At 61.9% G+C, this 57,001-nt stretch carries 52 protein-coding genes (2 of these 52 cut by a window edge); 28 read left to right on the top strand and 24 right to left on the bottom strand.

The window, feature by feature from the left end; genetic code table 11:
• The 4 genes from AX760_RS03415 to AX760_RS03400 form a co-directional block, all read left to right on the top strand.
• On the top strand, positions 1–709 hold the 3' portion of the coding sequence (locus AX760_RS03415; RefSeq protein ID WP_071831441.1) for an acetoacetate decarboxylase. It extends 32 nt beyond the left edge of the window; only the last 709 of its 741 coding nucleotides appear in the window; the start codon falls outside the window, past its left edge; the stop codon is at positions 707–709.
• Between the two features lie 12 nt (positions 710–721).
• Entirely contained in the window at positions 722–1,504 is a 783-nt protein-coding gene (locus AX760_RS03410; protein WP_071831439.1) for a 3-hydroxybutyrate dehydrogenase, read from the top strand.
• A gap of 201 nt (positions 1,505–1,705) precedes the next feature.
• Complete coding sequence (adhP, locus tag AX760_RS03405; protein ID WP_071831437.1) at positions 1,706–2,731, top strand: alcohol dehydrogenase AdhP; 1,026 nt, start codon at positions 1,706–1,708, stop codon at positions 2,729–2,731.
• Positions 2,732–2,891: 160 nt separating this feature from the next.
• Positions 2,892–3,767 carry a dienelactone hydrolase family protein gene (locus AX760_RS03400; RefSeq protein WP_071831435.1) on the top strand — a complete coding sequence of 292 codons (876 nt, stop codon included), beginning with the start codon at positions 2,892–2,894 and terminating at the stop codon, positions 3,765–3,767.
• Positions 3,768–3,805: 38 nt separating this feature from the next.
• Here the strand turns inward: AX760_RS03400 and AX760_RS03395 are convergent, their stop codons facing one another.
• Positions 3,806–4,708 carry a hydrogen peroxide-inducible genes activator gene (locus AX760_RS03395; protein ID WP_071831434.1) on the bottom strand — a complete coding sequence of 301 codons (903 nt, stop codon included), beginning with the start codon at positions 4,706–4,708 and terminating at the stop codon, positions 3,806–3,808.
• A gap of 107 nt (positions 4,709–4,815) precedes the next feature.
• Here AX760_RS03395 and katG point away from each other — a divergent pair, with 107 nt between their 5' ends.
• The gene (katG, locus tag AX760_RS03390) at positions 4,816–7,023 is read left to right on the top strand and encodes a catalase/peroxidase HPI (RefSeq protein WP_071831432.1); all 2,208 of its coding nucleotides are present in this window, start codon (positions 4,816–4,818) and stop codon (positions 7,021–7,023) included.
• Between the two features lie 335 nt (positions 7,024–7,358).
• Here the strand turns inward: katG and AX760_RS03385 are convergent, their stop codons facing one another.
• On the bottom strand, positions 7,359–8,309 hold the full coding sequence (locus AX760_RS03385) for a LysR substrate-binding domain-containing protein (protein WP_071831431.1): 951 nt from the start codon (positions 8,307–8,309) through the stop codon (positions 7,359–7,361).
• Between the two features lie 257 nt (positions 8,310–8,566).
• Between AX760_RS03385 and AX760_RS03380 the strand changes: the two genes are divergently transcribed.
• Positions 8,567–8,860 carry a DUF1127 domain-containing protein gene (locus AX760_RS03380; RefSeq protein ID WP_071831430.1) on the top strand — a complete coding sequence of 98 codons (294 nt, stop codon included), beginning with the start codon at positions 8,567–8,569 and terminating at the stop codon, positions 8,858–8,860.
• 338 nt (positions 8,861–9,198) lie between these two features.
• Here AX760_RS03380 and AX760_RS03375 read toward each other — a convergent pair whose 3' ends face one another.
• A complete protein-coding gene (locus AX760_RS03375) occupies positions 9,199–10,260 on the bottom strand; it encodes an SDR family oxidoreductase (protein WP_071831428.1) in 1,062 nt (353 codons plus the stop codon).
• Positions 10,261–10,367: 107 nt separating this feature from the next.
• On the opposite strand from AX760_RS03375, the gene AX760_RS03370 reads away from it, so the two are divergent.
• Positions 10,368–10,748 carry a winged helix-turn-helix transcriptional regulator gene (locus AX760_RS03370; protein WP_071831426.1) on the top strand — a complete coding sequence of 127 codons (381 nt, stop codon included), beginning with the start codon at positions 10,368–10,370 and terminating at the stop codon, positions 10,746–10,748.
• A gap of 227 nt (positions 10,749–10,975) precedes the next feature.
• Here AX760_RS03370 and AX760_RS03365 read toward each other — a convergent pair whose 3' ends face one another.
• From AX760_RS03365 to AX760_RS03340, 6 genes are all read right to left on the bottom strand, one after another.
• On the bottom strand, positions 10,976–11,839 hold the full coding sequence (locus AX760_RS03365) for a DUF937 domain-containing protein (protein WP_071831424.1): 864 nt from the start codon (positions 11,837–11,839) through the stop codon (positions 10,976–10,978).
• A gap of 94 nt (positions 11,840–11,933) precedes the next feature.
• A complete protein-coding gene (locus tag AX760_RS03360; protein WP_071831497.1) occupies positions 11,934–13,307 on the bottom strand; it encodes a glutamate--cysteine ligase in 1,374 nt (457 codons plus the stop codon).
• 144 nt (positions 13,308–13,451) lie between these two features.
• Positions 13,452–14,189, bottom strand: coding sequence for a 16S rRNA (uracil(1498)-N(3))-methyltransferase (locus tag AX760_RS03355; protein ID WP_071831421.1), 738 nt, complete (start codon positions 14,187–14,189; stop codon positions 13,452–13,454).
• Between the two features lie 24 nt (positions 14,190–14,213).
• Complete coding sequence (locus AX760_RS03350) at positions 14,214–15,719, bottom strand: inorganic phosphate transporter (protein WP_071831419.1); 1,506 nt, start codon at positions 15,717–15,719, stop codon at positions 14,214–14,216.
• Positions 15,720–15,906: 187 nt separating this feature from the next.
• Positions 15,907–16,416: an NUDIX hydrolase gene (locus AX760_RS03345; protein WP_087149148.1), complete on the bottom strand. Its 510-nt coding sequence runs from the start codon at positions 16,414–16,416 to the stop codon at positions 15,907–15,909.
• Positions 16,417–16,646: 230 nt separating this feature from the next.
• Positions 16,647–17,489 (bottom strand): FadR/GntR family transcriptional regulator, encoded by an 843-nt coding sequence (locus AX760_RS03340; protein ID WP_083531049.1) that lies wholly within the window; start codon positions 17,487–17,489, stop codon positions 16,647–16,649.
• Positions 17,490–17,668: 179 nt separating this feature from the next.
• Between AX760_RS03340 and AX760_RS03335 the strand changes: the two genes are divergently transcribed.
• Together AX760_RS03335 and AX760_RS03330 are read left to right on the top strand one after the other, a co-directional pair.
• On the top strand, positions 17,669–18,952 hold the full coding sequence (locus AX760_RS03335; protein ID WP_071831415.1) for a DUF3422 family protein: 1,284 nt from the start codon (positions 17,669–17,671) through the stop codon (positions 18,950–18,952).
• Between the two features lie 52 nt (positions 18,953–19,004).
• Positions 19,005–20,414 carry a DUF6880 family protein gene (locus AX760_RS03330; protein ID WP_071831412.1) on the top strand — a complete coding sequence of 470 codons (1,410 nt, stop codon included), beginning with the start codon at positions 19,005–19,007 and terminating at the stop codon, positions 20,412–20,414.
• 4 nt (positions 20,415–20,418) lie between these two features.
• Here the strand turns inward: AX760_RS03330 and AX760_RS03325 are convergent, their stop codons facing one another.
• Entirely contained in the window at positions 20,419–21,315 is an 897-nt protein-coding gene (locus tag AX760_RS03325; protein ID WP_071831493.1) for a LysR family transcriptional regulator, read from the bottom strand.
• A 135-nt stretch (positions 21,316–21,450) separates the two neighbouring features.
• On the opposite strand from AX760_RS03325, the gene AX760_RS03320 reads away from it, so the two are divergent.
• The 4 genes from AX760_RS03320 (at position 21,451) to AX760_RS03305 (ending at position 25,957) form a co-directional block, all read left to right on the top strand.
• A complete protein-coding gene (locus AX760_RS03320; protein WP_071831410.1) occupies positions 21,451–22,890 on the top strand; it encodes an FAD-linked oxidase C-terminal domain-containing protein in 1,440 nt (479 codons plus the stop codon).
• A complete protein-coding gene (locus AX760_RS03315; RefSeq protein WP_071831407.1) occupies positions 22,887–24,086 on the top strand; it encodes an FAD-binding protein in 1,200 nt (399 codons plus the stop codon). The genes AX760_RS03320 and AX760_RS03315 overlap by 4 nt, the downstream gene beginning before the upstream one ends.
• An 82-nt stretch (positions 24,087–24,168) precedes the next feature.
• Positions 24,169–25,476, top strand: a complete 1,308-nt coding sequence (gene glcF, locus AX760_RS03310) for a glycolate oxidase subunit GlcF (RefSeq protein WP_071831405.1) — start codon at positions 24,169–24,171, stop codon at positions 25,474–25,476.
• A 19-nt stretch (positions 25,477–25,495) separates the two neighbouring features.
• Positions 25,496–25,957 (top strand): hypothetical protein, encoded by a 462-nt coding sequence (locus AX760_RS03305; protein WP_071831403.1) that lies wholly within the window; start codon positions 25,496–25,498, stop codon positions 25,955–25,957.
• A 69-nt stretch (positions 25,958–26,026) separates the two neighbouring features.
• On the opposite strand, the gene AX760_RS03300 is transcribed toward AX760_RS03305, so the two are convergent.
• Both AX760_RS03300 and AX760_RS03295 read right to left on the bottom strand, forming a co-directional pair.
• Positions 26,027–26,722: a L,D-transpeptidase gene (locus tag AX760_RS03300; protein WP_071831402.1), complete on the bottom strand. Its 696-nt coding sequence runs from the start codon at positions 26,720–26,722 to the stop codon at positions 26,027–26,029.
• A 150-nt stretch (positions 26,723–26,872) separates the two neighbouring features.
• Positions 26,873–27,622 (bottom strand): L,D-transpeptidase, encoded by a 750-nt coding sequence (locus AX760_RS03295; RefSeq protein ID WP_071831401.1) that lies wholly within the window; start codon positions 27,620–27,622, stop codon positions 26,873–26,875.
• A 269-nt stretch (positions 27,623–27,891) separates the two neighbouring features.
• Here AX760_RS03295 and AX760_RS03290 point away from each other — a divergent pair, with 269 nt between their 5' ends.
• The gene (locus tag AX760_RS03290) at positions 27,892–28,521 is read left to right on the top strand and encodes a DNA-3-methyladenine glycosylase I (protein WP_071831400.1); all 630 of its coding nucleotides are present in this window, start codon (positions 27,892–27,894) and stop codon (positions 28,519–28,521) included.
• 77 nt (positions 28,522–28,598) lie between these two features.
• Here the strand turns inward: AX760_RS03290 and AX760_RS03285 are convergent, their stop codons facing one another.
• The 4 genes from AX760_RS03285 to AX760_RS03270 all read right to left on the bottom strand — a co-directional run bounded on the left by AX760_RS03285 (position 28,599) and on the right by AX760_RS03270 (position 30,274).
• Positions 28,599–28,793, bottom strand: a complete 195-nt coding sequence (locus AX760_RS03285) for a hypothetical protein (protein ID WP_071831399.1) — start codon at positions 28,791–28,793, stop codon at positions 28,599–28,601.
• Positions 28,794–28,915: 122 nt separating this feature from the next.
• Positions 28,916–29,338, bottom strand: a complete 423-nt coding sequence (gene copM / locus AX760_RS03280) for a CopM family metallochaperone (RefSeq protein ID WP_071831398.1) — start codon at positions 29,336–29,338, stop codon at positions 28,916–28,918.
• 51 nt (positions 29,339–29,389) lie between these two features.
• The gene (locus AX760_RS03275; RefSeq protein WP_071831397.1) at positions 29,390–29,770 is read right to left on the bottom strand and encodes a hypothetical protein; all 381 of its coding nucleotides are present in this window, start codon (positions 29,768–29,770) and stop codon (positions 29,390–29,392) included.
• Positions 29,771–29,830: 60 nt separating this feature from the next.
• Entirely contained in the window at positions 29,831–30,274 is a 444-nt protein-coding gene (locus AX760_RS03270) for a hypothetical protein (RefSeq protein ID WP_175552005.1), read from the bottom strand.
• 275 nt (positions 30,275–30,549) lie between these two features.
• Between AX760_RS03270 and AX760_RS03265 the strand changes: the two genes are divergently transcribed.
• From AX760_RS03265 to hisG, 4 genes are all read left to right on the top strand, one after another.
• A complete protein-coding gene (locus AX760_RS03265) occupies positions 30,550–31,182 on the top strand; it encodes a helix-turn-helix domain-containing protein (RefSeq protein ID WP_071831396.1) in 633 nt (210 codons plus the stop codon).
• A gap of 176 nt (positions 31,183–31,358) precedes the next feature.
• Positions 31,359–32,915, top strand: a complete 1,557-nt coding sequence (hisS, locus tag AX760_RS03260; protein ID WP_071831395.1) for a histidine--tRNA ligase — start codon at positions 31,359–31,361, stop codon at positions 32,913–32,915.
• A gap of 313 nt (positions 32,916–33,228) precedes the next feature.
• Positions 33,229–34,365 carry an ATP phosphoribosyltransferase regulatory subunit gene (locus AX760_RS03255; RefSeq protein WP_071831394.1) on the top strand — a complete coding sequence of 379 codons (1,137 nt, stop codon included), beginning with the start codon at positions 33,229–33,231 and terminating at the stop codon, positions 34,363–34,365.
• On the top strand, positions 34,362–35,060 hold the full coding sequence (gene hisG, locus AX760_RS03250) for an ATP phosphoribosyltransferase (RefSeq protein WP_071831393.1): 699 nt from the start codon (positions 34,362–34,364) through the stop codon (positions 35,058–35,060). Before AX760_RS03255 ends, hisG begins: the two co-directional genes overlap by 4 nt.
• Positions 35,061–35,382: 322 nt before the next feature.
• Here the strand turns inward: hisG and AX760_RS03245 are convergent, their stop codons facing one another.
• Together AX760_RS03245 and AX760_RS03240 are read right to left on the bottom strand one after the other, a co-directional pair.
• Positions 35,383–36,738, bottom strand: coding sequence for an esterase-like activity of phytase family protein (locus tag AX760_RS03245; RefSeq protein ID WP_071831392.1), 1,356 nt, complete (start codon positions 36,736–36,738; stop codon positions 35,383–35,385).
• Between the two features lie 159 nt (positions 36,739–36,897).
• Positions 36,898–37,422, bottom strand: coding sequence for a DUF2937 family protein (locus tag AX760_RS03240; RefSeq protein WP_071831391.1), 525 nt, complete (start codon positions 37,420–37,422; stop codon positions 36,898–36,900).
• A 201-nt stretch (positions 37,423–37,623) separates the two neighbouring features.
• On the opposite strand from AX760_RS03240, the gene AX760_RS03235 reads away from it, so the two are divergent.
• Positions 37,624–38,841, top strand: a complete 1,218-nt coding sequence (locus tag AX760_RS03235) for an NAD(P)/FAD-dependent oxidoreductase (protein WP_071831390.1) — start codon at positions 37,624–37,626, stop codon at positions 38,839–38,841.
• A 226-nt stretch (positions 38,842–39,067) separates the two neighbouring features.
• Entirely contained in the window at positions 39,068–41,863 is a 2,796-nt protein-coding gene (locus AX760_RS03230; RefSeq protein ID WP_071831389.1) for a bifunctional diguanylate cyclase/phosphodiesterase, read from the top strand.
• 63 nt (positions 41,864–41,926) lie between these two features.
• Here AX760_RS03230 and AX760_RS03225 read toward each other — a convergent pair whose 3' ends face one another.
• The 3 genes from AX760_RS03225 to groES all read right to left on the bottom strand — a co-directional run bounded on the left by AX760_RS03225 (position 41,927) and on the right by groES (position 45,270).
• On the bottom strand, positions 41,927–42,370 hold the full coding sequence (locus tag AX760_RS03225; protein WP_071831490.1) for a hypothetical protein: 444 nt from the start codon (positions 42,368–42,370) through the stop codon (positions 41,927–41,929).
• An 892-nt stretch (positions 42,371–43,262) separates the two neighbouring features.
• Positions 43,263–44,906, bottom strand: coding sequence for a chaperonin GroEL (gene groL / locus AX760_RS03220; protein WP_071831388.1), 1,644 nt, complete (start codon positions 44,904–44,906; stop codon positions 43,263–43,265).
• 67 nt (positions 44,907–44,973) lie between these two features.
• A complete protein-coding gene (gene groES, locus AX760_RS03215) occupies positions 44,974–45,270 on the bottom strand; it encodes a co-chaperone GroES (protein WP_071831387.1) in 297 nt (98 codons plus the stop codon).
• Positions 45,271–45,539: 269 nt separating this feature from the next.
• Between groES and AX760_RS03210 the strand changes: the two genes are divergently transcribed.
• From AX760_RS03210 to AX760_RS03195, 4 genes are all read left to right on the top strand, one after another.
• Positions 45,540–46,373 carry a chromate resistance protein ChrB domain-containing protein gene (locus AX760_RS03210; RefSeq protein ID WP_071831386.1) on the top strand — a complete coding sequence of 278 codons (834 nt, stop codon included), beginning with the start codon at positions 45,540–45,542 and terminating at the stop codon, positions 46,371–46,373.
• Complete coding sequence (gene chrA / locus AX760_RS03205; RefSeq protein WP_071831385.1) at positions 46,366–47,730, top strand: chromate efflux transporter; 1,365 nt, start codon at positions 46,366–46,368, stop codon at positions 47,728–47,730. The genes AX760_RS03210 and chrA overlap by 8 nt, the downstream gene beginning before the upstream one ends.
• A gap of 122 nt (positions 47,731–47,852) precedes the next feature.
• Entirely contained in the window at positions 47,853–48,701 is an 849-nt protein-coding gene (locus AX760_RS03200) for a TIGR01459 family HAD-type hydrolase (RefSeq protein ID WP_071831384.1), read from the top strand.
• Between the two features lie 75 nt (positions 48,702–48,776).
• Positions 48,777–49,757 (top strand): bifunctional riboflavin kinase/FAD synthetase, encoded by a 981-nt coding sequence (locus tag AX760_RS03195; RefSeq protein WP_071831488.1) that lies wholly within the window; start codon positions 48,777–48,779, stop codon positions 49,755–49,757.
• Here the strand turns inward: AX760_RS03195 and AX760_RS03190 are convergent, their stop codons facing one another.
• Positions 49,758–50,192 carry an RES family NAD+ phosphorylase gene (locus tag AX760_RS03190; RefSeq protein ID WP_071831382.1) on the bottom strand — a complete coding sequence of 145 codons (435 nt, stop codon included), beginning with the start codon at positions 50,190–50,192 and terminating at the stop codon, positions 49,758–49,760.
• A gap of 3 nt (positions 50,193–50,195) precedes the next feature.
• Complete coding sequence (parS, locus tag AX760_RS03185; RefSeq protein ID WP_071831381.1) at positions 50,196–50,609, bottom strand: type II RES/Xre toxin-antitoxin system antitoxin; 414 nt, start codon at positions 50,607–50,609, stop codon at positions 50,196–50,198.
• A gap of 311 nt (positions 50,610–50,920) precedes the next feature.
• Here parS and ileS point away from each other — a divergent pair, with 311 nt between their 5' ends.
• From ileS to AX760_RS03170, 3 genes are all read left to right on the top strand, one after another.
• The gene (ileS, locus tag AX760_RS03180; protein ID WP_071831379.1) at positions 50,921–53,923 is read left to right on the top strand and encodes an isoleucine--tRNA ligase; all 3,003 of its coding nucleotides are present in this window, start codon (positions 50,921–50,923) and stop codon (positions 53,921–53,923) included.
• Between the two features lie 137 nt (positions 53,924–54,060).
• Positions 54,061–54,678: a hypothetical protein gene (locus AX760_RS03175; protein WP_071831376.1), complete on the top strand. Its 618-nt coding sequence runs from the start codon at positions 54,061–54,063 to the stop codon at positions 54,676–54,678.
• 172 nt (positions 54,679–54,850) lie between these two features.
• Complete coding sequence (locus tag AX760_RS03170) at positions 54,851–55,327, top strand: GNAT family N-acetyltransferase (protein WP_071831375.1); 477 nt, start codon at positions 54,851–54,853, stop codon at positions 55,325–55,327.
• 11 nt (positions 55,328–55,338) lie between these two features.
• Here AX760_RS03170 and AX760_RS03165 read toward each other — a convergent pair whose 3' ends face one another.
• The gene (locus tag AX760_RS03165) at positions 55,339–55,788 is read right to left on the bottom strand and encodes a nucleoside deaminase (protein ID WP_071831373.1); all 450 of its coding nucleotides are present in this window, start codon (positions 55,786–55,788) and stop codon (positions 55,339–55,341) included.
• 77 nt (positions 55,789–55,865) lie between these two features.
• Here AX760_RS03165 and AX760_RS03160 point away from each other — a divergent pair, with 77 nt between their 5' ends.
• Positions 55,866–57,001, top strand: the 5' portion of a protein-coding gene (locus AX760_RS03160) for a pseudouridine synthase (protein ID WP_139276233.1). Its footprint extends 1,018 nt past the window's final position; only the first 1,136 of its 2,154 coding nucleotides appear in the window; the start codon lies at positions 55,866–55,868; the stop codon falls past the right edge of the window.

Here is a 57,001-nt window from a genome sequence, read left to right as displayed (position 1 = left end):
TGCCATGCCGCTGGCCAGTCCGTCCTATCCGCCTGGCCCCTATCGCTTCGTCAACCGCGAATACATGATCATCACCTATCGCACCGATCCGGAAGCGCTGCGTCGCGTGGTCCCGGAGCCTCTGCAGTTCGATGAGCCGCTGGTCAAATTCGAATTCATCCGTATGCCGGATTCCACCGGCTTCGGCGATTATACCGAGGCCGGCCAGGTCATCCCGGTCACCTATGAGGGCGTGCACGGTGGTTATGTGCATTCGATGTTTCTCAATGACGATGCGCCGATTGCCGGCGGCCGCGAGATCTGGGGGTTCCCGAAAAAGCTGGGCGATCCCTCGCTGACATCCGTCAAGGACGCACTGGTCGGCACGCTCGACTATGGCGGCCAGCGGGTGGCGACAGCGACCATGGGCTTCAAGCACCGGACGCTCGACAAGGACAAGGTTCTCGAAACGTTGAAGCAGCCGAATTTCATGCTGAAGATTATTCCGCATGTCGATTGCACCCCGCGCATCTGCGAACTTGTGCGCTATTATCTCGAGGATCTCACCGTCAAGGGTGCCTGGGAAGGGCCGGGCGCACTCGCTTTGTTTTCGCATGCGCTGGCCCCGGTCGCCGATCTACCGGTGCTCGAAGTCAAATCCGCCGTCCATATTCTCTCGGACCTGACGCTCGGCCTCGGCGAAGTGGTCCATGATTATCTTGCAAAATAGGAAGTAAAAGCCATGAAACTCAAGGACAAGGTCTGCATCGTCACCGGTTCGGCCAGCGGCATCGGTCTGGCGATCGCCAAGAAATACATTTCGGAAGGCGCCAAGGTCGTCATCGCCGATCTGAAGCTCGACGCGGCCGAAGCGACGGCCAGGGACCTGACCGCCACTGGACCGGGCGAAGCCATCGGGCTTGCCATGGACGTCACCAGCGAAGACGCGGTGAATGCGGGTGTCGCCGCTGTGATCGAAAAGTGGGGCAGGGTGGACGTGCTCGTCTCCAATGCCGGCATCCAGATCGTCAACAAGATCGAGGACTACGCCTTTTCCGACTGGAAGAAGATGCTGGCCATCCATCTCGACGGCGCCTTCCTGACGACCAAGGCCTGCATTCCGCACATGAAGGCGCAGAAGGGTGGCGCGATCATCTATATGGGCTCCGTCCACTCCCATGAAGCCTCGCCGCTGAAATCGGCTTATGTGACGGCCAAGCACGGCCTGCTCGGGCTTGCTCGCGTCGTTGCCAAGGAAGGCGGGCCGGACGGCGTGCGCGCCAATGTCATCTGCCCCGGCTTCGTCAAGACGCCGCTGGTCGAAAAGCAGATACCCGAACAGGCAAAGGCGCTGGGCATGTCCGAAGACGAGGTTGTCAGGAAGATGATGCTCGGCGGCACCGTCGACACGCAGTTCACCACCGTCGAGGACGTCGCGGAAGTGGCGCTTCTGTTTGCCGGCTTCGAGACCAATGCGCTGACCGGCCAGTCGCTGGTCGTCAGCCACGGTTGGTACATGCAGTAGAACCGGGTCCGGGAGGCGTCGCGCCCTGAACGCTTCCCGGCCTGTCTCGGTTCTGATGCAGTTTCAAGCTGCAATGCGGTCCACCCGTCGCAGCGATTGATCTGTATCAACGTTTCACTGTCCGTCACGATCCACTGTCGTCCGGCATCTGCAGGCAATGCAGATGCCTCAGCCCCTTGGGGCGAACAGGAGGATCCGTTCATGACGGCAATGATGAAAGCTGCAGTGGTCAGGGAGTTTGGCAAGCCACTCTCCATAGAACAGCTGCCGATTCCCGATCCCGGCCCGGACCAGATCCTGGTGCGATACCATGCGACCGGCGTCTGCCATACGGATCTGCACGCCGTAAAGGGCGACTGGCCCGTCAAGCCTGGCCTTCCCTTCATTCCAGGCCACGAGGGCACCGGCTTCGTCGCCAAGATCGGCTCGAACGTGAAGCGCATCAAGGAAGGCGACCGCGTCGGCGTGCCGTGGCTGCATACGGCCTGCGGCTGCTGCAATCCCTGCCGCACCGGTTGGGAAACATTGTGCGGCCAGCAGCAGAACACCGGCTATTCCGTCAACGGCACCTTTGCCGAATATGGCCTTGCCGATCCTGATTTCGTCGGGCGCCTGCCCGACAGTCTTGCGTTCGGCCCTGCCGCTCCGGTGCTGTGCGCCGGCGTCACGGTCTATAAGGGATTGAAGGAGACCGAAGTCCGACCCGGCGAGTGGGTCGCCATTTCAGGGGTTGGCGGTCTCGGGCACATGGCCGTGCAATATGCCAAGGCGATGGGCATGAAAGTCGTGGCCGTCGATATTTTCGAGGACAAGCTGGCGCTCGCCACACAGATGGGTGCCGATCTGGTGATCGATGCCCGGGACAAGGATGCGGTCGAGCGCGTCCAGCAGGTCACCGGTGGTGTGCACGGGGCGCTGGTGACAGCCGTCTCGCCCAAGGCGATGGAGCAGGCATTCGGCTTCCTGCGCTCCAAGGGCACCATGGCGCTGGTCGGACTGCCGCCGGGCTATATTTCCCTGCCGGTGTTCGAAACCGTGCTCAAGCGCATCACGGTGCGTGGCTCGATAGTCGGTACCCGCCAGGATCTCGAAGAGGCGCTGGAATTCGCGGGGGACGGAAAGGTCGCAGCCCATTTCAGCTGGGACAAGCTGGAGAATATCAACAACATCTTCGAGACAATGGAAAAAGGCGCGATCGACGGGCGCATCGTGCTGGATCTCAGCTAGCTTCCCCGATCGTCGGCCTGGCCTTCGGGCCGTGCATCCACGCGTGATTGGCCGTGAACGCTCACGGCCAATCACGTTCGCGTCAATTCAGGCGTCCTGTTCTTGATCCTCGATCCGCGGGCGGCATTCTCCCGTAATGTGAACATCACAGGAGGAAGCCATGGAAAAGCCGAACATCACGCAGGACATGATCAATGCCTATGACGAATACACGCATCTGAGCCTCGACCGGCGGGCCTTCATGCGCAAGCTGACGGCGCTGACGGGGTCGGCGGCCAGCGCTGCGGTGATCGCGCCGCTGCTCGCCGCCAACACTGCGCAGGCGGAAATCATCCCGGAAGCGGACGCCCGCGTCAAGGCTGACGATATCACCTATCCCGGCGCTGGCGGCGACATGAAGGGCTATCTGGCGGTGCCGGCCGATGCGTCCGGCAAGCTTCCCGCTGTCATCGTCATCCACGAGAACCGTGGCCTCAATCCGCATATCAAGGATGTTGCCCGTCGCATGGCGCTCGAGGGCATTGTTGCCCTTGCCCCGGATTTCCTGTCGCCCTCCGGTGGCACGCCCGCAGACGAGGACAAGGCACGCGAAATGATCGGTGCGCTCGACGGCAAGCAGACGGTCGACAATGCGGTGGCAACCGTGGCTTTCCTCGCAGGCCACGAAGCGACAACCGGCATGGCCGGCGCGATCGGCTTCTGCTGGGGCGGCGGCATGGTGAACAAGCTCGCCGTCGCGTCATCGGACCTCAAGGCTGGCGTCGCCTATTATGGCGCCCAGGCGCCGGCGGAGGATGTCCCGAAGATCAAGGCGGCGCTGCTTCTGCACTATGCCGGCCTCGACGACCGCATCAATGCCGGTATCGACGCCTACAGGAAAGCGTTGACCGATGCGGGCAAGGATTTCACCATCCAGATCTATGACGGCGTCAACCACGCCTTCAACAACGACACCTCCGCCGCCCGCTACGACAAGGCCGCCGCCGACCTCGCCTGGAGCCGGACGGTGGAGTTTCTGAAGGCCAAGGTGGTTTGATACCGGCGGAGCTGGGGGCCTTCCGCATATGCGGTCGGTCATCCCTCCAGCAACTCCGCCGCCGCCTCGGTGATAAGCGCGGCCAGGGCCTCCTGGTCGTTGTTGCGGCCGCTTCTCGGGCGCCAGACGAGGCCGATGCGGCGCGACGGTTGCGGATCCGCAAAAGGCACGATGCGCATGCGGTTTCGCGTGCGCTCATCCTTGACGGCGATTTCCGGGATCAGCGTGATGCCCATGCCGTGACTGACCATCTGCAGCAGCGTCGCCATCGAGGTCGCCCCGTAATTGGCGACGCGCCGGCCTGCGGTCGAGCCGCAGACGGCAAGCGCCTGGTCGCGCAGACAATGGCCTTCTTCCAGCAGCAGCAGGCGGTCCATGTCGACCTGCGCCTCTGTCATCGGTGACAGCAACACCGTGTTCTCGTCATCGGCACTGGCGATCAGGAAGCGGTCTTCGAACAGCGTGCAGGACCGCAGGCTGTCATCATTGTGCGGCAGCGCGATAATGGCGCAGTCGAGCTTGCCATGCTTGACGTCGTCGACACAACCGGTCGTCAGAAGTTCGCGCAGCTCCACATTGAGCTTCGGATAGCGCTGGCGCAGCATCGGGATCAGCGTCGGCACCAGATAGGGCGCGACGGTCGGGATGATGCCGAGGCGCAACCGGCCCTCGAGCACGCCGGTCGATTGCCGCGCCCGGTCATAAAGCCCGTCGACGGCCAGAAGGATAGCCCGGATTTCCGGAAGCAAGGTCTCGCCATGTGGCGTCAGGATCACGCCGCTGCGGCCGCGCTCCACCAGCCGGATGCCCAGGTCGGATTCCATTTCCATGATTTGCGCCGAAAGCGCCGGCTGGCTGACATTGGTCATTTTCGCCGCCCGGCCGAAGTGGAGGGTGGTTGCGAGGGCATCGAAATAGCGCATCTGTCGAAGTGTGAGCATGATAGGTTTATCCTATCGATAATCCCATTAAATACAATTGGAAACTATGGTGGTTTTGGAGGATGGTGCAGCCGAACCAAAGATATTGCCTTTCAAAGGAGACGAACATGGATGCCAAGGTCGAAACGACAGGCAAATGTCCCGTGATGCACGGGTCGCTGACCAGCAGCTCGGGCAAGGGTCCATCGAACCGCGAATGGTGGCCCAACCAGCTCAATCTGCGGATCCTGCACCAGAACTCGGCGCTGTCCGATCCTATGGGCACGGGCTTCAATTATGCTGAGGAATTCAAGAAGCTCGATCTCGCTGCCGTCAAGGCCGATCTCGTCGCACTGATGACCGATTCCCAGGATTGGTGGCCGGCCGATTTCGGGCATTACGGTCCCTTCATGATCCGCATGGCCTGGCACAGTGCCGGCACCTACCGCACCGGCGACGGCCGCGGGGGCGCCACCTCCGGAACGCAGCGTTTTGCGCCGCTCAACAGCTGGCCTGACAACGTCAACCTCGACAAGGCCCGCCGGCTTCTCTGGCCGATCAAGCAGAAATACGGCAACAAGCTCTCCTGGGCCGACCTGATGATCCTGACCGGCAACGTCGCTCTGGAATCCATGGGCTTCAAGACCTTTGGTTTCGCCGGTGGTCGTGCCGACGTCTGGGAACCGGAAGAGGACATCTACTGGGGCGGTGAACGCACCTGGCTCGACGACAAGCGCTACAGTGGCGACCGCGATCTGGAAAGCCCGCTGGCGGCCGTGCAGATGGGCCTTATCTATGTCAACCCGGAAGGCCCGAACGGCAACCCGGACCCGCTGGCCTCGGCCCGCGACATTCGCGATACCTTCGCGCGCATGGCGATGAACGACGAGGAAACCGTCGCTCTGATCGCCGGTGGCCACACCTTCGGCAAGACCCATGGTGCCGGCGATGCCGCCCATGTCGGCCGCGAGCCGGAAGGAGCCGGTATCGAAGCACAGGGCTTCGGTTGGGCCAGCACCCATGGCACAGGCAAGGCCGGCGACACGATTTCGAGCGGTCTCGAAGTCACCTGGACGCAGGCGCCGACGCAGTGGACCAATCTCTACTTCGAAAACCTGTTCGGCTTCGAATGGGAACTGACCAAGAGCCCGGCCGGTGCCCACCAGTGGCGCCCGAAGGACGGGGCGGCATCCGACGCCGTGCCGGATGCACATGATCCGCACAAGCGCCATGCGCCGCAAATGCTCACCAGCGACCTGGCTTTGCGCGTCGACCCGGCCTACGAGGCGATTTCCCGTCGCTTCCTCGAAAATCCCGATCAGTTCGCCGACGCCTTTGCCCGCGCCTGGTTCAAGCTGACCCACCGCGACATGGGACCGCGCGCCCTCTATCTCGGACCGGAAGTGCCGAGCGAGGAACTGATCTGGCAGGATCCGGTACCGGCTGTCGATCACCCGCTGATCGACGCCACCGATATCGCCGCCCTCAAGGACAAGATCCTGGCGTCCGGCCTGTCGGTGTCCCAGCTGGTGTCCACTGCCTGGGCCTCGGCCTCGACCTTCCGCGGCTCCGACAAGCGGGGCGGTGCCAATGGCGCCCGCATCCGCCTTGCCCCGCAGAAGGACTGGGACGCCAACCAGCCGGAGCAGCTGGCAAAGGTTCTGGAGACCCTCGAGGGAATCCAGACGGCTTTCAACGATGCACAGACCAGCATCAAGAAGGTGTCGCTGGCTGATCTGATCGTGCTGGGTGGTGTCGCTGCCGTCGAAAAGGCGGCGAAGGCTGCCGGACACACTATCGTCGTGCCTTTCGCCCCCGGCCGCACCGATGCGTCGCAGGCGCAGACCGACATCGAATCCTTCGACGTGCTCGAGCCGGTTTCGGACGGTTTCCGCAACTACCAGCAGGCGAGCTTCACGGTTTCGACCGAAGAGCTGCTGATCGACAAGGCGCAGCTCCTGACGCTGACAGCGCCGGAAATGACGGTGCTGGTTGGCGGCCTTCGTGCCCTGAATGCCAATTACGGCCAGTCCCAGCACGGCGTCTTCACCGGACGCTCGGAAGTGCTCAGCAACGACTTTTTCGTCAACCTGCTCGACATGGGCACGGTCTGGACGGCAGTGTCGGATGAAAAGGAAGTGTTCGAAGGTCGTGATCGCACGACCGGCGAACTGAAATGGACCGCCTCCCGCGTCGATCTCGTGTTCGGTTCGAACTCGCAGCTGCGCGCCCTTGCCGAAGTCTACGGCCAGAGCGACATGCAGGAAAAGTTCGTGGCGGACTTCGTTTTGGCCTGGAACAAGGTGATGAACGCGGATCGTTTCGATCTCGTCTGATCATTGTTTCGCATCCGTGTCGGCGCTCTGCACTGCCACGGACAGACCCTAAAGAAGAACCGGACGCCTTGCGGCGCCCGGTTTTTTTGCCTTTTTGAAGGGCGTCGGGCGGATCAGCCCAAAAATGTTACAGTGGTGCCTCTTTGGCCTCGACCGTTCTTGGACTAAAGATATTGCCGCACAGGCCTTTTCGGCCGTGCCAGAACGAACGAAACCTTAATGACGATCTTATATTGCCCACGATTTTTGGTCGTTGAGACCGCACATCTATATTGAATCAATAATACAGGCCGCGCATCCGAAAGGAGCGCGGCTTTTTTAATGTCGCCGATGGACTACCAGCCGGGCAACATGTGGCTCTGGCGCAGGCGCGGATAGCGCGGGAGGTTCTTCATGTCGCCGTCGAGATCATCGTTCACGGCGGTCGGCGTGATGTTGTCGAGGCAGGCGGTGATGTGATTGGTGATCGCGTTGCAGAGCGACGGCGAAAGCCCCGGCCGCTTCATGATGCCGATCTGCACCGGAGCCAGTGCCGGAAAACCGTCCGCCTGTGTCAGAACCTTCATGCCGGTCCGCAGTGCCGATTCCGGCAGCACCGAAACGGCCATGCCGGCCAGAACGGCAGCCGCGACCACGGTCGAGGACCAGCTCGTGAACAGGATGTTGTATTCCTTGCCGGTGGCGTCGAGCGCCGCGCAGGCCGCCTGCCGCCAGTGGCAATCGCGCTTGCCGACGGCGAGCGGCACCGGTGCGTTTTCGGGAAGCGGATGGTTGATGGAGCTGACCCAGCAGAGCGGCTCCGTGCGCACGACATCGGAAGCACGGGCGCGCGGATTGTGCGTCACCAGCGCGATGTCGAGATCGCCCCTCGCCATCTTCTCGGCCAGATCCACGGACGGCTCGCAAATGATGTAGAGCTCGACATTCGGATGCGTCTTGGCAAAACGCACGATGATTTCGGGCATGTAGCGATCGGCATAATCATCCGGCGTGCCGATGCGCAGCATGCCTTCGAGACGGTTGTCGTCGAAGGAGGCGATGGCCTCGTTGTTCAGCCGGATCATCCGCCGTGCGAAATTCAAAAGCCGGTCGCCTTCTGTCGTCAAGCGGTTGCCGCGACCGTCCTTGGCAAACAGCTGCTTGCCGATCCGCTCTTCCAGCCGTCGCATCTGCATCGAAACTGCCGACTGCGTTTTGAAGACGCGTCCGGCCGCCTTGGTAAAGCTGCCGGTATCGGCGATAGCCACGAAAGTCTGCAATTGGTCGATATCGAGCGGTGCGGACATGGTCCTGGTCCCCAAGGATGGTTTCGAAAGAACGGTGTGTGGAAGGCTGTGGTCACATAAATTTGTTTGATGAATATCATTAGAAACATTCGTTGGACTGATCAATGGAGATTTGCGACCTTGAGGCTGCAAAACGCATCAAACAAGCCAGAGCAAGCCGCCATCCCGGCGATTTGCTATCAAAGTTTCGACCAGCCTGCCGCGTGGATCTCCACGCCGCGGGGCCGGTCGCTTCGTGCCACAAAAGGAGCCAAGTCATGCGCACGACCGATCTCACCCTCGACCGCACTCTGACAGGGGTGCAGTCCACGCCATCCCGCAAGACGGGTCTCATGGGCGTGCTGAAATCGGTCTTGCTCCAGTTCCGAAACCGCCAGGCCATCGGCAGCCTCAATGATCTCGACGACCACCAGTTGCTTGATATGGGGCTCAGCCGGCACGAGGTTCGCGAGGCCCTGACCTCGGCCTTCTTCGATGATCCCGGCCGTCACCTGACGCAGGCTGCGCGCCACCGCACCAACACCTTCTACAGGAACGCGCGCCGCGATTGACGCCTTTCCTGCTGCAGGCCGCGAGCCGGATGGTTTCACGGACTGCAGCGGATACAGAGTTTTGTTGCGTGCCCCAACCGTCGAAAGACGACCACGCAACAGGGACGCGCAGCCGCCTCTGCGCGTTACCCTTCCCCGCAGGGTCAGAGCCAATTGCCCTGCTGCTTGCCCGGTGCACGATCCAAGGATCGGCACCGGGCTTTTTCTTGTCTTGAGGAGCCGTGATCTTTTGACGATTTGCTGCACCAGCTTGCGCCGGACGCTTGTTGGCTACAGGGTGCCTGGGTGAAGGCCCGGACACGCTGCAAGCGGTCTCTTCGCGTCGGATTGCTGACCGGTTACGGGATCAACCGGTCGGCGCGCAGTTCTGCAAAGAGCGCAAGGAAGGCGTCGTCGGTCGGCTGGTACTCAAGGAAGCCAAGGCGGCGGCTCTTCGACATGTCGGTAACGACCTCGATCGGTCGTCCGAGATCAGCGTCGGTGTGCCAGGGTGAAACGAGCCTGTTCAGATCCGGCTCCCTCAGATCGTAGCGCTCGGCTATCTCGCGCCAGATCGCGGCGTCCCCGGCCATCTGCTCCTCGAGCGGACGAACGGTTCCGTCGAAAGGCGCAGGTTCGAGGCCGAACCAGGCGGCGAGGCGTCCCCACATCCATTTCCAGCGGAAAACATCGCCATTGACGACGTTGAAGTCTTCGTTGGCTGCAGCCGGGGTCGTCGACGCCCAAAGCAGATGGCGTGCAAGCAATCTGGCATCGGTCATATCGGTCAGAGCCTCCCATTGCTTTTCGACGCCGGGAAAGCGGAAGGGCCGGCCTGTGTGTTTGCAGATCGACGCATACACCGCAAGCGTCGTGCCCATGTTCATGGCGTTGCCGACCGCTTTGCCGACGATCGTGTGAGGACGGTGTACGCTCCAGCTGAAACCGTCCCGGGCGGCGGCGGCAAAGACCTCGTCTTCCTGGGCGTAATAGAAATTGTCGACATCGATCCGGCCCTGCTCCTCGCGGAACGGGGTCTGTGGAAGCGCACCCTTCCCATAGTTCTCGAAGGGTCCAAGATAATGTTTGAGGCCGGTCACCAGCGCCACATGTTTGACCGACCCGGCCGGCGACAGCGCCGTGAGAAGATTGCGCACCATTGCGGAATTGACGCGGATATTCTCCGTTTCCGTCGCCTGCCGCAGCCAGCTCGATATGATCACATGGGACGGGTCGAGCCCGGCCAGCGCTGACGTCAGCGACGCCGGATCCAGAAGGTCGGCCGCCACTTGGGTCACGTTTGGCTGCTGCTGCGGCCGGCGTGCGAGACCCCAGACCTGCCAGCCGTCATCGCCGAAAACTTTCCCTGCTGCGCTGCCGACAATGCCGCTTGCGCCAACGATCAATACTTTTTTTGTCATACCATCTCCTGTCATTCTCCGGCTCATCTAGTGTTTCCAGACGAAGCGTGCCAGAAGGCACCCGAATGGGACATAGGTACCCTGACGTAACCAGTTGGAGATCGATCATGCAGCCCGGCTCACCTGATCATGAATGGCGCGAAGACTGCGCACCGCGGCGTGTGCTGGACCTCTTCTCTTCCAAATGGACGAGCATGATCCTGCATGTATTGCACACGCGGCTGGATGGTTGCGCCCGCAGCGGCGTGCTGCTGCGCAGCCTGCCGGGGATCTCCAAGAAGATGCTGACGCAGACCCTGCGCGGCATGGAAGCTTCGGGACTGGTCAGCCGCCGCGTTTACGGCACGGTGCCGCCGGCGGTCGATTATTCGCTGACGCCGCTCGGTACCCGCTTCGTCGAGCCAATCGATCTGCTCTACGGTTGGGCCCGAGACAATGCGGACGCGCTTGATGAGCTGAAAACAAGAGGCGGTGAAGTCGGGAGTTGAGCGCCGGAAGTGGCTCACCAGTCTTTCAGATGGGCGTACAGCGCTTCAGGTCTCTGATTTGACGCCCTGTCACCCAAAACAGTTTTTGTAACAGGCTGTGCGTTCGTTCAGGGTTATATCTGTGGCGGAAACGTCCGGGGCCAAGTGCTCTGAGCGAATGCTGGTGTGTCCTCGATGACGGGCAGCGTCACCCATTGAGGTCGCCCGGCATCCTCGGTAACCGCCAATCACACCGTCGTATTCTTCCGATACGTATCGAACAGCCCGTCAATGCTCTTCTGATATTCCTTCTGCGCCTCCAGTCCGCTGTCGAACATGCTGGAGAACATCTCCGCGAAGGGGGCCATCGGGTTGGCTGCGGCCTTCTTCGCCGGCTCGCTGCCGGCCATCATATCCTGGAAGGCTTTGAAGAAGGGGTTGGCACCAAACATGTCGGGTGCGCCGGCCGGCTTGTCCTGCGCCTTGTTGGTCGTGAAAAAACCCTGCATGGCCTGCGTGAAGGGATTGTCGAACGGGTTGGCTGCCGCTTCCGGCTTCTTTGCGAACCCCGATGCTTCCATCCAGGGCTTCATCATCTCTTCCATCGGCGTATTGGCAAACGGGTTCTGCATGCTGCCCATCTGGCCGCCCATGACGCCAGCCATGGGGTTTGCCATCGGATTACCCATCTGGCCGGTCGCCTGCTTGAACAGTCCGCCCATGATGGCGCTTGCCACCACCGGCAGTATCTGCTTGTAGATTTCCTGGCCGATGCCGGTCATCTGGGCCGCCTGCGCAGCGATCGCCCGTGACATCTCCTTGGAGCCGAAAAGCTGCCCGAGAACACCATTGCCGTCGTTCATGCCCTGCGGCGTGAAGGCCTTTGTCATGTCCTCGAAATATTGCGCGTGATTGCCGCTGGTCATTGCCTGGAGCAGGGCGCCGAAGTCGTACGGGTTGGCGCTGTTGCGCTTCAGGGCCGTCGAAAAGGCCGGCATCAGGGCGGCGGTCGCCTTGGCCACCTGCTCCTGCGCAAGGCCGAACTGCCGTGCCAGGACATCCATGGCATTGCCGTTCTGCGCCTGCATCATCATGTCGAACAGCGGTACCATGGCAAACCCTCTCCTGCAGGCGAAACGACGCATGTCGTTGCACTATAACGGGAAAATGACAGGTGGAAACCGCTTTTTGTCAGCCGTCCCAGCTCTAGTACTGGTAGTCCTCGAAGACCGGTTCGACGGATCCGTTCCAGCGGCCGTTGTAGCGCGCCAGAAGATCCTCGGCGAGTGTCGCCTTCCTGGCAATGACCTCGTCGAGCGGTGCCAGGAAAATGCTCTCGTCCACCTCGTCGCCGTTCAGGCGCTTGCGGTTTTTCAGGCCAAGGTGCGAAATCGACAGCACCTCGCGGGCAATGTCGAACAGCGAATTGCCGCGCTGCATCGCCGAAAGCCCCTCGACCGGAACGGCATTACGCATGGCAAGGACATCCTCATAGGTCCAGTCGCGCGTCAGCTGTTCAGCCGCATCGAGCGCGGCATCGTCATAGAGCAGGCCGACCCAGAAGGCGGGCAGTGCGCAGATGCGCCGCCACGGGCCGCCATCGGCGCCACGCATTTCGAGGAAGCGCTTCAGCCGGACATCCGGGAACAGCGTCGAGAGATGGTTGGTCCAGTCGCCCATATTGGGCTCCCAGTCGGCCAGTTCACCCTTCAGCGCCCCATTCATGAACTGGCGGAAAGTGACATGGGTACAGTCATGATACTTGCCGTCGCGCACGACGAAATACATCGGCACGTCGAGCGCCCATTTGACATAGTCCTCGAAGCCGAAATCGGCGTTGAAGACCGCAGGCAGCACGCCGGCGCGCTGGTTGTCGGTGTCGCGCCAGATGTCGCCGCGCCAGGACAATAGCCCGTTCGGCTTGCCCTCGGTAAAGGGGGAGCTGGCAAACAGCGCCGTCGACAAGGGCTGCAGTTTCAGCGACACCTGCATCTTGCGGCGCATGTCTTTTTCGGACGAGAAATCGAGGTTCACCTGGATGGTACAGGTCCGGTACATCATGTCGAGCCCCTGGCTGCCGACCTTCGGCATGTAGCGGCTCATGATGTCGTAACGGGATTTCGGCATGCGCGGGGTTTCCGACAGCGACCATTTCGGTGAGCCGCCAATGCCGAGGAAACGGATGCCGAGCGGTTCGGCGATCTCGCGCAGATCGGCCAGGTGCCGATTGGATTCCTTGCAGGTCTGGTGCAGGTTTTCGAGCGGCGCGCCGGAAAGTTCGAACTGTCCGCCGGGTTCCAGCGAGATCGCACCCTGACCGGAGTGCTCGGCAAGGCCGATGATATTGCCGGCGTCGATGATCGGCTCCCAGCCGCTCTTGGCGGCCATGCCGTTCAGAAGCGCCGAGATGCTGGCCTCGCCGAAATAGGGAACCGGGCTGTTGTCAGCCTTGAAGAAGGCGAACTTCTCATGCTCCGTGCCGATCCGGAATCTATCCTTGGGCTTGTTGCCCTCTGCCAGGTATTCAGTCAGGTCTGCAACAGCGGTGACCGGCGTCTGGTCGGTGGTATCTCTGGCCATGGGCGTCTTCTTCAGCGTGGGGCGATCTGCGAAAAAACAGACCATGAGGAGGGTGCTTGAACCGGATTGAAGTGGCGTGCAAGTGAAATTGTTTCAAGGCCGGTTCAAAATTTCAACACATGGATTTCACGATCCTGCGACCGCCTATCGCCAGTCGCCGATCGCCGCCTGGATGACGGCCAGGGCCGCAACGGCTGCCGTATCGGCGCGCAGGATGCGCGGCCCGAGCGGAATCGCAGTGACGAAATCGAGGCTGCGCAGCCGTGCGCGCTCCTCCTCCGAAAACCCGCCTTCCGGGCCGATCAGAAGCGCATGTTTGCGCTCCTTGATCTGGGCCAGCACCGGCAGCGGGTTCTGCCCGGCATCCCCCTCGTCGCAGAAGATGATCCGCCGTTCGCTCGGCCAGCTGTCGAGAAGATCGCCGAGCCGCTTCGGAGCCTCGACGGCGGGGATACCAAGCACGCCGCATTGTTCGGCGGCCTCGATGACATTGGCCTTCAGCCGGTCGATGCTGGTGATCTTTCCCTGCACATGCTGGGTCATCACCGGCTGCAGCAGGCCGGCCCCCATCTCGACGGCCTTCTGCACGAGATAATCGAGCCGGCCGACTTTCAGCGGAGCAAACAGATAGTGGAGATCGCAGGGTGCCGGCTGCGGGCGCGTCTGCTCGACGGGGATCAGCACCAGGCGTTTCTTGGCGGGCAGCGAAAGCGTTGCGCGCCATTCGCCGTCGCGCCCGTTGAAGGCGAGCACCTCGCTGCCCTCTTCATAGCGCAGCACGTTGACCAGATAGTTGAACTGGTCCTTGTCCACGGCAAGGGCATTGCCTTCTGCAAGCGGTGCATCGACGAACAGGCGCTGCATCCGGAAATTGGCGCGCATGGCATTTCCTTCCATGACGAATGGTCAGATGAAAATCGCCGCGAATAAGACGTAAACGCCAGCCGAAAGCAAGGCCGATGCCGGCACCGTAATGACCCAGGCCGCGATGATGGTCATGAAATGCGAGCGGCGAACCAGCTGGCGCCGATGCCGCTCGTCCGGGCTTTCCTCGATCAGGCGCTGGAAATCGGTCTGGCCGGTCTTGCGCCGCACATATTCGAGCCGCAGCTTCGAATTGCGCGTGAACCATTCGCGGAAAAAGCCGATGCCGAAGACGGCGCCGACCGCGGTGTGGGTCGTCGATACGGGCAGCCCAAGCGCTGTCGCAATCAGGACCGTGGTGGCTGTGGCCAGCGCCACGCAGAAGGCGCGCATCGGATTGAGTTTGGTAATTTCCTGGCCAACGACCCGGATGAGTTTCGGGCCAAACAGCAGGATCCCGCAGGAGATGCCGAGCGCGCCGATCAGGATCTCCCAGAGCGGGACCGCGGTGGTGTCGCTGACGGCCAGTCCGTTGACGCTGGCGACGATGGCCGAGAGCGGCCCGACGACATTGGAGACGTCATTGGCGCCGTGGGCAAAGGAGAGCAGCGCCGCCGACAGGATCAGCGGCGCCTTGAAAAGCTTGCGCAGGGACTGGTTGCGATCTTCCAGGCCCTTGGCTTGGCGGCGGATCCACGGGCGCGTGATCAGCAGGGTGGCGAGCGCCACGGCAAGGCCGATATAGATGCCTGTCGACAGATTGAGATGGATGACATTTTCGAGGCCGATCACCGAGAAATAGGCGGTGAACGCGCCGGTCATTGCCGCGATCAGGATCGGCATCCAGAAAACGGCACGTGTGATCCGGTCATCGCGGTAGGTGATGAAGATCTTGATGAAGGCGAGCAGCGCGGCGGCAATCCCGCCGCCCAGCAGGGGCGAGACCATCCAGCTGGCGGCGATCCCGGCAAGCGACCACCAGTGCACCGCCGAAACCCCGGCTGCGGCGATGCCGGCGCCGAGGATGCCGCCGATGATCGAATGTGTCGTGGAAATGGGTGCGCCGGACCAGGTCGCGATGTTGATCCAGACAGCCGCCGACAGCAGCGCAGCCATCATTACCCAGGCGTAGACCTCGCCTGTCGGCATGACGGCAGTGTTGATGATGCCGCCACCGATCGTCGATACGACCCGGCCGCCGGCAAAGACCGCGCCGGCAATCTCGAAGATCGCTGCAATCACCAGCGCCGTGGTCATGGTGATCGCCTTCGATCCGACCGCCGCGCCGACATTGTTGGTGACGTCGTTGGCACCGATGTTCATGGCCATGTAGCCGGCCAGGGCCGCCGCCGCGATGATCATCAGGAACGCCGGTTGCTCGGATATGTAGGCTGCAGCAAAGAGCATGCTCGACAGCACGAAGATCAGACCAAGCCCCAGGCCCGCCCACGGTTTCAGCACATGGTGGGAGGCTTCCTCGGCAAAGGTTACCTTGTCCAAGTCCTTGTCGAGGGTTGGTTTTTCCAGGGAGGGAAGTGGTTTGCCCACCGTTTCGTCTCCAATCGATATGACCGCACTGTCCGGCGCCGCGCATTTTCGGATGCGCAAGATCGCCAGGCGTTTGTAACCTTGATGATTCCCGGCCTTAGATCATGTCTGATTTCGAGGCGCTACAGGATGGCGACGACAAAGCGTAGCCGGTCAAGCTCGCGCGGCCCTGTCGTGGCGATGGGCGTCAGGCTGTTTTCTGCGCGCCATCCGGCGTATTCATGGTGGAGAACAGCCGTTGTTCGAAGGCAAGGATGAGTTCCTTGAGCAGCGGTTCGTCAACGCGGGCAGCACCTTCTTCGAAGCTCACCCAATCCAGCGTGCGGGTGCCCTTTTCGGGAAAACGTTTGGCCATGTCGAAAACGACAACCGGGTAGACCTGCACGCGGCACGGAATTTTCAGGCCGTGATCCATGCCTTTTTCATAGGTGTAGAAGCCGACGGAGTCTTCGCCGGCATCGCCCTTGACGCCCGCTTCCTCATAGGCTTCGCGGGCGGCGACCTGATGCAGTTTCTTGCCTTCCATCGGCCATCCCTTGGGTATGACCCAGCGCCCGGTATCGCGGCTGGTAATGACGAGCATTTCCGGCTGCGCGCTTTTCTTCTTGAACCGGTAGCACAAGGCGGCACACTGAACCCGCACGGGCCGGCGGAACATCAGGCGCACATCATTGGCAATACGATCCAGAATCTTCAACGTCTTGGCATCCTTTCAAAGAGAATCACGTATCTGCAGTATCACTTGAATATACCCGCTTTGGCAGGCGCGAAAACACGCAGATTTAATGATGCAGATATAGTGCTTCGCAGACGCCGGTGAAGAGCGACGGAATCGCACAGACTCAATTTAGGCGCATCGGGTGGCAGCAGTGTGTCAAATGCGCCATTGCGGATCGCATTTGCGCCCGATGTGATGCCTCTGGCCCGTCAGGACGGCTTGGCTCCATCCGAGGCGTCGGGCAACGGTCGCGCTGCCTGCGGGCCAGCCTGCTGATCGCGTTGCTGTATCCGCAGTTGTGAAATCCGGGTCCATGCACCGGACCGCTCCGCTTCGCGTGTGGCGGCGATGATATAGTCGATATGCGCCTGCGCCGCGGCCCTGGCCTTGAGCGGATCGGCGGCCATGACCGCTGCGTAGATCGCCTCGTGCTGGGCCAGAAGCTGGTCGCTGGCGCCGGGGGCTGCAAGCAGGATGGAGCGATGGAAGAAGATGCCGTTGCTCAAAAGCCGGTAACAGGCCCGCAGCGTGTGCAGCAGGATGACATTGTGGGCGCTCTCGCCGATGGCATTGTGCAGGTCGATATCGGCCGCCAGTTCCGTTTCGGGAGAGCCGTTGCCGTGCGCGGCGCGCATCTGCTCCATGATCCCGGTCAGGATATCCCGGTCAAACGGCGTTGCGCGGCGGGCGGCCAGCTCGGCTGTCAGTCCTTCGAGTTCGCGCCGGTATTCGAGATAGTCCTGCGTTGCCCGCGGATGCCGGCCGATCAGCTCGATCAAGGGGTTTGAGAAGATCTGGCCGATGACGTCGGCGACAAACGTTCCGCCGCCATGCTGGCTGACCAGAAGGCCGCGGTTTTCCAGCTCTTTCAGCGCCTCCCGCAGGATCGGCCGCGAGACGTCGAAACGCTTGGAAAGATCGCGCTCGCCCGGCAGCCGGTCGCCGTCGCGCAGGATGCCTTCCAACACCAGAAGCTCGATCTGGTTGATGACTTCGTCGGACGTCCTGCTGTGGCGAATGCGGGCGTAAAGGTCGATCGGGTCGTCGGTCACGGCTGTCTCTCCTGGCGGTTCAATCTAAAGACCGCGCCAAAAGTGGTCAATTATATTATCCAGTCCTCTCCGGATGCTGGTTGAATTTATCCGGTGATGCGTCAAAGCGTCCTTTCCTTTTGTCACGCGCTGTTGATAAGTGAATAGACATTGACGCGTGAGAGGGGACCGACCGCTTCATGGCTAAAGGCAGTTTTGCATTTCCGGCCGCGCCTTTGCGCGCGCAGGCGCTGGGCGAAATCCATGCCCGACCCTACGCGCTGGTGACATCGCCGCGGGTCATCTTCCAGCTCGCCTTTATGACCGATGGCGGTACGATCGTCGATCACGCAGTCCTGTCCGAACTGTCCCGGGCCCGGGGTATCGCCGCACCCGGCCGCGAGGCCAATCATCACGCCATGCCCTGGGGGCAGGGCACGCTGCGCTGGGAACGGCACACGGAATTCTCCACCTATTTCTGGGATGCCGTCGCGCCCGAAAAGTTCGGCGGCGAGGTGGCGATCCATCCGTTCGGCGACGGCTTCTCGCCACCCGGCACGCTGATGTCGGGCATCCGTCTGGAAATCCGCCCGGATACGCCCGAGACGCGTGCGGCCATCGCGCTTTTTGATCCGACCAGTCTCTGTCACAGCGAGATCAAGAACGGCCAGGCGACGATCCTCACCGACTTCCGCCAGAATGGCGATGGCCTGACGCAGATCCTGGTGCTGGATCGCGGCATGACGGAGGCCGGTACCGGCGCGCTGGTGCAACGCCTTCTCGACATCGAGACCTATCGCACGCTCGCCATGATCGGGCTGCCGCTGGCCCAGTCGCTGTCGCCGGATATTCGCCGGATCGAGGACGGGCTGACGGCGGTCACGCAGCGCATGCGCGGCGATGTGCGCAACGAGGCCGACCAGATGCTGGCCGAAATCACCCGACTGGCGGCCGAACTCGAGGCCGGCGCGGCGCTGAGCCTCTATCGCTTCGGTGCCAGCCGTGCCTATTACGGCATCGTCCAGGAGCGCATCCGCACGCTGGCCGAGACCGGCATGCCCGGTTTTGAATCCATGGGTACGTTTCTGGAACGACGGCTGGCGCCCGCCATGCGGACCTGCCAGTCGATCGAGGAGCGGCAGGCCAACCTGTCGCGCAAGCTGGCCCGCGCCACCTCGCTTCTGCGCAGCTGGGTCGATGTCGAACTGGAACGCCAGAACAGCGTGCTTCTGAATTCGATGGACCGGCGTGCCAAGCTGCAGCTTCGGTTGCAGCAGACGGTGGAGGGTCTTTCGGTCGCGGCGATTTCCTATTACGTCGTCGGCCTGTTCGGCTATCTCGCAAAGGCGGTGGAGAGCGAGGGGCTGCCGATCAAGTCGAGCGTGCTCACCGGCTTCTTCGTGCCGGTCGCGGTGCTGGTGATCTGGCTTTTCGTTCGCTCCATCCGCCGCCGCCATGAGGATGAAGACCGGGAAACGCATTGATTTTTCAGACAGGCTTCTTGTTTTCCCTGCGGATTTGCGCTGTTTTAGGACCATGGCAAAAGCGGCAAAAAAACCCAAACTCGATACGGCCGGTCTGACGGTTCTCGGTCTCGACAGGCTGATCGACATCGCACTGGACGAAGCGGCGCTCAATGTTTCCTTCAAGAAGCGGTTGAGCGCAGCCTTGGCCGGGATCAGCGGCGGCGATGCCGTGGCCAAGCTCGTCGACAGCCGTCTCGACGCGTTGGAGAAAGCGCGCACCCGCATCAAGGGCCAGAGAGAAAGGCTGTTCAGCAAGGACCTCGAAAGCCTGCTCGCCACCATTGTCAAGGAATTCGGGCCGGTCGATGCCGGCATGGCGCTGTCGCGCCTGATCCGCTTCGTCTTCGGATACGAGGCGATGGCTGATCGCGCCAATGATGCCAGCGGCCGGATTGCCAGCATCTACGGCCAGGCCTGCGACGCCGCCGCCGAGCTTGCCAGGGCGCTGAAGCCTGACGAGGCCGCCCGCGTTCCGCATCTTCTGATGCCGGGTATCGGCGGCACCGATTATTACGGCTTCCATACGCTGCTCGCCACGGGCATTGCCGCCAGCCTGCCGGCCGATGTGCTGAAAAGCTGGGACGAGATGCTGGCCTTGAAGATGAAGATACCGGCCGCAAGCGCCTATCTGCCGGCCATCGTCCCCGTCCGCCGCGCCATCGCCGATGCGCGCGGCGATATCGATGGTCACGTCCGCATCGAGGAAGCCTTGCCCGAGGGCTTACGCGAACCGCATATCCTGGCGCAGCGCCTGTTTACGGCTGGTCGCTTTGCCGAGGCGCTTGCCTGGGTCCGCCAGCCGCGAAAGGCGCGTATCGGGTTCATGCGCCGTGCCGATATCTTTACCGGGCGCCTGCCGATGCAACCGGATGTCATGCGGCTGGAGGCGGCGATCCTGGATGGCATGAAGGACAGGACCGCCTCGCAGGCGGTGCGCTGGGCGGCCTTCGAGGAGCGTCTCGATGCGACGATCCTGCGGGACTATATTGCCAAGGCCGGCGATTTCGAGGAGTTCGAGGCGCTGGACCGGGCCTTTGCCCTGATCGAGCGCCACGCCGATGTCAATGCATCGCTCGCCTTCTATCTGGCCTGGCCGCGGCCCGATCTTGCCGCGCTTTATGTCACCCGCCGCGCCGATATCTGGGACGGCCGGTTCTCCGACATGCTGGCGCCGGCGGCAGCCGCACTCGAAGCTGACCATCCGGCCGCAGCAACGGTTCTCTACCGGGCCATGCTGGACCATGTTCTGCGCGCCGGTCTGTCCGACGCCTATGCAGATGCCGCCCAGTATCTGTCGCGGCTGTCCGATCTCGCCGGCCATGTCGAGGTGGAGCCCGGCCAGATGACCCATGGTGCCTATGTCGAAAGCCTGCGCCTGAAGCACGGCCGCCGGTTCGGCTTCTGGAACCAGGTCGCCTGACGGCCTATTGCTCCCAGGGCGGCACGGGCCCATAGAGGCCCGCCAGATAGTCGATGAACAGCCGCACCTTGGCCGGCAGGAATTGCCGGCTCGGATAGACCGCGGAGACGCTGAGGTTGCGCGATCCCTCCCATTCCGGCAGCACCTGCAGCAACGTGCCGGAGCGCAAGTCCGGGCCGATGTCCCAGGTCGAGCGCAGCGCAATGCCGGCGCCTGACAGCACCGCCTCGCGGATGACCTCGGAGGAGTTGGTAATCAGCGGACCCTCCGGCCGATAGCTGACCGCCCCATCGGGCCCTTCGAGCTTCCAGCTTTCATGATTGTGCGCCGGCAGGCAGATGTGCTGTTCGAGATCGGCAAGCGTCTGCGGCATGCCGTGGCGGCGCGTATAGTCCACCGACGCGCACAACACCCGGCGCACCGGCGCAAGCCTGCGCGCAACGAGACTGGAATCGCTGAGTTCGCCGATGCGGATGGCAAGATCGAAGCCTTCGGCAACGATGTCCGTGAAGGCATCTGACAGGGTCAGGTTCAAAACGAGATCGGGATGTGCCGCCATGAAACGCGTCAGGTGCGGCGCAATGTGCATGCGGCCAAAGGAGGTCGGCGCCGAAATCCTGAGCGTGCCCTGAACCTCGCCCGAGCGCCCGGCGGCAAAGGCTTCGGCATCCTCGATGCCGGCGAGAACGCCGAGCACCCGGTCGTAAAATCCCTGGCCGGCATCCGTCAGCGAGATCTGCCGCGTCGTGCGTTGCAACAACCGTGTGCCCAGCCGATCCTCCAGCCGCTTGATCCGCTTGGAGATCACCGCGGGCGAAAAACCCAGCGCGCGACCGGCGGCCGACATGCTGCCGGTCGCGACAACACGCGCGAACACTTCGAGATCGCCGAGATTGGTCATTCCGGTCTCATCGTCAATCGTCGCCATTCTTGCTGAAACGGAAAAACTGTTTAGCATTTGCTCCGCACCGTTGAAAGTGGTAAAGAAAAAATACCAGTTAGGCCTCCGGTTTAAGCTGGCGGGTGGAGGAAAAACATGCCGGACAAGATCGCATTTCTGCCGCCGAAAAAATCGGTGCTCGACCGCCGCGATATCATCGTGGCCGATCTGTCTGATCTTCTGCCGAAGGGCTGTCTGGTCAGCGAACCGCGCGGCCTCGTGCCGTTCGAGACCGATGCCTTCATCGCCTATCGCAATGTGCCTTTGGCTGTCGCGTTGCCGGAAACCACGGCGCAGGTCGCGGCCATTCTGAAATATTGCAGTCGCTATGACATTCCCGTCGTGCCGCGCGGCGCCGGCACCTCGCTCTCCGGCGGCGCCATTCCGCAATCGGATGCTGTCGTCATCGGCCTGTCGAAGCTGTCGCGCATTCTCGATGTCGACTATGCCAACCGGACCGCCACCGTGCAGGCCGGCGTCACCAATCTCAACATTTCCGAAGCCGTCTCCGCCGACGGTTATTTCTATGCGCCCGATCCGAGTTCGCAGCTGGCCTGCACCATCGGCGGCAATATCGGCATGAATTCCGGCGGGGCCCACTGTCTGAAATACGGTGTGACGACCAACAACCTGCTCGGCGTCAAGCTGGTGCTGTTCGACGGCACGATCATCGATCTCGGCGGCAAGGCGCTCGACGCGCCGGGCCTGGATCTTCTCGGCCTCGTCTGCGGCTCCGAAGGCCAGCTCGGCATCGTCACCGAAGCGACGGTGCGGCTGATCGCCAAGCCGGAGGGCGCCCGACCGGTGCTGTTCGGTTTCCAGTCGTCGGAGGAGGCGGGCAGTTGCGTCGCCGAAATCATCGGCACCGGCATCATCCCGGTCGCCATCGAATTCATGGACAAGCCGGCGATCGAGATCTGCGAGGCCTTCGCCCATGCCGGTTATCCGATGGACGTCGAGGCGCTGCTGATCGTCGAGGTCGAGGGATCGGAAGCCGAGATGGATGCGATGCTGGCCAGCATCATCGCCATTGCCGGCCGTCACGGCGTCTCGACCATCCGCGAATCCCAGTCGGCGAACGAGGCCGCTTTGATCTGGAAGGGCCGCAAGTCTGCCTTCGGTGCCACCGGCCGCATCGCCGACTATATCTGCATGGATGGCACGGTGCCGCTCAGCCAGCTGTCCTATGTCCTCCGCAAGACCGGTGAAATCGTCGCGCGCCATGGCCTTCGGGTCGCCAATGTCTTCCATGCGGGCGATGGCAACATGCACCCGCTGATCCTCTACAACATCAACGACCCCGAAGATGCCGCCCGCGCCGAGGAGGCCGGCAACGAGATCCTCAAGCTCTGCGTCGATGCCGGCGGCTGCCTGACCGGCGAACACGGGGTCGGCATCGAAAAGCGCGACCTGATGCTGCACCAGTTTGCGCAGGTCGATCTCGACCAGCAGATGACCGTCCGCGCTGCCTTTGACCCGCACTGGATCATGAACCCCTCCAAGGTCTTTCCGCTGGAAGGACGGCCTGCCGCATGAGTGATCTGCATGAACCCGTCTCCGAGGACGCGGCCGCCCGCATCATCCACACGGCATCAATCGTCCCGGCACCGCTTGTCATTCGCGGCGGCGGAACGCGCAGCTTGGTGCCAAACGACGAGCAGCATGATGTCCTTTCCTCCGCGCGGCTCTCCGGCATTGTAAGTTATAATCCGGCCGAAATGACCATGACGGCGAAATCCGGCACACCGCTTGCAGACATCCTGGCCGTTCTTTCCGAAAAGCGTCAGATGCTCTCCTTCGAGCCATCCGACCTGCGCCCTGTCCTCGGCACGACCGGCACGCCGACGATCGGTGGCGTCTTTGCCACCAACGCATCCGGCCCGCGCCGTTTCATTGCCGGTGCCGCGCGCGACAACCTGCTCGGCGTCCGCTTCGTCAATGGCAGCGGCGAGATCGTCAAGGCCGGCGGCCGGGTCATGAAGAATGTCACCGGTCTCGATCTGGCCAAGGTGCTGGCCGGGTCGCGCGGCAGCCTGGCATTCTTGACCGAAGTCACCTTCCGGCTGCTCCCTGTTCCCGAGACATCAGCAACCATCGTGATCTCAGGTCTCGACGATGCGCAGGCCACAGCCGCCATGGCGACGGCCCTGTCTATGAGCGTCGAGGTTTCAGGCGCTGCCCATCTGCCCGAAACCGTGCGCGGTCATTTTATCGACGGCGCCCTGCCGGCGCAACCGGCGACGGTTCTCAGGCTCGAGGGATTGTCGGCCTCTGTTGCGGTGCGGTCGGAAAAACTGCAGGCTGCCATGGCCGCCTTCGGTCTGGTTTCGACGCTCGACCCCGGCATGACCGACAGGCTTTGGGGCGAAATCCGCGATGTCCGGCCCTATGCCGACCAGACAGAGCGTCCCCTCTGGCGCGTTTCGGTAGCGCCGACCGCCGGGCATCAGCTCGTCGCCGCGCTGCGACTCGAAACCGGTGTCGATGCCTTCTACGACTGGCAGGGCGGCCTTGTCTGGCTGCGCATGGAAGCGGATGCCGAGGCCGGCCTGCTGCGCCATTTCGTGAAAGCCGTCGGCGGTGGCCATGCGACGCTGATCCGCGCGCCGGCCGCTATGCTTGCGGCAACGCCCATCCTGCAACCGGAGCCGGACGCGGTGGCCGCGCTCAGCGCCCGCATCAAGGCAAAATTCGATCCCAAGGGAATTTTCAGGTCGGGGCAGGTGGGATGACGGAGATATTGACTATGCCGCGCTTTAACTCCCGCTGTTCCTTTCAGGGGCACGCTCCCGCAAACCCCGAGGCTGCAGTCTGATGCAAACCACCTTCACCGCCGCCCAGCTGGCCGATCCGCATGTTGCCGAATCCGAGGCGATCCTGCGCAAATGCGTGCATTGCGGCTTTTGCACCGCCACCTGCCCGACCTATGTAACGCTTGGCAATGAACTCGACAGCCCGCGCGGCCGCATCTACCTGATCAAGGACATGCTGGAAAACGGCCGTGCCGCCGATGAGGAGGTCGTCACCCATATCGACCGCTGCCTCTCCTGCCTGGCCTGCACGACAACCTGTCCGTCGGGCGTCGACTACATGCACCTGATCGACCATGCCCGCATCCATATCGAGGAAACCTACCGGCGGCCGCTGAAGGATCGCCTCGTGCGCGCCGTGCTGGCTGCCGTTCTGCCCTATCCGTCGCGCTTCCGGCTGGCGATGCGCGCCGCGCGTCTCGGCAAGCCGTTGGCGGGCGCCCTGAAGCGCATTCCGTTTCTCAAGACCTTCGGCGTGATGCTCGATCTTGCGCCACCGAGCGCCGCACCCGCCTCGGACTCGACCCGTCCGGGAAAACGTCCGGCAAAGACCGAAAAACGTGGTCGTGTCGCGCTGTTGACCGGCTGCGCCCAGCCGGTGCTGAAGCCCGGCATCAACGAGGCGACCATCCGGCTTCTGACGCGCCTCGGTATCGAGGTCGAGGTATCAGCAGGCGAGGGCTGCTGCGGCGCGCTGGTGCATCACATGGGCCGCGAGGAACAGGCGCTGGTTTCCGCCCGGCGCAATGTCGATGTCTGGACAAGGGCCATCGACGACGGCGGCCTCGACGCCATCGTCATCACCGCCTCCGGCTGTGGCACGACGATCAAGGATTACGGCCACATGCTGCGGCTCGATCCGCTCTATGCCGAAAAGGCGGCCCGGGTTTCGGCTCTGGCCAAGGACGTGACCGAATATCTCGCGACGCTCGACCTGCCGCGGCTTGAACCGAAGCGGGTGAGCGTTGCCTATCATTCGGCCTGTTCGATGCAGCATGGCCAGAAGATCACCATGGCCCCGAAACTGCTTTTGAAGGCTGCCGGGTTCACGGTGCGCGACCCGGCGGAAGGCCATCTCTGCTGTGGCTCGGCCGGCACCTACAACATCCTGCAGCCGGAGATTTCGGCAACGCTGAAGGCCCGCAAGGTCAAGAACATCGAGGCGACGAAGGCCGACATCATCGCCACCGGCAATATCGGCTGCATCACCCAGATCGCCACCGGAACGGCAATCCCGATCCTGCACACGGTCGAACTGCTCGACTGGGCCTATGGCGGCGAGAAGCCCGAGGGCATCAGCGCCCTTTCCTGATACTTCACGGGAGAACAGCATGCGTGCTTTTGGTATGATCGCCCTTGTTTCTGCGCTGCTTTCCGGTGGTCCGGCCTTTGCCACCGGAGGCTTCTCATGCCGGATTGACGACCCCGTTCTCAGCCTCGACGTCGAAAGCGGTTTCAGCCACGGAATGGGCGATGGACTGCTGAATTTCGGCGGCACGATCGAGATGCGGGACCGCTTCGCGCCGGAAACCTTGCGCAAGGTCACGCTCGACCCGACCCATCTGCCCCATCACTGGCTTTATGCCGATTCACTGAAGCTGCGGATTTATGCGGAAACGGACAAGGGGGCCTTTGCCTCCCTTGATCTCGTCATCGAGACGAGTGCCAAGGGCGGTGACGAAGGTACATATGCGGGAGACTATCGGCTGACGCTCTACCGCGTGGAACCGCCTGCGGGCGCCGCCGATCCGCAAGTTGTGAAGACCGGCAAGGTCGCCTGCCTCGTCGGCTGACCTGTTGCATGAAAAAGCCCGCGCAGTCTTGCGATCACGCGGGCGCCTTGACGATGGATCAGGCCTGTCTCAGCCGCCGAACAGCGTGCGCAGGAAATCGACGCCGCGGTCGTCGAAGCTGACTTCGCCCTGCCTGTTGCCGGGCCCAACCACGATGACCTTGGTGCCGACGCCAGCCTGATCGTAGAGATGCTCGACATCCTGGTTCATCATGCGGATGCAGCCGGACGACATGTTCTGGCCGATCGTCCAGGGCTGGTTGGTGCCATGGATGCGGAAGATCGTGTCGCGGCCGCCCTTGTAGAGATAGAGCGCGCGGGCGCCGAGCGGATTGTCCGGGCCGCCTTCCTGCACGACCGGCAGGATGCGTCCCTTGCGGCGCTCGCGGGCGCGCATTTCGGCCGGCGGTGTCCAGCTTGGCCATTCGGCCTTGCGACCGATCTTGACGACGCCCGACCAGCCGAAGCCTTCGCGCCCGACGCCGATGCCGTAGCGCACGGCCCGGTCCTTGCCCTGCACATAGTAGAGATACTTGTTGTTGGTATCGACGATGATCGTGCCCGGCGCCTCGTTGGTCTGCAGCCGCACCTTGGTGCGCCAGAACTGCTTGGCCGGCTTCTTCTGCTGCGCGACCTGGACGACATCGCTGTTGCCGGTCTGCACCGCCGGCCGTTCGCCGGTCGTGAAGGCGGACGCCCCCGGTGCAGGCAGGATCGTGGCAGCGGCGAGCAGCAGCACGGCCGTCTTTTTCAATGCAAATCTCATGTATTGTTCCCTCTCAACCCAGTCGCGCGCAAGGCTATTCAATATTGCGGGCGGCGCAACCCGACGCCGCCCGCAATAGCCGAAATGTGATCGCTGCGTCTGTCACCCGGGAAACACCTGTTGCCCGAAAAACACTGTGTCTGGCGATTTTCAGATGACGATGACCTTGGTGCCGACCTTGACGCGTTCGTAGAGGTCGACGACATCCTCGTTGCGCATGCGGATGCAGCCGGACGAAACGGCATAGCCGATCGTCCAGGGCGCATTGGTGCCGTGGATGCGGTAGAGCGTGCTGCCGAGGTAAAGGGCGCGCGCGCCGAGCGGATTTTCCGGACCGCCGGTCATGCTGACGGGCAGGAAGTGCCCCTTGGCGGCCTCGCGGGCACGCATTTCCGACGGCGGCGTCCAGGTTGGCCATTCCGCTTTGCGGGTGACCTTGTGGGCACCGGCCCATTCGAAGCCCGGCTTGCCGACGCCGACGCCGTAGCGGCGGGCCTGGCCCTTGCCGGTCACCAGGTAGAGGAAACGATTGTTGGTGTCGATGACGATCGTGCCGGGTCGTTCCGCCGTGTCATAGGCAACGCTCTGCGGCAGGAACTGCGGGTCAAGCGCCTTGCTGGCCGGACGCTCGGCGCGAACGGCAGCGACCGGCTGCGCCAGTGCGACGCCCGAGCGCTGGCGCAGGATGCGCTGGCGGACCAGCTGTTTTCGGGTGGCGCGCGGGATCTGCTGGCGGTAGACGACCGGCTCGACCGCGCCGCCGAGCTGCAGCACCCAGGGGGCGGTCAGGTCCGGGCTGATGATCACCGGCGGGCGGTTCTGATACCGGTCCTGGGCTTCGGCAATGCCGGTCAGGCCCAGAAGAATGGAGGTGGCTAGGAGAATGGATTTCTGCAACATCGGACGCACTCGCTCGCTTTCGACGGGACTTGGCCAAAGCGCTGCCCACCCCGCAAAAGCGGAGGAAGGCAGACTTGACGGGAATTTTCGCGCCACGACAGCGGGCGCCTCGCACATGATCGTGGCACCGCGCGGACACCGAATGGTAAACGGCCATTCATGAAACAGTCGCCGAGGCCATAAAGCTTTGGGTAGGGTTATCGCCGGCTTTAGGACTATGGTTGGCAAATGGTAAAGCGCGCAACAGACATGGCAACGGGAGACGGGGCGTGACGGCGAATGGCATCATCACCGGAGAGGACGGGCGCGACCGTTGCGCCTGGCATGGCAATCTCGACGACTACCGGCGCTATCATGACGCGGAATGGGGCCTGCCGATGGCAGATGACATCAGGCTGTTTGAAAAGATCTGCCTCGAGGGTTTCCAGTCCGGCCTGTCCTGGCTGACCATCCTGCGCAAGCGGGACGCCTTTCGCGCCGCCTTTGCCGGCTTCGATTTTGATGCCGTGGCCACGTTCGGCGAGGATGACATTGCCCGCTGTCTTGCCGATGCCGGCATTGTGCGCCACCGCGGCAAGATCGTCTCGACAATCAACAATGCGCGGCGGGCGCAGGCGATGAAGACAGAGTTCGGTTCGCTTGCCCGCTATTTCTGGGCCTATGAGCCCCAGCCTTCAGAGCGGCCGGCAGTGGTGACGCGGGAGGTCATTGCGGCCAATCCGACCACGGCCGTGTCGATCCGCATCTCCAAGGATCTGAAGAGGCGCGGCTGGACCTTTGTCGGGCCCACCACCGTCTATGCCTTCATGCAGGCCATGGGGCTGGTCAACGATCATATCGAGGGCTGTTTCTGCCGCGAAAAAGTTGAAAACCTGCGCTCGGCCTTCGTGCGGCCATAACCGGACGTCAAAAGCCTGCCGCATCGCATGACGGCGGGGTTGCCGGACCTGTTGTACCGGAAACGAGGTTTCTGCGCTCAGTGAACCCGTGTGGTCGGTCGGTTGTTTTCGTAGAGAAGCCCGATGCCGAACACGAGAAGAAAGGCGCCCAGAACCAGCCACTCCCCGTTGTCGGACATGGCCATGCCGGCAATGATATTGGCACCCTGCAGCATCCACACCACGCCGATGAGAATGACCACGATCCCGGCGATATTCTTGAAAGTCTTCATGACGTCCTCCCACGTTCATGTCGATCAGTATGCGACTGACGCGCAGCCTGGTCAACGCCCCGGGGAATGGCGCATCGGCCATGCCGGCGTCGACCGCCGGCACGGCCTTTTCAAGCCTGCTATCAGCCGCCGTTCTTGGCCAGCCAGTCCTTCATCATGGCAATTTCCGCTTCCTGTGCGGCGATGATGTCTTCTGCCAGTTTGCGCAGGGTTTCGTCCTTGCCGTATTCGAGCTCGATCTTCGCCATGTCGATGGCCCCCTGGTGGTGGGCGATCATGCCGCGAACGAAATCGACATCGGTGTTGCCGGTAAACTCAAGGTCCATGCCGGCATGCATTTTCGCATTGGCGGCGGCAAAGGCGGTGCTTGACGGTCCGTCATCGCCCTTGGGCTTGCCCATGTCCATGCTCATGGAGCCATGATCCATAGTGCCATGATTCATGGTGCCGTGATCCATGGTTTCCTGTGCCTGCGTGGCCAATGGTCCGGTCAGGGACACGGCCAGTGTCAGCGCGAGCGTGATGATCGTGCGTTTCGATGTCATTGTTTTTCTCTCAAATCTGATTGCGGATACCGGTGCGGGGTGCCGCGCCGGTCAGGCATGAAAGAACCGTCTGGGCGGCGGGAAGCGGGGTTTGAGATCGGTCGCGATCATTGCGGGCTGCGGCACGATCTCCGGCGCGGTCCCAGCGATGCGCGGCGGCTCAATGTCGAGGGCAGCCGTCTCGATGGCAAAACACGCAGCGCACGCCATCGGATGAATGCCTTTCGACCCATGATGGCACTCGGCCTGATCGCCGCTGCAGCGGGCTTCGTCCGGATGGTGGTCGTGGGCTGACACAGTCCGCTGATGCTGCTGATGCTGCTGATGCTGGAAAGAGGTGCCGCCCGGCAGATCGTGCACCCTGATCTGCGCAAGCGCGGCTGTCCAGCCGCTGATCACGGCGCAGAAGATCAAGAGGGCAAGGCTCGCCATTCGCATGCCGGAAAACCTAGGTTGAAAGCACGGCGAAAGAAAGATGCGCCGACGGTTATATCAGCCGTTCAGCTGCGGAAAGGCAAAGACACCCTGCAGGCGGCCTTTCGCGGCCCGGACGTCGGAGGAGCCGACGCAGAAGATGCGGCTCGCCGGACCGGCGCCGAGCATGATCGTGGTGCAGTAGCAGAAGGAGGAAGAGGTCGATGTCGCCTCTTCCAGGATGCTGAGGATCGTTTGCCGGTCCTCCTTGGCGTAGCTGCGCACGAGGTCGAGCAGGCCGCTCGCTTCCCCTGCAAGACCATGGCGCGCCCGTGCCTTCTCGCCGATGCAAAACAGGCCGGTCGAGAGGTCGCAGACCCAGCTTTCCACACTGTGGTTTTCCTGCACGAGCGACTGCGTCCAGTGTTCATGGGCGCGCGTCTCTTCGGCATGGATCGCCGCAAAACCGGGCATCATGAAACCCGGCATGCCGAAATCCGCTCTCCAATATGCGTCCTGCATGGAAATTGCGCCGCCCTCGCTGTTCATTCCGTCACCCCTGACAATCCACAGGCGCGCCCTATTCGCGGGGGCGGAACCGAAAAGGTCTTTACCCGGCGCATAAAAAGGAATGATCTGCTGCGGATCGTGATTGCGTTTTTTGCGCAATCCGCTTGAATGCCCTTTGATTCTAAAGAAAAATCGTCGTTTCGGGAATGTCTGCAGGTGATCGTTTGCTGTACTTATGAGGGCATTTTATGGTGAAAATCAACTTTAAGCTGTGATAAAGGTACAGTATGACGCTTCTCGCCGTTTCCCAGAGCGAACTGATCAGGCAGTTGCGGACCTACCGCTTGAAAGTCGGCCTGAGCCAGGCCGATATCGGCTGGAAACTCGGCTTTTCCGTTCCGACGATTTCGCGCTGGGAGCGGGGCGCCTGCACACCCGATCTGCGCGCCATCGGCGCCATCGTCGATTTTCTCCGCCGCGCCGATGCCCATACGGAAAAGGCACTGATCCGCGCCGTGCTGACCGCGCGCGACAGCCGCAATCTCTGGGAGGGGGAAAACATCCGCTATCTGGCGGGATCCCCGGGCGAATACGCCGAGACGCCGCAGATGCGGGCGATCGTCGGTTACAGCATCCGCCGTTTCATGACCGGCCTCTACAACGACTACATCGAAGACCGCGCAGTTGTTGCCAGCCTCAAGGCCGGCGAAATCGCCAGCGTCGATTTCTACGGCGGCGCGGCCATGTCGATGACCAGCATCCCCGACGGTTTCGTGCAGAAGAAGACCTTCACCTTCCAGTCGGAAATCCGCGGCCTGATCCGCAGCGATACCCGCTCGCTGCTCATTCCGGTCGCGCAGGCGCCCATGCTCACGGGCGTCGTCAGCCACAGCTGGGATGAGCTGTCACGGCCGCAATAGGCAGCTTGCCCATGCGGGGAGCCTTACCGCTGGAATGGCCGCCAGAATGGCCGCTAGACTGGCCACAAGACTGGCCGCAAGACTTGCCGCCCCAGCCCTGATCGGCTAGGGACAGGCACCTATGCCGCTGGCCAATCCCGCTGGCCGATCAGCACCCTGGAATCCGGACGCACGCCATGAACGACAAGAAGAAAAAACCGCAAAAGCTGAAAGCCCGCCTGCCGCGCGGTTTTGTCGATCGCAACGCCGCCGATATTCGCGCCGTCAACGAAATGACCGCGAAAATCCGCGAGGTCTATGAGCGCTACGGTTTTGATCCCGTCGAAACACCCTTGTTCGAATACACCGACGCGCTGGGAAAATTCCTGCCCGACGCCGACCGCCCGAACGAAGGCGTGTTCTCGCTGCAGGACGATGACGAGCAGTGGATGAGCCTGCGTTATGACCTGACCGCGCCGCTCGCCCGCCATGTCGCCGAGAACTACAACGACATCCAGCTGCCCTACCGCACCTATCGCGCTGGCTACGTCTTCCGCAACGAAAAACCCGGCCCCGGCCGCTTCCGCCAGTTCATGCAGTTCGACGCCGACACGGTGGGCGCCGCCGGCGTCCAGGCCGATGCCGAAATGTGCATGATGATGGCCGACACGATGGAGGCGCTCGGGATTGCGCGCGGGGACTATGTGATCCGGGTGAATAACCGCAAGGTGCTTGATGGTTTGTTAGAAGCAATTGGCCTTGGAGGCGACGAAAATGCCTTGGCGCGATTGGCTGTGCTTAGAGCGCTGGATAAGTTTGATAAGTTTGGCATAGATGGTGTGAAGCTGCTTCTTGGTCCGGGCCGAAAGGACGAAAGCGGCGACTTCACTAAGGGCGCTGGACTAAGCGATGAGAAGGTGGGAACCGTTGTAAATAATTTGCTGTTTTCGCCCAACGAGTCCGTTCAAAATGGTCAACTTGTTTATAGCAATCAACGAGTCCTTTCTTACCTTCAGACCAATTCCAACCTGAATGCAAATTTCTCTCAGGGCTACGATGAGCTCTGGACAATGGCCCAAATGTTTTCTGCATGCGGCTATGCTGAGGATCGCATTAGAATAGACGTTTCCGTCGTTCGCGGCCTCGAATACTACACTGGCCCCGTCTACGAAGCCGAATTGACCTTCGACGTCACCAATGAAAAAGGCGAGAAGGTCGTCTTCGGTTCGGTCGGCGGTGGTGGGCGGTATGACGGTCTGGTCTCTCGCTTCATGGGTCAACCGGTGCCGGCCACGGGCTTTTCCATCGGCGTCTCGCGCCTGATGACGGCGCTGAAGAACCTCGGCAAGCTCGGCCAGGACGAGGTCATTGCTCCCGTCGTCGTCTGCGTCATGGACCGCGACACGGAAAGCCTCGGCCGCTACCAGAAGCTGACGCAGGAGCTGCGCAATTCAGGCATCCGTGCCGAAATGTACCAGGGCCAGAAGAAGAATTTCGGCGACCAGCTGAAATATGCAGACCGCCGCAATTCCCCGATCGCCATCATCCAGGGCGGTGACGAGCGGGCAGCAAACGAAGTGCAGATCAAGGACCTGATCGAGGGCAAGCGCCTGTCCGGCGAAATCACCGACAACACCGCCTGGCGCGAGGCCCGCTCGGCGCAATATGCCGTTGCGGAAAAGGACATGGTCGAGAAAGTCCGCGAGATATTGGCCGCGCAGGCGGATGACCGGGCGCGGAACGGACAGGACTGAGCGTGCGGACACAAAGCCCCCCTCTGTCGGAGATACCGACATCTCCCCCTCAAGCGGGAAGATGGACCGCAAGCCTTGTGCCGTTTTCTGAAGCGACGCCGCAGCATTGGCGGTTGATCTCCCTCTTCTCCCCAGCGGGGAGAAGTGCCGAGCGGATGCGAGGCGATGAGGGGGGCTTCGGCGAAGCCGGAGCCGTCAGGATTTTGCCTGCGGCCCCCCTCATCCGCCCTTCGGGCACCTTCTCCCCGCTGGGGAGAAGAGGAGAGGCCGTGAACATCAGGGCCTGCGGATCTTCCCCGGAAAGCACGACCCCATGCCGCTGATCAACCTGCCGACCTTCGCCGCCGACATGCTGGCCGATTTCGAGACGCTTGGCACGCTGCGTGTCGATACGCCTGTCATTCAGCCAGCCGAGCCGTTTCTCGACATGGCGGGCGAGGACCTGCGCCGGCGCATCTTCATGACCGAGAGCGAGACGGGCAAGAGCCTGTGCCTGCGCCCGGAATTCACCATTCCCGTCTGCCTGCGCCACATCGAGACCGCGACCGGCACGCCGCGCCGCTATTCCTATCTCGGTGAGGTGTTTCGCCAGCGGCGCGAGGGGGCCAACGAGTTCTATCAGGCCGGCATCGAGGATCTCGGCGAAACCGATGTCGCCGGTGCCGATGCCCGCGCCATCAGCGATGCCGTCGCCATCCTGAAAAACCGCCTGCCGGATGCCGCGCTGTCGGTGACGCTGGGCGACCAGGCGGTGTTCGAGGCGGTCGTTGCCGCCTGCGGCCTGCCGGTCGGCTGGCAGAAGCGGCTGATCCATGCCTTCGGCAATATCGCCCGGATCGACACGCTGCTGACACGCCTTGCGACGCCGCAGCCGGTGACAGGCCTCTCAGCCGATATCGAGGCGCTGCTGTCGTCCGGCGACGATGCGACGCTGGTTGCCCATCTCGACGAAACCATGGAAGCGACCGGCTATTCGACCAATGCCAGCCGCAGCCCGCGCGAAATCGCCGCCCGGCTGAAGGAAAAGCGGGCGCTTGCCCGCATCGCGCTGGATGGCCGCACGCTCGATCTGTTGCGCGAATTCCTGTCGCTTTCCGTGCCGCTCGCCGATGCGCCGGCCGTTCTGTTCCGCTTTGCCGAAAAATCCGGCCTGACGCTTGATGGCGCCCTGTCGCGGTTTGATGCGCGGGTCGCAGCCCTTGGCAATGCCGGCGTCGATCTGTCACCAATCACTTACCGTGCTGCCTTCGGCCGCCCGCTTGATTATTACACTGGCCTCGTCTTCGAGGTGACCTTGGCCGGGTCCAGTGCCGTGCTGGCCGGCGGCGGTCGCTTCGACCGGCTGATGACGCTGCTCGGCGCGACCACCCACATCCCGGCCGTCGGCTTCGCGCTCTGGCTCGACCGCATCGAACAGGCCATGTCCGCCACGGGAAAGGCTGCCCGATGACCCTCACCATCGCTTTGCCCTCCAAGGGCCGGATGAAGGACGACGCCTCGGCCATCTTTGCGCGCGCCGGAATGAAGATCGCCGCCGTCGGCAATGAGCGCTCCTATCGCGGCCGCGTCGAAGGCGTCGACGATATCGAGATCGCCTTTCTCTCGGCGTCTGAAATCTCCCGCGAGATCGGCAATGGCGGCGTCGATTTCGGCGTCACCGGTGAGGATCTCGTGCGCGAAGGCCTGGCGGATGCCGATGCCCGCGTCGAATTCTGCGCCCGGCTGGGTTTTGGCCATGCCGATGTCGTCGTCGCCGTGCCGGAGATCTGGCTGGATGTCGACACCATGGCCGATCTTGGCGATGTCGCCGCCGATTTTCGCGCCCGTCACGGCCGCCGGTTGGCGATCGCCACCAAATACTGGCGTCTGACGCAGCAGTTCTTCTCCGCCCAGCACGGCATCCAGCTCTACCGGATCGTCGAGAGCCTGGGAGCCACCGAGGGTGCGCCGGCCTCCGGCTCCGCCGACATCATCGTCGACATCACCTCGACCGGCTCGACGCTGAAGGCGAACCACCTGAAGATCCTGTCCGACGGCATCATCCTGAAATCGGAAGCCTGCCTCGTGCGGGCGAGGAAGCCAGAGCATGAGGGCGATCCGCGGGTTGCCGAGATCATCGCACGGGTGCAGGCAGCACTGAGCTGAACGGGGGCGATCAAGCTTCTGCCGTGCCGGTTGTCTCGTGTTCTGTAACATAAACTTTGCGGGAGAAGCATCTCCACACTTCGTCATCCCGGACCCGTTCCGGGATCCAACGACCCGACGTCCGTCGGGTCAAAGACTCTTTCGCCCAAAGACTTTTTCACCCAAAGACTTGGGCGACTGGATTCCTGTGACGAGCACAGGAATGACGGATGTAAAGTCAGGCCTGCTTCCAAGACCTGGGAGTTCTGACAAATTTGGAAACAGCACCGAAACCGCTCTCGGGCGCCCGGCTCACCCGGACGCCCGATGCGCAAGGCGGATGTTACTTCGCGGCGAGGAAGTCGGCGACGTCCAGCAGCACGAACTCGTTGTCGTCGGTCTTGTCGAGCGCGCGGGCGGCCGAAAACGGCAGGTTGTTGTCATTGCCGACGACGATATGGGTGGCATCGACGCGATCAACATTCTCGATGGTGACGAACGGCATGTCGTAGAAGCCGTCGCCGCCGCCCTGGCGCTTGCGGTTGTCGGGATCGGCGATCTTCATCAGGTCGATAAAGCCGATCTTGCGGACTGCCTTGCCGACGGTCTCTTCGCTCATCTCGATCTTGTAGATGCGCTTGTGCTTGGCCTGAACGGCAAAGCAATCCGGCGTCGGCGCTTTTGGGTCGGCGCAGATCGGGCCGGTACCGGCGCCGTTGTCACGCTCGATCACCAGCGCCGTCGTTTCGTCCAGCATGTTGAAGTCGCCGATCGCCTCGCCGCCGGCCGACAGCGGATAGAGCCAGCTGCGGCCGGTCCAGGCCTTGGAGGCGATGTCGAACTCGATAACGCGGAGCGCCGTCAGATCCTCCGCCTTTTCGATGCTGCCGTCGTCCTTGAAGAGCGGGCCTTCCAGCATGCCATAAAGCTTCGTGCCGTCCTTCGACAGGGCGAGCCCTTCATAGCCGCCCGAACGCTTCAGATTGAAGACCGGCATCTTCGCGGCCGGATTGGCCGGAACGACGAGGGTCGGATTGTCAGGCGATTTGACCTCGGTCTCGCCGACCTTGGTGGCGATCACGTCTGTGAGCCTGCCGTCGCGGCTGAATTTTAGGAGGTAAGGACCGAATTCCTCGCCAACCCAGAAGCCGTCGCTGACCGGCTGGATCGATTCGACGTCGAAATCGGCGCCGGTCAGATAGCGCTTTTCTGCACCTTCCATGACGATCGGGAAGGGTGCCTTTCTGTCGGGATCGGAGAGGAACACGGTCTCGACCGGTTCGACCTTGCCGGCCTCCCAGTTGAGGCGGATATGGTGCAGCATCAGCATCGCGTCGCTGGAATTGGCCTTGGAGCCGAAGCCGTTGTCCGAGAGCGACCAGAACGTGCCGTCCTCCATCGCCTTGATGCCGGAAAAGCCCTGCATCGGCTGGCCGTCGAACGGCACGGAGAGATCGGTCTTGCGCACGCCGTCATTGCCCCTGACGGTGCCGAGGCCGTCTGCGCGCTTGCGGTCGGCCGTCGTGAATTTTCCCGACGTCTGGAGATGCGCGGCCGCGTCCGCCGGTGCGGCAATCATCGTGTTGGCCGGCAGGATGGCGTGCTGGACGAGTTTCGCCGGAAATTCCTTTTCCGCGGCATGGGCGGTAAGCGTGGTCAGCGCGAGAAGCGCGACGGATGCCAGAAGGGTGCGTGTCATGTTGTATCCTTTGTTGCGTCGGCAGAAACAACGACGGGATAGGCGGCGATCATGACGCGCGGGTGATGCTGGCTTGAAGCTTCCATGACGGTTTGGCGAAGGGTTGCCAGAGCCGTCTGCGACCCGGGGTCAATGCGACATCAGCCAATCCATCCTGAATCAATGCAGCAGGCGATACCGCCGTCCGGCGCCAAGCCGGTAGGCTGCGCGCGATAGAAATGCCAGAACGCGGAGCAGCGCCCAGCCGGAGATAAAGCCGATCGCCGCCCAGACGAGCCCGGGAATGCTGATCGGCACGGCGGGGATGAAGTCGCGCCAGGCATTGCCAAGGATGGCACTGTCGGCCTCGCGGATCAGCACGAAGGGTTTCAGCACGGGCAGGGCGGTCGACAGGGCCTCGCTCTGCGCTTCCAGGGTCTCATAGCGGGTGATCGTCTGCTGCATGGAGGCACCCTGCGATCGCAGGAAGGGTTCGCCCGAGGCGCTGTAGAGCGTCAGCGCCTTGTCCCGGTCGAGCTTGTTTTCCGCCGCCTGCTGGTCGAACGTCTCGACGATGACGCGCAGCTCGTCCAGCGCGCCGCCGATCCGCTGGGCATATTGCTGGGTCATTTCCGGCGCCTGCGACAGGACCAGCCCGCCGAAGATGCCGGCGCCCAGTGCCAGAAAACGTGCGATCGGAAACATGCGTCGGAAGCCTCTGCCTTGGTGGTTTCCATGGATGGTTCCCATGGGCGTGTGAGAGGGGTAACGGCCTGGGCGCGCAAAGGTTCGATGCAAGCTGGTCTTTGTCCTGCGTCGCCTGCCGGAACCCGAGTTGACGACACTCGCGCCGACAGGCTAGGTCTTGGCTCCAGGAACAATGCGCGACATCGGGCGGGAACAGACGTGACGGGAAGACTAGTTGTTGCAGGTGGCGGTCAGGCGGCTTTTGCGCTGGTGGCGAAACTCCGGGCCCTGAAGGACGAGCGTCCGGTGACGATCATCGCCTCCGAGGCAAGTCTGCCCTACCAGCGCCCGCCGCTGTCGAAAAAATACCTCCTGCGCGAAATGGGTCTCGACCGCCTGCTCTATCGCCCGGAACCCTGGTATGCCGAGAACAAGGTCGATATCCGCCTGTCCACGACCGTTGCCGGGCTCGATCGGGCCGCAAAGACGGTAACGCTCAGTGACGGCGCGATGCTTGCCTATGAGACGCTCGCCCTTGCCACCGGCTCGACGCCGCGCCGGCTGCCGGCCAGCATCGGCGGCGATCTCGAAGGTGTCTTCGTCGTGCGCGATTTCGCCGATGCCGACAGGCTGGCCGGCGAATTGCAGCCGGGCCGGCGCGCCCTGATCGTCGGTGGCGGTTATATCGGTCTGGAAGCCGCAGCGGTCGCCCGCACCTGCGGCCTGGAGGTCACGGTTATCGAAATGGCCGATCGCATCCTGCAGCGGGTCGCCTCTGCCGCGACATCGCGCCTGGTGCGCGATATTCATGTGTCGCGCGGCGTCGATGTGCGCGAGGGCGCTGGCCTTGTGCGTCTGGTCGGAACCGATGGTCGTGTCACGGCCGCCGAACTGACCGATGGCTCGATGCTGCCGGTCGATCTCGTCATCGTCGGCATCGGCGTCTCGGCCAATGACCAGCTGGCCCATGATGCCGGTCTCGAGGTCGCCAACGGCATTGTCGTCGACCGCTTCGGCGCCACATCCGACCCGGCCATCTATGCCATGGGCGATTGTGCCGTTCTGCCCTTCCAGGACATGCGCATCCGGCTCGAATCCGTGCAGAACGCCGTCGACCAGGCGGAAGCCGTCGCCGCCATTCTGGCCGGTGGCGCGGTGCCCTATGAACCGAAGCCCTGGTTCTGGTCGGACCAGTACGACGTCAAGCTGCAGATTGCCGGCTTCGGTCTTGGCCACGATGAAACTCTGGTCCGGGCCGGCCAGCGCGAGGGCAGCGTGTCGGTCTGGTATTTCCGCCAGGGCCGGCTGATCGCGGTCGATGCGATCAACGATGCCAAGGCCTATGTGACCGGAAAGAAGCTCCTGGAAACAGGCAGGACCCCCGACCGCAAGGCGCTCGAGGATCCGGCAATCGATCTGAAATCGCTTCTGGCGTAACGGTTTTTTTCTGCAACCGAAAACCCTGCATTCTGCGGCTGTGCAATCTGCGGAATAGGGCTCTTGTCCGCGCGTTAACGACAATCGGTTGTTCCGCTCCGGATTGTGCGTCGGAAATCGTTGTTTCACCCTTCCTTAAGTGCCGCCGGTGATCTCCTATCGCTGAAATCTCTGGGAAATCCGCAACAGGCGCCCCGGAACAGCTTCGGATATATGGCGGTCTTCGATGTTCAAGGTTCTGACGTGTCTGGTGGTCGAGCATGACTTGCGCCTTGTGTTGCTGGCGGGGCTAATCTGCTTCCTGTCAAGCTACGGTGCCGTAACGCTTCTGCAGCGGGCAAGATTGAGCGCCAGACGGGCCCGCGTCGCCTGGGCGGCGGTCGCCGGCGTCTCCAGCGGCTTCGGAATCTGGTCAACCCATTTCATCGCCATGATTGCTTACGATCCGGGTGTGGTCATGGGCTTCGAGATGAAGCTCACCGTGCTGTCGCTCGCCGTCGCGATCCTGATGACCGCGGCCGGTCTTTTCTTCTCGACCCTCTATCAAGGCCGCAAGGGCGACATGATCGGCGGCAGCCTGATCGGGTTCGGCGTCGTCACCATGCACTTCCTCGGCATGAGCGCGATCCAGATGCCGGGCGACATTGCCTGGGATCCCGCCCTCGTTGCCGTCTCGCTTGTGGGGGCGCTCGCTTTCAGCATCACGGCCCTTTCAGCGTCGCGCCGGCAAGGAAAGCGGTTCGGCCATCGCCTGATGGCAACGACGCTGATGACGCTCGGCGTCGTTTCGCTGCATTTCGTCGCCATGGGCGCAGTCACGGTCACCCCCGGCCTGATGCCGGTCATGGACAGCGCCGTCATGCCGCAGCACCTCATGGTGCTGCTGATCGCCGCGCTCGCCTTTTTGCTGCTGTTTGCCGTTCTCGCCATCGCAGCCTTTGCCAACCATCTCAATCAGACGTCGGTCGAAAGCGAACGACAAATGGCGCTTTTCGTGCGCGGCGTGACGGATTATGCGATCTGCATGCTGGATATCAACGGCCGTGTCGCCAACTGGAATGCGGGCGCCGAGCGCGCCAAGGGCTATGTCGCCGCGGACATCGTCGGCAAGCATTTCTCCTGCTTCTATTCCGTCTCCGATCAGATCGAAAACGAGCCTTCAAAGGCTCTTGCCATTGCCCGCAGCCAAGGCAAGTTGGAAACATGGGGGTGGCGCTACCGCAAGGACGGAACCTGCTTCTGGGCGCATGTCATCATCGATGCGATCCAGGACGAGATGGGGACACTGATCGGTTTCGCCAAGATCACCAAGGATATCACATGCGAAAAACGGGCCGCCGACCGCCTTGCCGAGGTCTCGGCAAATCTTGATCTCGCGCTCCAGAACATGTCGCAGGGCATCTGCCTGTTCAGCCATGACGAGCGCCTGCTGCTCGCCAACGAGCGTTTCTGGCAGATCTTCGGTCTGCCCGAGGATATCCAGCAGCTCGGCATGACTTTTCGTGACATGCTGGAATCCGCCTACCAACGGCTCGCAGGCGAGCCGGCGGTCTTCAATGCCAAGGTTGCCGAGACCTATCAGCGGCATGTCACCGATGTCGTCCGCACCGGCGGCGGCGACCTGACCGAGAAACTCCCGAACGGACGCTCGGTGCTGATCAAGTACAAGACGCTGCCGGAAGGCGGCTGGGTCGCCACCTATGAGGACATCACCGATCGGCTCGATTCGGAGGAGCACATCTCCTTCCTCGCCCGCCATGACAGCCTCACCGGCCTGCCGAACCGGCTGCAGTTCAATGCCTATCTCGAGGATGAGATCGATGCAGCGACCTGGTTCAACCGCAAGGTTGCGGTCGTCGGCATCGACCTCGACAAGTTCAAGGAGATCAACGACCTGCATGGCCACGCCGCCGGCGATTTCGTGCTCTCGACACTGGCCACCCGCATGAAGTCCGCCGGGCTGGAAGACGAGTTCGTCGCCCGCCTCGGTGGCGACGAGTTTGCCGCCGTCAAGCGTTTCTCGGAAATGGCGGAGCTCAATGATTTCCTGTCCCGTCTCGAAAAATGTCTGTTCGACGAGCTGATCTACCAGGATTTCGAGATCAAGCCAGGTGCGAGCATGGGGGTCGCCGTCTTCCCGCAGGATGCAGCGACGGCGGAGGTTCTCGTCAACAATGCCGACCTTGCGATGTACCGCGCCAAGGCGGCGCTCAACCAGGCTGTCTGCTTCTATGAGGTCTCCATGGACGAGGCCGCTCGCGGTCGCCGCAGCCTTGCCAACGATCTCTGGAACGCCATACCGAAAAACCAGCTGAGCCTGCATTATCAGGTGCAGAAGTCGGTTCTGACTGGCGAAACCATCGGCTACGAAGTTCTGTTGCGCTGGAATCATCCAGAGCGGGGCATGGTACCTCCGAGCGAGTTCATTCCGCTGGCCGAGGAATGCGGCGCCATTCTGCCGATCGGCGAATGGGTGCTGCGCGAAGCCTGCCGCGAAGCCGCCAGCTGGAACGAAGGATACAAAATTGCAGTGAACCTATCGCCGGTCCAGTTGAGCAACAGCGATATCGTCGCGCTCGTCCACGAGGTTCTGCTGGAGACCGGGCTTTCGGCCAAGCGCCTGGAGCTGGAAATCACCGAATCGACCATTATCCAGGACAAGGATCGTGCGCTGCTCACACTGCGCCAGATCAAGGCGCTCGGCGCGACCATCGCCATCGACGATTTCGGCACCGGCTATTCCTCGCTCGAAACACTGCGCGCCTTCCCCTTCGACAAGATCAAGCTCGATCGCAGCTTCATGCTCGAGGTCGAGGTCAGTCCGCAGGCCAAGGCGATCGTCCGGGCCATTCTGGCGCTTGGCCAGAGCCTCGCGGTTCCCGTGCTGGCCGAGGGCGTCGAGACGCAGAGCCAGCTGGATATTCTGCAGTCGGAAGGCTGCGACGAGGCACAGGGCTATTTCCTCGGACGCCCGCAATCAATGGATGCGCACGCGCTCCTCGGGCTCAAGCGCAGCGCCTGAGCGGCGCTTCATGACACTCGCAAAGATCGCCGCATCCTTCCGGAAACGGCGCTTTTGCCGGTTCTATTGACGGTTGAGGATCTGATTCTTCGAGTCCACCTGGAACCGGGGGAAGAAGAAAACACCCAGCATCGAGCCGGAATAGCGCTGTTCGAGGCCGAAGGATTCGCCGATGCAGAACAGCGGTTGTTTCTGGCCCGAGGCCATCACGATGGTGGTGGAAAAACAGAAGGACGAGGAGTTGGTCGCCGCCTGTTCGAACAAAGCCAGCACATGGTTTCGGTCGGCGGCGTCATAGCAGCGGACGAGGTTCAGGAGGCCGCACTCCGCATGTTGGAGACCATGGGTCGACGTTGCCATCTCGCCCAGCTTGAAAAGACCGTTCGACAGGTCGCCGGACCAACTCTCTGCTACGCAGAGTTGTCCCAGCATGTCCCGGCCCGCTTCATCCGGGGCAAAAGACGGCAGGGGCGGCTGGAAAATGCCGGATCGGGCAATTTTAAACACGGTTGCCCCCAGCATTTTCAGTGTGTTTGCGCATCATCGATTTTTCCATCGGGGTGTTACAGCGACTACAGTGGATTTTGCTGGAAGCATTGCCGAATACACTGTAAATAATTCTCAGAATTCAAACCCGGAACGTTTGAAAACCAAATATTCTCGTTGTGTGACCAGGCAGAATGTTCGGGCAAAAATGACCTTTTTGCTTGGGAACACGTATATGCTTTGGGCCTGCCGATCAAAGGGAAGTTTGATACACAGTTAATACAGCCAATTTGAATGGACGGGCATTGCGTGTGTCCATTTGCAAGTGCACGTGAGTCTTCCCCGTACGGAGATTATCCTTATAGTTGTTTTTTTTACTCTACAATGATTTTCTGGCCATTTTCTTCCATCCTCGCCGACCTTTCACGTCGGTAGGGGGCGCCACTGACAGCCTGGTTTTGCGCGCCGGTTTTGCGTGCCTTCGTGCGTAACAGCAGGCGTATGCGCAGACTGTGACCAGACCATGGGTCAAACGAACGGGAGCAAACTATGCTTGGGTCTTTTGCAGCCACCTGAGAGCGAAGCGCTGCATTCGAAGTGTTCGGACTGCCTGTCGATTTAACTGTCCCAAGCCGCCAAAGAAAAAAGGCGGACCCTGCGGCCCGCCCTTTCCAGATAGTGCGAATGGTTGTCATTCCGCAACAAGGCAGAAGCCTTATTCCATCATGCCGCCACTTCAGCGCGCTTGACGCGCTGAAGCACTTTAAGACATGGGCGAAGCATTGCATTCGGTGTGGTCGGACTGCCTATCGATTTAACTGTCCCAAGCCGCCAAAGAAAAAGGCGGACCCTGCGGCCCGCCCTTTCCAGATAATGCGAATGGTTGTCATTCCGCAATAAGGCAGAAGCCCTATTACATCATGCCGCCCATGCCGCCCATGCCACCCATGTCAGGCATGCCGCCGCCGGCGGAGTCCTTCTTAGGGGCTTCAGCAATCATGGCTTCGGTGGTGATCAGCAGCGAGGCAACCGAAGCTGCATTCTGCAGAGCTGTGCGAACAACCTTGACCGGGTCGACGATACCCATGGCGATCATGTCGCCATATTCGCCGGTCTGGGCGTTGTAGCCGAAGTTGTCAGTGTCGCTTTCGAGGATCTTGCCGACGATGATCGAACCTTCATCGCCTGCGTTTTCAGCGATCTGGCGAACCAGCGACTGAAGCGACTTGCGGATGATGCTGATACCGGCGTTCTGATCGTCGTTGGCGCCCTTGATGTCGAGGACGACGGAAGCGCGAAGCAGGGCAGTACCACCGCCTGGAACGATACCTTCCTGAACGGCAGCGCGCGTTGCGTTGAGCGCGTCGTCGATGCGGTCCTTCTTTTCCTTGACTTCGATTTCAGTTGCACCGCCGACGCGGATGACGGCAACGCCGCCAGCGAGCTTGGCAAGACGTTCCTGCAGCTTCTCGCGGTCGTAGTCGGATGTGGTTTCTTCGATCTGGCCCTTGATCTGCGCAACGCGGCCTTCGATTTCGGCCTTCTTGCCGGAACCGTCGACGATCGTTGTGTTTTCCTTGGAGATCGAAACCTTCTTCGCACGGCCGAGCATTTCGAGCGTTACGTTTTCCAGCTTGATGCCGATGTCTTCGGAGATGACCTGGCCACCCGTCAGGATCGCGATGTCTTCCAGCATGGCCTTGCGGCGATCGCCGAAGCCCGGTGCCTTGACGGCAGCAATCTTCAGGCCGCCACGCAGCTTGTTGACGACGAGCGTTGCAAGAGCTTCGCCTTCGACGTCTTCCGAGATGATCAGGAGCGGCTTGCCGGTCTGAACGACGGCTTCCAGAACCGGAAGCATGGCCTGCAGGTTGGAGAGCTTCTTCTCATGGAGAAGAATGTAGGCGTCTTCCAGCTCGGCAACCATCTTTTCAGGGTTGGTTACGAAGTAAGGGCTGAGGTAGCCGCGGTCGAACTGCATGCCTTCGACGACTTCGAGTTCGGTTTCGGCGGTCTTGGCTTCTTCAACCGTGATGACGCCTTCATTGCCGACCTTCTGCATCGCTTCAGCGATGTACTGGCCGATTTCCTTTTCGCCATTGGCAGAGATCGTGCCGACCTGGGCCACTTCTTCCGAAGTGTTGATCTTCTTGGCCTTGGCAACGAGGTCCTTGACGACGGCTGCAACAGCGAGGTCGATGCCGCGCTTCAGGTCCATCGGGTTCATGCCGGCTGCAACGGCCTTTCCGCCTTCGCGAACGATGGCCTGGGCGAGAACGGTTGCAGTGGTCGTGCCGTCACCGGCGATGTCGTTGGTCTTCGAAGCAACTTCGCGGACCATCTGGGCGCCCATGTTTTCGAACTTGTCTTCGAGTTCGATTTCCTTGGCGACAGAAACGCCGTCCTTGGTGATGCGCGGTGCGCCGAAGGACTTGTCGATGATGACGTTGCGACCCTTCGGGCCGAGCGTGACCTTGACTGCGTCAGCGAGGATATCGACGCCGCGCAGCATCTTTTCGCGCGCGATGCGGCCGAACTTAATTTCTTTGGCTGCCATGTTAAAAACTCCCGGGCTGATGCCCAATTGGTTTTCTGGAATAGTGGATGAAGATCAGCGGCTCAAATCAGCCGATGACGCCCATGATGTCGGCTTCCTTCATGATCAGAAGGTCTTCGCCGTTGAGCTTGACTTCGGTGCCCGACCACTTGCCGAACAGAACGCGATCGCCAGCCTTGACGTCGAGCGCGATGAGCGTGCCCTTGTCGTCACGGGTGCCGGTGCCGACGGAGACGATTTCGCCTTCCTGCGGCTTTTCCTTGGCGGTATCGGGAATGATGATGCCGCCCTTGGTCTTGGCTTCAGCCTCGATACGGCGGACGACGACGCGGTCGTGCAGCGGGCGGAAATTGGTGCTTGTCATTGTCTAATCCCTCGATCAAATGACTTCACGGATCGTCAATATGCGACCCGATGGATGGATGTTAGCACTCCTCTTATGTGAGTGCTAGCGGCTTGGAGATAAGGATGGCCGCGGCTTGAGTCAAGAACGACGTGCCATAAAATTTTGTCCGCGCAGGTGTGTTGACTTGGATTTGTGTTTTTTGTTTAACGGACCGATGGGGTCTGCGAATGCCCCACGAGGCGTCATGCCGGAATTTCGCGTCCAGTCTCAAAAGTAGGACGTAAATCATGGCCTCGTATAATTCCATCTCGATCGAAAAGCTTGCCCGCCTCATCGGAACTCCGAACGCGCCTGTCATCATCGACGTGCGCGATGATGGGGATTTTGATGCCGGGCATGCGCTGCTTCCGTCGTCCATTCGGCTGCCCTATGCCACTGTCCGGGATTGGGCGGGCGAGTATCGAGGTCGTTGGGTCGTCATCCTGTGCCAGAAGGGCAAAAAGCTCAGCGAGGGTGTGGCTGCCTGGCTTCGAAACGCCGGTGCTTCGGCTGAAATACTGGAGGGTGGCTTTAGTGCCTGGCAAGTCGCCGGCCTGCCACTTGTACCGGTCGCGGCCATCCCGGGTGCTGTTAGTACTGGCGGGACCGTATGGGTCACGCGTTCGCGTCCGAAGATCGACCGCATCGCTTGCCCATGGCTGCTGCGGCGCTTTGTCGATCCCAAGGCGACCATTCTCTTCGTGGCGTCGTCCGAGGTCGAGGCTGTGGCGGAACGGTTTGGAGCGATGCCATTCGATATCGAGGGTGTCTTCTGGAGCCATCGCGGAGAGGGGTGCACTTTCGACACGATGATCTCGGAGTTCGGTCTTTTCTTCCCGGCCCTGCAGCGTCTGGCTTTGATCGTTCGTGCCGCCGATACCGACAGTCTCGATCTGGTGCCCGAGGCCTCCGGCCTGCTCGCAGCTTCTCTCGGTCTTTCGCGGATGTTTGCCGATGACCTTGAGCAACTCGAAGCTGGCATGCTGCTTTATGATGCTTTTTATCGCTGGGCCCGTGATGCGACGCGGGAAAAGCACGAATGGGTGTCGCACGTGCCGAAAAAGGGAAACAAGGATGCGTGAACGCCATTTGTCGGCAGAGGCACCACCCCATCCCACCTTGGCCGAAGCCGCCCGCGTCTGGGGCCGGATCGGGCTGCTCAGCTTCGGCGGACCCGCCGGCCAGATCGCCCTGATGCACCGGGAACTGGTCGATGAGCGCCGGTGGGTATCGGAAAGCCGGTTCCTGCATGCGCTCAATTATTGCATGCTGCTTCCAGGCCCCGAGGCACAGCAGTTGGCGACCTATATCGGCTGGCTGCTGCACGGAACGCGCGGCGGCATCATTGCCGGAACGTTGTTTATCCTGCCCGGCTTTTTCGTCATTCTGTCGCTGTCCACGGCCTATGCGCTGTTTCAGGAGACGGACTGGCTGACGAGCCTGTTCTTCGGACTGAAGGCCGCCGTGCTTGCCATTGTCGTCGAGGCGGTGATCCGCGTCGGACGGCGGGCGCTGAAAACGCGGTTTGCCCTTGTTCTTGCGTGTCTTGCCTTTGCCTGCCTGTTTTTCTTCGCCGTGCCGTTTCCGCTGGTGGTCTTTGCGGCTGGCCTTGCCGGTTATGTCATGGCGCGGTTGCAGCCGGCCCTGGGGGCGAGCGAGGCCGCGGCACGAGCGGCGCTGGCCGACAAGCCTTCGGTGATCGGCGCTGATTTCAGGCAGGAGGCGGCATCGCGCGGACGCATGATCCGCATGCTCTGCACCTGGCTGCTGCTCTGGATCGCTCCCTTCATTCTCATCGGAGCCGCAGTCGGCTTCGACAATACCTTCACTGCCATCGGCCTGTTCTTTTCCAAGATGGCCGTGGTCACCTTCGGCGGCGCCTATGCGGTGCTCGCCTATGTCGCCCAGCAGGCGGTCGAAACCTACCAGTGGCTGAAACCCGGCGAGATGCTGGACGGACTGGCGCTGGCGGAAACCACACCTGGCCCGCTTGTCCTGGTTCTGACCTTTGTCGGCTTCATGGGCGCCTTTCGCGCGCCGGTCGGGCTTGATCCGCTGCTCTCCGGTTTCATTGGCGCGTCGCTGGCGACATGGGTGACATTCGTCCCCTGTTTCCTCTGGATCTTTCTCGGCGCGCCCTATGTCGAAACCCTGCGCAACAACAGGGCGCTGTCTGCGGCCCTGTCGGCAATCTCTGCGGCCGTGACCGGCGTCATTCTCAATCTTGCGCTCTGGTTTGGCCTGCATGTGCTGTTTGCCGATGTCGGGCGCTTCGAGGCCGGGCCGATTTCAATGCCGCTTCCGGATCCGGCGACGCTGCAGCCGGCCGCCCTTGCCCTGTCGCTGCTGGCCGCCATCCTGCTCTTTCGGCTGAAACGCGGGGTGGTGACGACGCTCGCCGTCTGCGCGGCGGCAGGCTTCCTGCTGCAACTGGTTTGACCGATTGCGCTGTTGCGCAGGCCTGAAAGCTTGGAATTCCGCAGCGAATTTCAGGATTATGTCTTGTCTTTTCGGTGCTTCCTTGCGATGTCAGCCGGACATTTCTTCTGCGGGAAGCCAGCATGGCCGTTCGGATCAACAGTTTTCGCGATATCGCCAGCCGCTATGATGTGGTCCTGTGCGATGTCTGGGGCGTGCTCCACAACGGTATCGAGGCGTTCAAGGACGCATGCGATGCGCTGACGGAAGCGCGGGCGAAAGGCGTCACGGTCGTTCTGATCACCAATTCGCCGCGTCCGCATCCGGGTGTCGTCGTCCAGATCCGTGGTCTCGGTGTTCCCGACAGCGCCTATGACCGCATCGTCACCTCTGGCGATGTCACCCGCGCGCTGATTTCTGCCGGTCCGAAAAAGATCTATTTCATCGGCGCCGAGCGTGACCTGCCGCTGCTCGAAGGGCTGGGTGTCGAGCTGGTTTCCTCCGAAGATGCGCAGATGGTCGTCTGTGCCGGCTTCTTCGATGACGAGGGCGAAACCGCCGAAGACTACCGCGTCACGCTGTCTGGCCTGGTGAAGCGCAAGATCCCCTTTATCTGCGCCAATCCCGACCTCGTCGTCGAGCGCGGCCACCGGTTGATCCCCTGCGCCGGGGCCATCGCCAAGGTCTATGAGGATCTCGGGGGCGAAACGCGGATTTCCGGCAAGCCCTATATCCCGATCTACCGGGCCTCGCTGTCCGAAGCCAAGGCCGTGCGCGGCGGGATTGATCTCACCCGCGTTATCGCGGTCGGCGACGGCATGCCGACCGACGTCAAGGGCGCGCAGGATTTCGGCCTCGACCTGCTCTATATCAGCGCCGGCATCCATGCCCGGGAATACATGATCGAGACGAAGACCGACGAGGCCAAGCTGACCGCCTTCCTGAAGAGCGAGGGCGCAACGCCGAAATGGTGGATGCCCCGCCTTGCCTGATGAAATGCCTTGCTTGAATTATTGCCGGGCCCGAAAGAATGCCAGGCCTGACACTGCATGACGGATGCGACTGACATGACGGTTTTTCATCGCAACGAAACCCGCGAGCCACTGCCTGAAAATCTGCGTGGCGGCGTGATTGCCATCGGCAATTTCGACGGTGTGCATCGCGGTCATCAATCGGTGCTCGACCGCGCCCTGGACGAAGCCCGCGCCCGGGGTGTGCCGGCCCTCGTTTTGACATTCGAGCCGCATCCGCGCAGCGTCTTTCGCCCGGATCGACCGGTCTTCCGGCTGACGCCGGCGCCGCTCAAGGCGCGCATCCTCGAAGGCATGGGCTTTGCCGCCGTCATTGAATATCCGTTCGACCGCAATTTTTCAGAGCTCTCGGCGTCCGATTTCATCCGGTCCGTGCTGATCGACTGGCTGCATGCGAGCCACGTCGTCACCGGGTTCGATTTTCATTTCGGCAAGGGCAGGGAAGGCGGCCCGGCCTTCCTGATGGCAGCCGGTGGCGACAACGGGTTCGGGGTAACGCTGGTCGATGCCTTTCGCGATGAAGGCGCTTCGGTCATCTCCTCCAGCCATATTCGCGGCCTGCTCGGCGAGGGCGACGTTGCCCAGGCCGCAGGGCTGCTCGGCTACCGCTACACGGTGGAGGCCGAGGTGATCGGCGGCAAGAAACTCGGCCGCACGCTGGGCTATCCGACCGCCAATATGCAATTGCCGCCGGAAGTCGAGCTTCGCAACGGCATTTATGCCGTGCGCTTCCGCCGCGCCGATGGCAGCAGCCACAAGGGCGTCGCCAGCTTCGGCAAGCGCCCGACGGTCGCCAGCAACGGCATCGCGCTGCTCGAAACCTTCGTCTTCGACTTCGACGCCGATCTCTATGGCGAAATCTGTTCTGTCTCCTTCTTCGGCCATCTGCGCGACGAGCTGAAATTCGACGGCCTCGATGCGCTGGTCGTCCAGATGAAGAAGGACGATGCCGAAGCCCGCGCGCTTCTCTCAGGCGTCACGCCGCTCAGCCCGATCGACGACAAGCTGGCCTTCTGATTATCGCAAAAGCCGGCTGTCGAAGGGGTAGCGAATGGCTTTCTCGATCTTCAGCCTGTTGGCATCGGGATGGCGGGGATTGATGATGAAATTGGTCGCTTCCGGCATGATAACCGAAGGGACCGGGATCAGGCAGCAGCTGTTCTCCGCAAGCAGGCCGCTGCCTTCGCGCCGGGTCCAGTCCAGATCATCGAACTGTGCGTGATCCATGGAGATCGTGGCGACGGCGACATCATCAGGGCAATCGATCTTCAAAAGCTGATAGTCATCAGGCAGATCTTCGATATCGACATGGACCAGAATTTCGAGAAGGCATGTCGAGGGATGGTCGCAGCAATAGACCACCGGGATACCTTTTTCGTGCCAGCGGCCGGCCGCAATCAGTCCGCCATCGCCGGAAAGGTCGGCATAATTGGAGACGCGCCAGAGGATCATGGCTCAGGCAAAAATCCCGTGGTCGATCCGGTGCAGCACGTCCTCTACAAGTCGCGCGCCCGTCTCGGACTCGAGCAGGTCCAGCGGCACGATCCCGTCGAGACCGCGATTGGGCTTGCGCAGCCAACGCCGCGCCTTTTCCGGGTTCTCAAAGACACGGTCGGCCATCTCGACGACGCGCATCAGCCTGATAGCGCTGTCGTTTTCCGCAACGGTCAGCCGTTCTCCCTTGGCGATGCGTCGTGCCAGCGTCCGGCGCGGGGCCACAAAACGGTAGAGTTCATCCATGGTGAAGCCGAGCGCAGTGAGGCTCGAAACTGTCCAGCCGTCGAAATGCTTCATCAGGCCTTTCGAGGCAATATCCAGCCGTTCACGAATGTCCGTGCTATCGATGATTTCCTGCCGTTGTGCATCCATCAGATCAGCTCCCTGCCATCTGCCCACAAATATACGCGCATCTGGCACAATGCACAACGGCGCCGCTTTCCCCGCCCGTCGCATCCCAGTTTCCTCTTCCTTTCCAGCGGAAAACCCCTTAAAGAACCGGCACCATGAGCCCTCGTCGTCGATTGATGATTGATCTGCGAATTACAGGCCCGGCCTTCCGCGCGCTTTGATGGCTGCCGGGAGGTCCGGGTTTTCGGCGTTGCCCGCAGCGCCCCTCCGCCACTCTCCAATTTTCCGTTCGCATGCGCGGCCAGTCGCGCCCAGAGACGATTGCAACATCCATGACCGAAACTGCCGAAAAACTCGATTATTCCAAGACACTCTATCTGCCCGAAACCGAATTCCCGATGCGCGCAGGCCTGCCGCAGAAGGAGCCGGAAATGGCCGCCAAATGGCGCCAGATGGACCTCTACAAGAAGCTGCGCGCGTCTGCCGCTGGCAGGGAAAAGTTCGTGCTGCATGACGGCCCGCCCTATGCCAACGGCAATATCCATATCGGCCATGCGCTCAACAAGGTGCTGAAGGACGTCATCACCCGCTCGTTCCAGATGCGCGGGTTCGATGCCAACTACGTGCCGGGCTGGGATTGCCACGGCCTGCCGATCGAATGGAAGATCGAGGAAGCCTATCGCGCCAAGGGCAAGGACAAGAACGACGTCCCGATCAACGAATTCCGCAGGGAATGCCGCGACTTCGCCCAGGGCTGGATCGACATCCAGTCGGAAGAATTCCGCCGCCTCGGCATCGAGGGTGATTTCGACAAGCCCTACACGACGATGAACTTCCACGCGGAAGCCCGCATCGCCGGCGAACTGCTGAAGATCGCCAAATCCGGCCAGCTCTATCGCGGTTCCAAGCCGATCATGTGGTCGGTCGTCGAGCGCACGGCGCTGGCCGAGGCTGAGGTGGAATATCACGAGGTCGAGAGCGACACGATTTGGGTGAAGTTTCCGGTGGTGAGCATGGATATGTCGAGGCACAGCTTTGCGGCAGGCGTTGCAAATGTCCAGAATTTGGATCGAGCTCCGGGTGAAGCTGTTGCACTGCCCGAAGACTTGGCATTTGTTAAGGATCTGACGTCCGCCTCCGTCGTCATCTGGACCACCACGCCGTGGACGATCCCCGGCAACCGCGCGATCTCTTACTCGTCGCGCATCGAATACGGCCTTTATGAAGTCACCGAAGCCGTCAACGATTTCGGACCGCAGCCGGGCGAAAAGCTGATCTTCGCCAAGCGTCTGGCAGAGGATTGCGCCACCAAGGCCAAAGTCACCTTCAAGCTGGTCCGAGACGTCACTGGCGCCGAACTCTCCGCCATCACCTGTGCCCACCCCCTTGCATCCCTCGGCTACGACTTTCTCGTCCCCCTCCTCGACGGCGATCACGTCACCGACGATGCCGGCACCGGCTTTGTCCACACGGCGCCATCGCACGGCCGCGAAGACTTTGAAGCCTGGATGGCCAATGCCCGTGCGCTGGAAGCGCGCGGCATCTCGTCGAAAATCCCCTTTACCGTCGGCGATGACGGTTTCTACACCGACGAAGCCACCGGTTTCGGCCCGTCGGCCGAAGGCGGTGCTGCCCGCGTCATGGATGACAACGGCAAGAAGGGCGACGCCAACAAGCGGGTCATGGATGCGCTGATCGCGGCCGGCAACCTGTTTGCCCGTGGCCGGATCAAGCATGAATACCCGCATTCCTGGCGCTCGAAGAAGCCGATCATCTTCCGCAACACGCCGCAATGGTTCGTCTACATGGACAAGGAACTGGGCGACGGCACGACGCTGCGCTCGCGCGCTCTGTCGGCCATCGACGACACCCGCTTCGTGCCCGCCGCCGGCCAGAACCGCCTGCGCGCCATGATCGAGGGTCGCCCGGACTGGGTATTGTCGCGCCAGCGTGCCTGGGGCGTGCCGATCTGCGTCTTCGCGGATGCTGAAGGCAATGTTCTGCAGGACGAAGAGGTCAACACCCGCATCCTCGCAGCCTTCGAGAACGAAGGCGCCGATGCCTGGTTTGCCGCAGGTGCCAAGGAACGGTTCCTGGGCAATGCCCATGATGCCGACAAGTGGCAGATGGTGTCAGACATCCTCGACGTCTGGTTTGATTCAGGCTGCACCCACACGTTTACGCTGGAAGACCGCCCGGACCTGAAATGGCCGGCCGACGTCTATCTCGAAGGCTCCGACCAGCATCGCGGCTGGTTCCACTCGTCGCTGCTCGAAAGCTGCGCGACGCGTGGCCGTGCGCCCTATGACGCAGTCGTCACCCATGGGTTCATCATGGATGAGAAGGGCGAGAAGATGTCGAAGTCGAAGGGCAATGTCACGGCGCCGCAGACCATCATGAAGGATGCCGGCGCCGACATCCTGCGCCTCTGGGTCATGTCGTCGGACTATGCCGAGGACCTGCGCGTCGGAAAGACGATCATCCAGACCAATATCGACAGCTACCGCAAGATCCGCAACACCCTGCGCTGGATGCTCGGCACGCTCGCCCACGACAAGGGCGACGAGATTGCCTATGCCGAGCTGCCGGAACTCGAAAAGCTGATGCTGCATCGGCTCTTCGAACTCGATCAGCTAGTGCGCAAGGCCTATGACGAATTCGACTTCAAGCGCATCACCCGCGCGCTTACCGATTTCGCCAATGTCGAGCTGTCGGCCTTCTATTTCGACATCCGCAAGGATACGCTCTATTGCGATGCGCCGTCGAGCGTCAAGCGCCGCGCGTCCCTGTTCGTCATCCGCAAGCTGTTCGATTGCCTGGTTCTGTGGTTTGCGCCGATGATGCCGTTCACCACCGAAGAGGCCTGGCTGTCGCGCGATCCGAATGCCGTTTCGGTGCATCTGGAACAGTTCCCGGATATCCCGGCCGACTGGTCGAACGACACCGTCGCCGAAAAGTGGAGACAGGTCCGCACCGTGCGCCGTGCCGTCACCGGCGCGCTGGAAGTCGAGCGCAAGGACAAGCGGATCGGCTCCTCGCTCGAGGCAGCCCCGGTCGTGCATGTCGCCGATGCAGCCCTTCTGGCAGCCCTTGACGGTCTCGACTTTGCCGAGATCTGCATCACCTCGGATATCACGGTTGTCGCCGGCGAAGGACCGTCGGATGCGTTCCGTCTCGAGGATGGCACGAAGGTATCCGTCGAGCCGAAACTGGCGGATGGCGTCAAATGCGCCCGCTCGTGGAAGGTGACGCGGGATGTCGGGTCTGACCCCGCCTATCCCGATGTGTCGGCCCGTGATGCGGCGGCGCTGAAGGAACTGGGCTTTTCCGCTTAACGGATAATTTACCGGGTGAATTGCGCTTTCGCCTCTCATCCGGTAAAACCTGCCTGAAATTTGGCGGATTTATCCGTCATGGGGCGCAGGGTGCTGTCTGGACTGGTGTTCGTGCCAGCATTGCTGGAAGGGTTTTCATGAGCGTGACGCGAGAGTTTCGAGGGATTGCCGGTATTGTCGGCGTTGTTATGGGCAGTGCTCTGCTGACCGGCTGCATCGGCGGTCCGACCTATGGAACCGACAAGACCGCCGGCGAACATCTGATGGATGACCTGGGCAGCGCGGTTTCCTTCCAGTCAGGCCCCAAGAGCAACGTCAAGTATCAGCCGCGTCCATCGCTGGTTCTGCCGCCATCGCAGGAGCAGGCGTCTCTGATCCAGCCACAGCAGTCTGTTGCCACCAAGGACAACCCGCAATGGCTTGAATCGCCGGAAGAGACACGCTTGCGCCTCGTCGCCGAGGCGGACGAGAACAGCGACCAGATCGGCTATGTTTCTCCGCTTGCCAAATCCAATGCCAATGGCCGTCGCCTGACCGCCAAGGAGCAGCAGGCTGCCTATCGCGAAGCCCGCAAGATCGAGATGGGCGCCTATTCCGACAAGCGCCGCTTCCTCAGCGATCCGCCGCTCGCCTATCGCGCCCTTCCGGAAGAGGCCAAGGCCGATCTCGGCGAAGACGAGAAGGTCAAGGAGCGTCGCCGCAAGAAGGAAGCCGAGGTCAAGGGTAGTGGCAAGAAATGGTGGGATGTATTCTAGATCGTGACATCTTCGACCGCTCCGAGCGGTTCGACAGATAATGTCGCACTCTTGAAGACCACCAGCAACGCCATGATTCTAGCAGCCTGCATGCGGCAATTGATCTGCGAGATCACGGCTGAGGGGTTTCAAATGTCAAAAGCGTCCCACTCGGTCCCCGCGCACGGTTGCCATGTTTGAGATCCGCCGCGCCGCACCCGAAGACGCCGAGACGATCCTGCGGTTCATCACCGAACTTGCCGTCTACGAAAAGGCCGGCGACGAAGTCGAGGCAACAGTCGAGAGCGTGCGGTCATCGCTGTTTGGCCCGTCCTCCGTCTGCGAGGCGGCCATCTGCGAGACGCATGGTCTGCCGGTCGGCTTTGCCGTCTGGTTCTACAGCTATTCGACCTGGAAGGCCCGCAACGGGCTGTATCTCGAAGACCTCTACATCACGCCGGACCAGCGCGGCAGCGGTGCCGGCCGCCAGATGCTGCGCTATATGGCGCGTGTCGCGGTCGAAAAGGGCTGTGCCCGTTTTGAATGGAGCGTGCTCGACTGGAACACCCCGGCGATCCGCGCCTATGACGCGATCGGTGCCGAGCCGCAGACTGAATGGATCCGCTACCGGATGAGCGGCCGGACGCTGTCTGATTTCGCCGCCGGCTGATCCCGCCTTGGTTAGCGCCGGCCTGCAAAAAACCCTTTCAGGATCTCCGAAGCCTCCAGCGCCGCCAGTCCGGAATAGACCTCCGGCGCATGATGGCAGGTCGGCTGGCCGAAGAAGCGGACGCCGCTCTCGACACCGCCGCCCTTTGCATCGTCGGCGCCATAATAGAGACGGCGGATGCGGGCAAAGGAAATGGCGGCTGCGCACATCGTGCAGGGTTCGAGCGTCACATAGAGATCGGCCCCCGACAATCGCTCCGCGCCGATCGTGGCGGCGGCCTGCCGGATCACCTCGATTTCGGCATGGGCGGTGATGTCGTTGCGCTCGCGGGTGCGGTTGCCGGCGCTGGCGAGAACCTCGCGGTTGAGCACCAGAACTGCGCCGACCGGAACCTCGCCACGCTCTGCCGCAAGCCGGGCCTCACCGAGCGCGAGGTCCATGAAACGGTTTGTCTCGGCCATTTGACGACCCTGTGATAATTTCTCTTAACGCATCAGTCCCGACCTGATAGGACAGCCGCAAAAGGCAGGCAACACAAATGACATTCAAAGACAAGCCCCAGCGGCCCGGCGGCAAGCCGACCGGTGACAAGACCCGCGACAGGAAGCCCGCTTCCGAAGCGCGCAAGCCCGATGCGTCCGATTCCGGCGTCGAAAAGCCACGCAAGCCCCGGGTTTCGGCGGCGGCCGCGGCTGCCACCGGCGAAGAGCCGCAGCGCATCTCCAAGATCATGGCCCGCGCCGGCGTCGCTTCGCGCCGCGACATCGAGCGTATGATCATGGAAGGCCGCGTCCGGTTGAACGGCAAGCTGCTCGACAGCCCGGTCGTCAACGCGACGCTCTCCGATCATATCGAGGTCGATGGCGAGCCGATCCGCGGCATCGAGCGCACCCGTCTCTGGCTCTACCACAAGCCGACCGGCCTGGTGACCACCAATTCCGATCCGGAAGGCCGCCAGACTGTTTTCGACAACCTGCCGGAAGATCTGCCGCGCGTGCTGTCGATCGGCCGTCTCGACATCAACACCGAAGGCCTTTTGCTCCTGACCAATGATGGCGGTCTGGCCCGGGTTCTCGAACTGCCGTCGACGGGCTGGCTGCGCCGCTACCGCGTGCGCGCCCATGGCACGATCGAGCAGGCCGAACTCGACAAGCTGAAGGACGGCATCGCCGTCGACGGCGTGCTCTATGGCTCGATCGAGGCGACGCTCGACAAGGTGCAGGGCGCAAATGTCTGGATCACCATGGGTCTGCGCGAAGGCAAGAACCGCGAGATCAAGAACGTCATGGGCGCGCTTGGCCTCGACGTGAACCGGCTGATCCGTATCTCCTATGGTCCGTTCCAGCTCGGCGAACTGGCCGAAGGCAAGGCCCAGGAAATCCGCGGCCGCACCCTGCGCGACCAGCTCGGGCCCCGCCTGATCGAAGACGCCAAGGCCAATTTCGATGCGCCGCTGTTCGACAATGCGCCGGCGGAAGAAGAAAAGCCGCAGAAGAGCGAATGGTCGTCCAAGCCCGAGCGCCCCGAACGCGGTGCCTTCCGCGAAAAGCCGGAGGACAAGCGCGAACGCGCTTTGTCGCGCCTCGATACCCGACGCGACGACACCCGGCGTGACGACAGAAGCGGCGGCCGTCCCGAGCGGGCGGGTCGCCCGGATCGTGGTCCGGAACGCGG

Origin of the sequence: Pararhizobium antarcticum, assembly GCF_001885585.1 — a bacterium.
GTDB lineage: Bacteria > Pseudomonadota > Alphaproteobacteria > Rhizobiales > Rhizobiaceae > Pararhizobium > Pararhizobium antarcticum.
This window is presented reverse-complemented; position numbering and strand designations above follow the sequence as displayed.

What these genes read in the sequence shown, in the direction of transcription:
- AX760_RS03190 (WP_071831382.1), bottom strand. Translation starts at nt 50,192, where the DNA reads ATGATCCTCTGGCGCGTCTCCAATTATGCCGACCTTTCCGGCGATGGC.
- copM (WP_071831398.1), bottom strand. Translation starts at nt 29,338, where the DNA reads ATGACATCGAAACGCACGATCATCACGCTCGCGCTGACACTGGCCGTG.
- AX760_RS03265 (WP_071831396.1), top strand. Translation starts at nt 30,550, where the DNA reads ATGACGCTTCTCGCCGTTTCCCAGAGCGAACTGATCAGGCAGTTGCGG.
- AX760_RS03195 (WP_071831488.1), top strand. Translation starts at nt 48,777, where the DNA reads ATGACGGTTTTTCATCGCAACGAAACCCGCGAGCCACTGCCTGAAAAT.
- AX760_RS03375 (WP_071831428.1), bottom strand. Translation starts at nt 10,260, where the DNA reads ATGACAAAAAAAGTATTGATCGTTGGCGCAAGCGGCATTGTCGGCAGC.
- AX760_RS03295 (WP_071831401.1), bottom strand. Translation starts at nt 27,622, where the DNA reads ATGTTGCAGAAATCCATTCTCCTAGCCACCTCCATTCTTCTGGGCCTG.
- AX760_RS03410 (WP_071831439.1), top strand. Translation starts at nt 722, where the DNA reads ATGAAACTCAAGGACAAGGTCTGCATCGTCACCGGTTCGGCCAGCGGC.
- parS (WP_071831381.1), bottom strand. Translation starts at nt 50,609, where the DNA reads ATGGATGCACAACGGCAGGAAATCATCGATAGCACGGACATTCGTGAA.
- AX760_RS03335 (WP_071831415.1), top strand. Translation starts at nt 17,669, where the DNA reads ATGGCTAAAGGCAGTTTTGCATTTCCGGCCGCGCCTTTGCGCGCGCAG.
- AX760_RS03380 (WP_071831430.1), top strand. Translation starts at nt 8,567, where the DNA reads ATGCGCACGACCGATCTCACCCTCGACCGCACTCTGACAGGGGTGCAG.
- AX760_RS03325 (WP_071831493.1), bottom strand. Translation starts at nt 21,315, where the DNA reads ATGACCAATCTCGGCGATCTCGAAGTGTTCGCGCGTGTTGTCGCGACC.
- AX760_RS03385 (WP_071831431.1), bottom strand. Translation starts at nt 8,309, where the DNA reads ATGTCCGCACCGCTCGATATCGACCAATTGCAGACTTTCGTGGCTATC.
- AX760_RS03255 (WP_071831394.1), top strand. Translation starts at nt 33,229, where the DNA reads ATGCCGCTGATCAACCTGCCGACCTTCGCCGCCGACATGCTGGCCGAT.
- AX760_RS03320 (WP_071831410.1), top strand. Translation starts at nt 21,451, where the DNA reads ATGCCGGACAAGATCGCATTTCTGCCGCCGAAAAAATCGGTGCTCGAC.
- AX760_RS03275 (WP_071831397.1), bottom strand. Translation starts at nt 29,770, where the DNA reads ATGGCGAGCCTTGCCCTCTTGATCTTCTGCGCCGTGATCAGCGGCTGG.
- katG (WP_071831432.1), top strand. Translation starts at nt 4,816, where the DNA reads ATGGATGCCAAGGTCGAAACGACAGGCAAATGTCCCGTGATGCACGGG.
- AX760_RS03360 (WP_071831497.1), bottom strand. Translation starts at nt 13,307, where the DNA reads ATGGCCAGAGATACCACCGACCAGACGCCGGTCACCGCTGTTGCAGAC.
- AX760_RS03300 (WP_071831402.1), bottom strand. Translation starts at nt 26,722, where the DNA reads ATGAGATTTGCATTGAAAAAGACGGCCGTGCTGCTGCTCGCCGCTGCC.
- AX760_RS03395 (WP_071831434.1), bottom strand. Translation starts at nt 4,708, where the DNA reads ATGCTCACACTTCGACAGATGCGCTATTTCGATGCCCTCGCAACCACC.
- AX760_RS03165 (WP_071831373.1), bottom strand. Translation starts at nt 55,788, where the DNA reads ATGGCCGAGACAAACCGTTTCATGGACCTCGCGCTCGGTGAGGCCCGG.
- AX760_RS03230 (WP_071831389.1), top strand. Translation starts at nt 39,068, where the DNA reads ATGTTCAAGGTTCTGACGTGTCTGGTGGTCGAGCATGACTTGCGCCTT.
- AX760_RS03330 (WP_071831412.1), top strand. Translation starts at nt 19,005, where the DNA reads ATGGCAAAAGCGGCAAAAAAACCCAAACTCGATACGGCCGGTCTGACG.
- AX760_RS03400 (WP_071831435.1), top strand. Translation starts at nt 2,892, where the DNA reads ATGGAAAAGCCGAACATCACGCAGGACATGATCAATGCCTATGACGAA.
- ileS (WP_071831379.1), top strand. Translation starts at nt 50,921, where the DNA reads ATGACCGAAACTGCCGAAAAACTCGATTATTCCAAGACACTCTATCTG.
- AX760_RS03365 (WP_071831424.1), bottom strand. Translation starts at nt 11,839, where the DNA reads ATGGTACCGCTGTTCGACATGATGATGCAGGCGCAGAACGGCAATGCC.
- chrA (WP_071831385.1), top strand. Translation starts at nt 46,366, where the DNA reads ATGCGTGAACGCCATTTGTCGGCAGAGGCACCACCCCATCCCACCTTG.
- AX760_RS03355 (WP_071831421.1), bottom strand. Translation starts at nt 14,189, where the DNA reads ATGCGCGCCAATTTCCGGATGCAGCGCCTGTTCGTCGATGCACCGCTT.
- AX760_RS03315 (WP_071831407.1), top strand. Translation starts at nt 22,887, where the DNA reads ATGAGTGATCTGCATGAACCCGTCTCCGAGGACGCGGCCGCCCGCATC.
- AX760_RS03285 (WP_071831399.1), bottom strand. Translation starts at nt 28,793, where the DNA reads ATGAAGACTTTCAAGAATATCGCCGGGATCGTGGTCATTCTCATCGGC.
- AX760_RS03245 (WP_071831392.1), bottom strand. Translation starts at nt 36,738, where the DNA reads ATGACACGCACCCTTCTGGCATCCGTCGCGCTTCTCGCGCTGACCACG.
- AX760_RS03370 (WP_071831426.1), top strand. Translation starts at nt 10,368, where the DNA reads ATGCAGCCCGGCTCACCTGATCATGAATGGCGCGAAGACTGCGCACCG.
- hisG (WP_071831393.1), top strand. Translation starts at nt 34,362, where the DNA reads ATGACCCTCACCATCGCTTTGCCCTCCAAGGGCCGGATGAAGGACGAC.
- AX760_RS03210 (WP_071831386.1), top strand. Translation starts at nt 45,540, where the DNA reads ATGGCCTCGTATAATTCCATCTCGATCGAAAAGCTTGCCCGCCTCATC.
- AX760_RS03175 (WP_071831376.1), top strand. Translation starts at nt 54,061, where the DNA reads ATGAGCGTGACGCGAGAGTTTCGAGGGATTGCCGGTATTGTCGGCGTT.
- hisS (WP_071831395.1), top strand. Translation starts at nt 31,359, where the DNA reads ATGAACGACAAGAAGAAAAAACCGCAAAAGCTGAAAGCCCGCCTGCCG.
- AX760_RS03170 (WP_071831375.1), top strand. Translation starts at nt 54,851, where the DNA reads ATGTTTGAGATCCGCCGCGCCGCACCCGAAGACGCCGAGACGATCCTG.
- AX760_RS03305 (WP_071831403.1), top strand. Translation starts at nt 25,496, where the DNA reads ATGCGTGCTTTTGGTATGATCGCCCTTGTTTCTGCGCTGCTTTCCGGT.
- glcF (WP_071831405.1), top strand. Translation starts at nt 24,169, where the DNA reads ATGCAAACCACCTTCACCGCCGCCCAGCTGGCCGATCCGCATGTTGCC.
- AX760_RS03200 (WP_071831384.1), top strand. Translation starts at nt 47,853, where the DNA reads ATGGCCGTTCGGATCAACAGTTTTCGCGATATCGCCAGCCGCTATGAT.
- AX760_RS03270 (WP_175552005.1), bottom strand. Translation starts at nt 30,274, where the DNA reads ATGCAGGACGCATATTGGAGAGCGGATTTCGGCATGCCGGGTTTCATG.
- adhP (WP_071831437.1), top strand. Translation starts at nt 1,706, where the DNA reads ATGACGGCAATGATGAAAGCTGCAGTGGTCAGGGAGTTTGGCAAGCCA.
- groES (WP_071831387.1), bottom strand. Translation starts at nt 45,270, where the DNA reads ATGACAAGCACCAATTTCCGCCCGCTGCACGACCGCGTCGTCGTCCGC.
- AX760_RS03240 (WP_071831391.1), bottom strand. Translation starts at nt 37,422, where the DNA reads ATGTTTCCGATCGCACGTTTTCTGGCACTGGGCGCCGGCATCTTCGGC.
- groL (WP_071831388.1), bottom strand. Translation starts at nt 44,906, where the DNA reads ATGGCAGCCAAAGAAATTAAGTTCGGCCGCATCGCGCGCGAAAAGATG.